The following is a 56,884-nucleotide window of genomic DNA, read 5'->3' as shown; positions in this document are numbered from 1 at the left end:
TCGGTCGGCACTGCAAGGCGGCACATGTCGATCAGATCTTCGAACCACAGTTTGCCACCGGGCAATACCTGCACCGAAATGCGCGCGACCGAGCGTTGCGAATGTGGTGTCGCCAATTGCCCGCGTGATTGGCGGGCGTGCTCGCTGAGTTCCAGAGAACAAGGACAGGTCGACGAATAGACATAGTCCAGATGCATAACCTTGTGCAGTTCACCAGACACTTGCACTTTTTCCATGGCAATATCGTAATACTGATACCCCGAAAGCCCCGAGCGCAGCGACTGGATTTGCATCGGATAGGAAAACCGCATCTGAATGCGTGCGTCCACAGATTCCAGATCGCTCACATAGTCCGCAAGCGCCTGCTCCATCACATCAAAGCTGAACGTTTTTTCTGCGTGTTTGTAGAAAGACCGCATGATGCGAGACATGTTGATGCCTTTCTTTTCCGCATCAAGGCTCACAGTGCCGGTCACGCTTGTCTCCAGCGTCACATCGCTGTTGTCGCGAGAATGAAATCGGATTGGCAGTCTAAAGTTCGAAATGCCTACATGCTGAATCTGCTGCTTTTCGCCTTTGATCAGGCTGGCAGGGCCATTTTGCAAGTCAGGCAGTGAATCGCGATAGACCTCGGTTACCGTGAAATCTTCCGGGTAATCGCGATTGAGGTCTGGATAATTGGCCAGGGGCTGGTCTGGCAAAAGACGCGCAATCGCCGAATCAAGTTCGGCAATTTCGGTGGGTGTCGCAGACGCAGCCCACGCGCGCAGGCGACGCAATGCTTCGACAGCCTCACGGCGTGCCTGATCATCCTTGGAATCGGCTGAGTAAATATTCATGCGTTTTCTGCCTTTCGCGTCCTGCAGAGTTTTAACTTAGGGTACTTGAGGCGGGATTTCCAATTTCGAAAGGAAATGCCCCGGAAACGACCCTTTGTCCCAAGAATTCATGCTCTAGGTCGCAATCGCACTTGAGCGACGCGCCTACCACTTGCACTCTGAGAATCAGGAGGACACCCCATGCGCGATATAATTGATCTTGATCGCTACTCTTTGGATCAGCCCGACTCTGACGCGTGGCGGGCGTTGGTTGACCGTTGCAGAGTTGATCTGGCGCGCGACGGTATGTTTAATCTCGAGGGTCTCATGCTTGAGGATATCGCAGCCAAAACTGCCGCCGAATCCGCGCCGCGCTTTGCCAAAGAAGCCTTTCGTCACGAGCGCGAGCACAATATCTATTTCCAAGACAGGATTGAGGGGCTGGCGGATGATCACCCTGCCCTTGCGAGATTTCAAACCTCGAACCTGACGCTTTGCGCTGATCAATTCAAAGACGACCCTTTGACGCGACTTTATGAATGGCGGATGTTCAGCCGATTTCTGGCCGCCACAATGGACAAGCCTGCGCTTTTCACCATGGATGATCCGCTCGCATCGTGGAACCTGATGTCCTATGACGCAGGTCAGGCACTAAACTGGCATTTTGACCGTTCAGAGTTCACAACCACGATGTTGATGCAGGCCCCGGACAAAGGGGGCGAGTTCATCTATCGCACCGATTTGCGCACCCATGACGACCCAAATTATGACGGTGTTGCCCGGATGCTGCGCGGTGAAGACGATCAGGTTCAGTCTCTGACCCTGACGCCTGGCACGCTGAATGTGTTTCGCGGTAAGAACACGCCACACAGGGTTGGGCAGGTCTCTGGAGACAAAGCCCGCATCATCGCAGTGTTTTCGTTTTATAACCGCCCCGGCGTCCGTTTTTCGGACGCCGAGCGAATTGGATTTTATGGAAGAAGCGGCCCGCCTCAGACCTGATCCAGCGCCTGTTTCAGGTCCGCTGCCAGATCGTCTGCATCCTCAAGTCCCACAGAAAACCGCACCAGACCGGGCGTGATACCCAATGAGGCCTTCTGGTCATCGGGCAGACGCTGGTGCGTGGTCGTTGCTGGGTGGGTGCAAATAGATTTAGCGTCGCCGAGGTTGTTCGAAATCACTGCGATATTCAGCGCATTCAGGAACCGAAAGGCTCCCGACTGACCACCCTTGATGTCCAAAGACAGAACTGTGCCGCCTTTTCCACCCAGTTGACGCTGCACAAGACCGTTCTGCGCATGGGTTTTGAGTCCGGGATAAATCGTGCGCGCGAGCTTCGGATGACCATCCAACGCCTCGGCCAGCTTCAGCGCGCTTTCGGCTTGTGCCCGCACCCGCAGGTCAATGGTTTCCAAGCCCTTGAGCATCACCCAGGCATTGAACGGAGACAGGCTGCCGCCGGTGTGTTTCATGTAAGGCTCAACAGTGCCCCGGATGAACTCTTTGGTGCCTAAAATCACGCCGCCCAATGTACGTCCCTGCCCGTCAATATGCTTGGTCGCAGAGTAAATCACCACATCGGCGCCTTGCTCAATCGCGTTTGAGAACACAGGTGTTGAGAATACGTTGTCGACCACCACAGTGGCCCCCATCGAATGGGCAATCTCGGCCACAGCAGACACATCAATGACTTCAAGTGTGGGGTTGGACATGGATTCAAAAAACACAACATTGGTGTCTGCGCGCACCGCCTTGCGCCATGCATCCAGATCCGTGCCATCCACCAAAGTGACCTCAACCCCAAACCGCACCAGGATGTCTTCAAGGATATAAAGACAGGATCCAAACAGGGCTTTGGCCGCCACCACATGGTCACCCGCTTTTAGCAGCGAAGTTAGCGCTCCGTTGACGGCCGCCATACCCGAAGCGGTCGCGAAAGCATCCTCGGCGCCTTCCAGCATCGCAATCCGCTCTTCAAACATTGCGACGGTTGGGTTGCCGTAACGGGCATAGATAAACTCATCATCGCCTGATTTCAGGAACCGGGCCTCGGCCTGTTCCGCGTTTTCGTAGACAAATCCCTGGGTCAGGAAAATTGCCTCGCTCACTTCGTTGTACTGGCTGCGGCGCGTGCCGCCATGGACCAGGTTTGTGCGCGTTTTATAGTCGCTCATCGCGTCCTCCTGTGGCCGTTTGGCCAAACAAAAACCCCCGATCGGCCAAGCGAAAAGGGGGTTCCTTCGTCCTGACCTCTTTAGCGGTTTATTTAAAGTGGCCCGCAATCCGGTAACAAATCGCCACTGGGCATTGTTTAGTAAGGCGCGTGCAAGACGTCAACACCTCGTGAGGGCGCATTGTGCTCTTGCTCCTGTCTCAGAAAGACGCATCATATCCGCAAGCGAGCAAAGGACGTGCAGCATGATCGATCTATACTTTTGGCCAACGCCGAACGGGTGGAAGATATCCATCGCTCTGGAAGAGATGGGTCTGTCCTATGACACTCACCTGATCAACATTGGCAAAGGCGATCAGTTCGACCCTAACTTCCTAAAAATCGCGCCGAATAATAGAATGCCCGCGATTGTTGATCACGATGGCCCTGATGGCACGCCAGTATCGGTCTTCGAAAGTGGCGCGATCCTGCAATACCTTGCACGCAAGACCGGACAGTTTGGCGGCGCCACAGAACGCGAGCGCGTTGCGGTTGAAGAATGGCTGATGTGGCAAATGGGTGGCGTTGGACCGATGGCAGGTCAGACACACCATTTTTGGAAATACGCCCCGGCGATGGAGCCACCCAATGATATTCCCTATGCCAAGGAACGGTATCGCGCCGAGGTTGCGCGACTCTATGGCGTGTTAGATCGCCAACTGGCCAACAATGAATTTGTTGCTGGAGATTTTTACTCTATCGCGGATATTTCGATCTGGGGCTGGGCCTCGCTTTGGGAAGGCCAACAGCAGACACTGGATGACAAGCCCTGCTTTTCACGGTGGCTGGACCAAATGGCTGCGCGCCCGGGCGTGCAACGGGGACGAGCGCTGCATGCAGACAAGCGTGGCGATTTCCGAAAAGTCACTGACGCACAGTCAGTTTTGTTCAAACGTTCTTGAATTGTCGACCGCGCCGTGCGGCCTAGCCCAAGGCTTTTCGAAAAACCTGTTATTTTCGAGGAAAGGCGCGGGAGAGCGCCTTAGTCTTTTTCCTCTTCCAAGGCGAATTTCTGCAACAATCCCCCCTGGGTCATAAAAAAGGCAAACACCGCGGCTGTCAGGCCGAAAGTTTTGAAATAGACCCAAGTGTCCGTGGACTGCGTACGCCAGATAATCTCATTCAAAACCGCGAGCCCTATAAAGAAAGCCGTCAGGCGCTTGGTTAAAAGCATCCATCCCTCTTCTTTCAGAGGCATCATCTCTTCCATCACAAATTTCAGGTAGGATTGGCCGCGTATCAGCCCGATGCCCAACGCACCGCCAAACAAAAGGTAGATCATCGTCGGCTTCATCTTAAAGAATCGGTCGTCATTCAGCCAAACTGAAAGCCCGCCGAAAACCACGACCAATACCAGTGTCGCCACCTGCATCTTGGACAGATGCCCCGTCAGCTTCCACAAGATACCCGTGGACAGGATCATCAGGGGAATGAATCCGGCAGTGACCACGATAAAGCCAGCATAATCGGTTCCACCAATCAGAAACGTTTCCTCGCGTAGCTTTAAGTACGCCACGAAAAACACCACGATGGGGCCCAGTTCGAGACCCGTCTTCAGTAACGGGTTGATCTTTTTCTTGTCGCTCATCTGTTCACCTGCCTGTTGCCCGCCTGTTCTGGCGCAATCAGCCGCCCAGTTCAACCAAGACCGCACCAGCCGCAATCATTGTCATTAGAGCGATCCGCCGGGGGCCGACAGTTTCACGCAGAACCAGCCAGCCAACCAGGGCTGCAAACACAGGTGACGTCTCGCGCAAAACTGCTGCTTCTCCGACCTGCCCCAATCGGGTGGCGATCATGATTGATCCGAAACTGCCCCAGGCCGTAAAGGCTCCTGCCATCCCGCGCAGAAAAAGCGGTTTCAAGGGCGGAGGATAGGCCATGTTGCGTAGGCGCAGCGCTGCAATGACCGGAAAGTCGAGCGAGCTGAGAAAGAAAAACCACATCAGAAATGTGAATGGATTGGCGGTCGCGCGCACGCCATAGGCATCCCAAGTCGTATATAGCGCCACCAAGGCTCCGGTAAACACGGCCAACCAAAGGGCTGGCACCAAAGTGTCACGACCAACCTCAACATGGATCAGATTGTAGATCGCCAACCCAAAAATTCCAGCCAGCAGAACCGCCACCCCAAACCATTGCAGTGGCGCAAAGCTTTCACCAAACACAATCCACGCGCCAATCACTGTAAATAAGGGTCCTGTGCCCCGCACAACCGGATAGACCACCGTATATGCCCCTCGGGCATAGGCCAACGCCTGCCCAAGTTTGTAAACAAAATGGATCACCACGGACCCAAGCAACAACAGCCAGACATGCCCTTCAGGCCATGGCACCAGAAACAAAGCCACAGGCATCGAGATCAACGTTAAGGAGAAATCAATCGCTCCTCGGGACAGCCACGGATCATGGCGCCCCTTTTGAAGGGCACCAAAAACCGCATGCAGAAAGGCTGCGACCAGCGCAAGCACTAAGGCCGCCTGCGCACCCGCGGGCGTGCCTTCGATGGAAAGTACCCAATCGCTCATAAAGCGGCCTTAGTTTTGTTAGGAAAGGCCGGGGGCTGCCTGCCCCCGGACCCCCGGGGATATTTGAAACCAGATGATCTATTACTCAGTCGTAAGCCCAGTCAGGGCCGCGGCAAACTCTTCGGGGTCAAACGGAGCAAGGTCATCAATTTGCTCGCCAACGCCAATGGCGTGGATGGGTAGGCCAAATTTGTCAGCCAAGGCAACCAATACGCCACCCTTGGCGGTTCCATCCAGTTTGGTCATTACGAGGCCTGAGACGTCCGCAAGCTTTTGAAAGGTTTCAACCTGCGACAGCGCGTTTTGACCGGTGGTGGCATCCAGCACCAAAAGCGTATTGTGCGGTGCGGTTTCGTCCTTTTTGCGGATCACACGCACGATTTTTGACAACTCTTCCATCAAGTCCGCACGGTTCTGCAATCGGCCGGCAGTGTCGATCATCAACAGATCAGCGCCATCTTCCTGAGCCTTGGTGATCGCATCAAAAGCAAGGCTGGCAGGATCTGAGCCTTCCGGGGCTGTCAAAACCGGCACCCCGGCGCGTTCGCCCCAAACCTGAAGCTGTTCTACAGCTGCTGCCCGAAAAGTGTCGCCCGCAGCGATAACCACCTTCTTGCCTGCTGCCCGAAATTGGCTGGCCAACTTGCCGATTGTGGTGGTTTTTCCCGATCCATTAACGCCAACGACCAGAACCACCTGAGGGGTGGTCGGATAGAGTGGCAAGGGTCTGGCCACGGGCTCCATAATCCGCGCCACTTCACTGGCCAGAAGTTGTTTGATCTCGCTGGTCGACAGACGTTTGCCAAATCGGCCTTCGGCAATGTTGGCCGTGACCCGCAATGCTGTGTCGACACCCATGTCAGAGGCAATCAGCAGCTCCTCCAATTGTTCTAGCATATCATCGTCCAGAACACGCTTAACCACAGGCTGGCTGCTGGCACGGCCCGTCAGGCGGGCAAGAAACCCCGGTTTGCTGGCTGGTTTTAACGGTTCCGTCTCTGGAACTGAGGGTTTCGCAACAGGCTCGGGGATCTGTTCGGGTTCGGGTGCCGCTTCAGGCATTTCAAAAATTTCAGGCGTTAGTGTCGGTGTTGGTTCAGAGACCTCGTCAATCACTAGAGAAGCAGCCGTTTCTGGCACTGGTTCCGGCACCACTGGCGCAGCTTGAGGCTCGGGCGCTGGCTGAGGCGTTACTTCTTCGGCAGCGATTTCTTCGCCACCATCTTCAACAATCGCATCAAGTCCTTCTTCGAGTTTCGAAGAGGATTTGAACAACTTGTCTTTGAGCTTGGAAAAAAACGCCATGGGGGCCTCCGAAAATCGTCTTCCCCCAAGTAATGCGCACTTACGGGAATTGGAAGAGCGGCGTTGACCAACCCGCACCTGCTAGGATCGCAAATTGTCCACCTGCATACAGACTCCAAAGCACAACCGAGGCTGGTACTTGCCAGCGTGAGGTGTCAGCCATTCGGAATAGCTGGACCGACAGGATCGTATCGGACGCCATAAAGGCAAAGGCCCCGATCAAAGCCAGCGGCAATCCCGGCAGGTCCAGCGCAGTTAGTCCCATGAGAGAGATTAACAGCACATAGACCCGCACAGGCCATCGCATATCATCCGTGTAAGGTGCCAGCCATTTTTCCGTGGACAGGGCAAACAAAATCACCGCTCCTGCCGCAACTGGCATAGCCATGGCTCCACCAAGCCCACCGGCCAGGCCCCAAAAATGCGCAATATAGAGAACATGAGCTAAGGCAAAGCCAATCAGCCCCACCAAAAATGGCCGATCTCCGTCACGAGACAAAGCAATGTCGCCAATCGCAGATAAAAACAGGGCACCAATCACCAAAGGGTGTGCGAAGGTGGCCAATCCTGCCAAGGCAAAGCTGAGCAAAGGCACTGATTTGACCAGTGTTTTGGCTTTAGATGGGCCGCGATAACAATAGGCGGCCGCGTAAGTCACTGCCGCAATTAACCCTATGACCAAGAATGAGAGCCGGAGTGACTGGCGAAACGCAATTTCTTCCACAATTGTCATGTCACTCGGCCCCTCCCGCGTTGCCTGTGCAGGCTATGCGCGAAAGGGTGCCGTTGTCATCCATAGCGTGACGGAAACCGTGAGCCTTAGATTTCGTCTGCAAAATGTTTGATGGTCATGCGGATGGGATTGGGGGCTGCCTGCCCCAGACCACAGATCGAGGCGTCGACCATTGCAGTAGACAATTCTTCCAGCAATCCTGTGTCCCAGTTATCGGCCTGCATCAACTTCACAGCTTTTTCACAACCTACTCGGCAGGGTGTGCACTGACCGCAGCTTTCGTCCTCAAAGAACCGCAACATATTCAGCGCAGCGTCACGCGCACTGTCGTTGTGGCCAAGAATCACCACAGCCGCCGAGCCGATAAAGGTGCCATGTGGTTGCAGCGTATCAAAATCCAGCGGGATATCGTTCATGCTGGCTGGCAGAATGCCCGAAGACGGACCACCGGGTTGATAGGCTTTGAAATCATGGCCTGCGGCCATGCCACCACAGGCCACAATCACATCTGTGATGGTCGATCCTGCTGGCAAAAGATGTACACCGGGGTTTTTCACACGGCCTGAGACCGAGTATGACCGCAGCCCTTTGCGGCCGTTTTTTTCGACCGCATTCAACACTTCGGGACCTTCGCGACAAATACGCGAGACCCAGTGCAGCGTTTCGACATTGTGCACGAGAGTCGGACGACCAAAGATACCAACCTGCGCCACAAAGGGTGGGCGGTGGCGCGGCTCACCGCGTTTGCCTTCAATCGATTCGATCATGGCGCTTTCTTCACCGCAGATATAAGCTCCTGCCCCGCGACGCAGATCGATATAGCCGGGCTCAACAAGGCCAGCCTTTTCCAAAGCAGCAATCTCGGTCGCAAGGATATGCAGAACCGCAGGATATTCATCGCGCATGTAGATGAACGCTTTTTCCGCTTCAACCGCCCAAGCCGCGATCAACATGCCCTCAAGAAAGACATGCGGAGTGCGCTCCAGATAATAGCGATCTTTGAATGTGCCCGGCTCACCTTCGTCGCCATTCACGGCCAGATAACGCGGCCCTTCGTTGGCGCGCACAAAGCCCCATTTGGTGCCCGAGGGGAAACCTGCACCGCCAAGACCACGCAGGCCTGCGTCCTTGACGCGGGCCTGAACCTCTTCCCAGTCACCATTGGCGCGCAGGGATTTCAGGGCGTCGTAGCCACCATCTGCAGAATAGGCATCATAGCCTTCATAGTCGGGAATATGGGTATGGGTGTCACCCGCGGCGATTGCCGCCTGCACTTTTTCAGGCGTGGCGTGATCGATATGGTTGTGGCCGATTTCCAGAACAGGGGCTGTATCACAGCGCCCCATGCAAGGGGCCCGCACAACACGCACCTCAGAAGCATCAAGCCCATCTTCGAGCGCTTTTTGTAGCTGTTCCGCTCCGGCCAGTTCGCAAGACAGCGAGTCGCAAACCCGAATGGTCAGCGCAGGCGGAGGGGTTTCATCTTCTTTCACGACATCGAAATGCGCGTAAAAACTGGCGACCTCAAATATTTCGGCCTGACCAATGCGTAATTCTTCGGCAAGCGCACGAATGTGGCCAGCAGACAGGTGGCCATAGGCGTCCTGCACGAGATGGAGAAACTCAATCAACAGATCCCGGTTACGGGGTTGTTCCCCCAAGAGGGCCTGCACTTCGGCGTGTGCCACATCATCCAGTTGGCGGCCTTTGGGTGTTTTACGCCCTTTGCCTTTGCCGGATTTCCAGATGCCCTTTTTGGACTCGTCCAGTGCCATATCGGTTCCCCGTCATTTCAAGTTGCGGCCAAACTAGCCGCAGATGTCTTTCCTGAGCGAGCCAAAAACGACATCCGCACACCCGTATGCGTTAGGAATTTCCGCAGGTGGCGTCCACACACCGCATTGTTTCCGCTGAGAGACTATGGGCTAATGAGGCGGAACTCATCTCATAAAAAGGCATAATCATGATCTGGTTTTCAGTTGCAACGATTCTCCCCGTGATGCTTTTGGCGCTGGCCGGGCTTCAGGGTGGCATCTGGTGCCTCATGGCATTGCTGTATCTGACCTGTTTCACCTACTTGTTGGACCGCTTGATTAACGGGGCGGTAGCCAAACGCGGCCCGGACGGAGAGTTTCCGGCAGGTGAGGAATTGGCCTTGTTTCTTGGGGCGGCACATCTTGGGCTGATCGTCATTGCGATCTATGCCCTTAGCGGAAGCAACGACCTGGGGGCATGGGAGAAGATTGCCTGTTTCATCGCCTTTGGTTTGTTCTTTGGGCAGGTCAGTAACGCCAATGCGCACGAGCTGATCCATAAGCAGGCCCGATGGCCACGCCGTTTGGGCAAAGCAGTCTATATCTCGCTTTTGTTTGGCCATCATGCGTCTGCGCACCCTCGCGTGCATCATGTTTGGGCCGCCAGCGCGATGGACCCTAACAGCCCGACCTCTCGTCAGAGTTTTTATAAATTCTGGCCGCGCGCCTGGATCGGGTCTTTTCGCAAAGGCCTGCGGGCCGAAACCGAATTGCGCGCTAGAAGCAGTCGCAGGCTTAACCCATGGTCGCACCCCTATGTCGCTTATGTATTAGGAGGTATTGGCGTGGTGGTGCTGGCCGGTGTCTTGTTTGGTTCGAGCGGAGTACTGGCATTGTTTCTGCTGACCGGATACGCCCAGATGCAATTGCTGGTATCAGACTATGTGCAGCATTACGGCCTGCGACGTGCCCGGGGCGCAGATGGCAAATTGGAACCTGTCGGCCCTAGCCATAGCTGGAACGCGCCGCAGTTTTATTCCAGCGCATTGATGCTGAACGCGCCGCGCCATTCGGACCATCACATGCATCCCTTGCGCACTTACCCCGCGCTGGAGCTGGATCGATCCACGATGCCTTGCCTGCCACGCTCATTGCCGGTGATGGGCGCTTTGGCGCTCTGGCCACGGATGTGGCGACGGGTCATGGATCCCAAAGTGGCGGCATTGCGCGTATCTGCAAATTGAGGGTGGATTAGAATCCGGAATTTGGGGCAGCATGGTGTTATGAAAAAGCTTTTCCTTTTCCTTGCACTGGCAAGTTCGCCGGTTAGTGCAGAAAGCCCTATGTCGGCCGCAGATTTTGACGCCTACACCCAAGGTAAGATTCTTTATTTTGGGAACGATGGGCATAGATATGGCGTTGAGGAGTATCTACCGGACCGTCGCGTGCGATGGTCTTTTCTGAACGGACGCTGCAAGGACGGATTTTGGTACGAAGACGCCGAACACATTTGTTTTGTCTATGATGACAATCCCGAACCGCAATGTTGGCACTTTTTTGAACGGGGCAATAAGTTAAGCGCGCGTTTCAAATCTGATAGTGAAGCCACGGAGCTTTATGAAATTGAAGGCGACGGCGAAATGCTCTGTCTGGGTCCGGAGTTGGGTGTTTAGAAAAAGATTGGCAGAGACCTTGCCCCTCAGTTCATCTTTGCAAGGCCAAGACAATGTTCACTCCAGGATAATTGCCTCCATTTGGACGATGTCAGAACAAGCTTCCCTGGTCGGACGCGGCTGGTGGTTTTGGTGCCTTTTTAGGTATGGCTTTGGCGCCAAGTGTGATGCGGCCATCGGCAAACTGCAGCTCAATTTCCGAGGCTTTTGTGGCGCCCTTGGTGTCTGTTATGAGGGCACCATCTCCGCGCACAACCGCATAGCCACGGTCCAATGTCGCGTTATACCCCAGCGTCTCTCGCATTCGTTCCAAACCGGTGAGCCGGTCTTTCAAGGCTCCAAGTTTGCGGTCATAGGCGTCATTCAAGCGGCGCGCGAGATCGCCTGTCTTGTCTTTGCGCCGATGGATTTCCCGGTTGAGCGCCACGGGGCTAAGTCTGTCACTGCGACGCCCCAAAGCTTCCCGACGGGCTTCGATCATGCGTTCTAGGATGCTGGAGCGTAGTGACCCGGTGCGTTTACCCAGTTCAATTCGCCGATTTTGAACGCCGACTATTAAGGCTTGAGGCAGACGGTTTGTGGCATTGTCCAGCCGTTGCGATGGGGTTTGCAGCAAGGCATCCGCCCGTGGCAAAGCCCGCGAAAGATCGCGAAGGCGTTGACCCCGGCGCAAAATGCCATCGGACAGGGATCGGGTTAGGCGCGCGCCCTGTTCATCGGTCCACCCGAGAAGGTCCAACCGCACGGGCACCGCCATCTCGGCGGCGGCCGTTGGTGTTGGTGCGCGTTGATCCGACACAAAATCAATCAGCGTCGTGTCGGTTTCGTGGCCGACAGCCGAGATCAGTGGGATGTCAGATTCGGCCGCTGCGCGCGCGACGGCTTCTTCGTTGAACCCCCACAGGTCTTCGATACTGCCCCCGCCCCGGGCCACAATCAGCAGATCAGGGCGTGGTAAAGCGCCCCCCCGCGTCAGTGCGTTAAAGCCCTTGATGGCTGCGGCCACTTGCGGAGCACATTGTTCGCCTTGAACAGCCACCGGCCAAATTAGCACTTTGCGTGGAAAACGATCACGCAAACGGTGCAGAATATCGCGGATCACGGCACCTGAAGGCGAGGTTACAACGCCAATCACTTCGGGTAGATACGGCAAGGGGCGCTTGCGCTCTGGTGCAAACAGACCTTCAGAAGCCAGTTGTTTCTTGCGCTTCTCCAGCATCGCCATCAGCGCGCCTTCGCCTGCCACGGCGACGTCATCGACGTTGATCTGATATTTGGATTGCGAACCGAATGTTGTGAGCTTTCCGGTCACGATCACTTCCATGCCTTCTTCAGGCATGATCGACAGGCGCGACACCTGCCCTTTCCAGCTTACCGCGGCAATGACTGATCGGTCATCCTTGACGTCAAAATACAGATGCCCTGACCGTGCCAACATGACCCGCCCCACTTCACCACGCACGCGTACGCGGCCAAACGCGCCCTCAATCGTGCGTTTCAGCGCGCCGGAAATCTCGGAAACTGAAAATTCCGGGGCATTTTCGCCTTCAGCTGGAGAATCGATCAGGTCGGACATTTGGCCTCGCTTGTGGAACTGCTCGACACAGCTTAGAACGCCCGTGAACGAAGGCCAAGCAGAAGGGCGCACCCCATGAACATTCTCATTCTCGGAAGCGGTGGACGTGAGCACGCACTGGCTTGGGCAGTCATGCAGAACCCGAAGTGCGATAAGCTGATCGTGGCCCCCGGAAATGCTGGAATCGCCCAGATTGCCGACTGTGCCAGCTTTGATATCAACAGCGGAACTGCGGTGGTGAATTTCGCCGAAGAAAACGCCATCGACTTTGTCATCGTCGGGCCCGAGGCACCTTTGGCAAATGGCGTGGCAGATCGGTTGCGAGAAGCGGGTATTCTGACGTTTGGCCCCTCTGAGGGTGCCGCCCGTCTTGAAGCCTCGAAAAGCTTTACCAAAGAGATTTGTGACGCATCCAATGCGCCAACCGCTAGCTATGGCCACTTTACAGATGCAGAAGCCGCCAAAGCCTATATCCGCAACGAGGGTGCGCCGATTGTGGTCAAGGCTGACGGGTTGGCCGCTGGCAAGGGCGTGATCGTGGCGATGGACGTGCAAACTGCACTGGATGCGATTGATGACATGTTCGGCGGTGCCTTTGGTGGTGCTGGTGCCGAAGTCGTGATCGAAGAATTCATGGACGGTGAAGAAGCGTCGTTTTTTGTTTTATGCGACGGCAAAACGGCGCTGCCTGTAGGTACGGCGCAGGATCACAAACGTGTTGGCGAAGGTGATACTGGCCCCAATACGGGCGGCATGGGGGCCTATTCACCCGCGCCGGTTCTCACCGACGAGATTGCCCAAAAGGCGCTGGATCAAATTGTGCAACCCACCATTGACGAAATGGCCAAGCGTGGCACGCCTTACACTGGCGTTCTGTATGTTGGTTTGATGATCAAGGACGGTCAGCCGCGCCTTGTGGAATACAACGTGCGCTTTGGCGACCCCGAGTGTCAGGTGCTGATGATGCGTCTTGGCGCGCAGGCCATGGACCTGTTGCAGGCCGCCGCCGAAGAACGGTTGGCTGACGCAAAGGTTAACTGGGCAGACGATCATGCGATCACGGTTGTTATAGCGGCCAACGGCTATCCGGGATCATATGATAAAGGTAGCGTTATTGATGGGTTGAAAGATCTGCCAGAAGACAGCATGAACATGGTCTTCCATGCAGGCACCACAGCCAAAGACGGAGTGGTTACAGCGACTGGTGGGCGGGTTCTGAATGTGACGGCGCGGGGCGCGTCCCTGCAAGAAGCTTGCGACAGGGCCTATGCTATGGTCGAACAAATAGATTGGGATGGCGGATTCTATCGCCGGGACATCGGCTGGCGCGCGCTCTGATCCTTCCAACTTCTAGTTGGAACAGGTCGTGGCGGCTTTGGCGAGGCTCGATCTCCCCTGGAAAGATCCGATGTCTCGACTTTTGGTGCGTTTCCCATCAAACGTCGTGGCAATGATGCGCCCCCAGTCGGCGTTGACCGTAACAATTTCAGGCACAGCGCCACAGTCCCGGATACCCCCCGAAATGTAATCCTGCCCAATGCGATGATTGGTTAGGCCCGGTGTGTCGGAGAGATGCACCAATTTCCCCTCATCAAAGCGCCAGATTCGTAAGATGCGCGCCAAATGCGGGCGATCAATATAGGCCACCTCAATCTTACCATCGCCATCAAGGTCAGCAGCCCCCAAGGGGGCCAACCAGCGATGTGTTCGCCCAATATGCGGCGTCGCTGCGATCAGACCGTCTTCACCATAAATCGCCAAGCGGGCGCCTTTGGTCAGGCTGCTTTCAATGGTGATGATTTCCAGCGCACCGTCACCGTTCAGATCAATCAGGCGCGGTTCAAGGTCTTCAAACACGCTGGTTTCTGGCAAAGCCAGACGCAATCGACGTCCGTCTTGCAACTGCATCTCCAGAGCACCGTACTCAACCGCATCTCCCAAAATGCCGTGATCGTACCGTGTGGTTGGATCCATATAGCGCGCCGAGACAATGTCTGCCCAAACAGGGGCGGTCAGCGCGATCAATGCCAGCCAGACGCAGGCCCCTGTCCGCGCGCGGCGAGCACATGCCCACCAGAGGCGCAACACGAGACGCCGCGCCTCTGCCAGCATCAGATTTGCTTTTCGGGCATCTGAACGATCAGACCATCCAACGCGTCTGTCACTTTGACCTGACAGGTCAGGCGCGACCGGGCGGGATCGGGCTCATAGGCAAAGTCCAGCATATCTTCTTCCATGTCATCCTTGGCGGGCAGCTTCTCGGCCCAATCGGGATGGACATAGACGTGGCAGGTCGAGCAGGCACATGCACCGCCACAATCTGCTTCGATTCCGGGGATATTGTTGTCACGTGCCCCTTCCATCACAGTGAGCCCGTTGGCCACGTCTACCACGTGCTCGGTGCCGTTGTGTTCGACATAAGTGATCTTTGCCATGTCTTCGCACTTTCTTTGCAAGAGTTTTTCCCTAGGTAATCGCACCCAGTTTGTCCCGCCACCCCCTTTTACGACCGAACACGTATTATGTTGCGGCAAAACCCAAGTGTTCTATATTTGTTCTCATGAGCTTTGCCCTACACACGAACACTTGGCCCCGCCCGCCTTCGGCTTTGACCGCCGCACGCTTGGTCGAACCTCCAAACGGGGTCCGTGTCACAGTGGCCGGGCTGGTCATTCTGCGGCAAAGACCGGGCACCGCCAACGGTGTGATTTTCATCACGCTTGAGGATGAAACCGGCGTGGTGAACGTGATCGTTTGGCGCAAACTTTATGAACATTTCCGCCGTGCTGTGATCTCAGGACGGCTACTGCGGATCACCGGGCGCATCCAGCGCGAGAACAACGTCACCCATGTGATTGCCGAAAACGTCGAAGATATTTCGTCGTTGCTAGACAGCCTACTGACCCCGCCAGCGCCATAGTGCTTTTGGAAATGCGGAAAAGCAGGTAGAACACCCTCAATACCCAGAGCGATACCGCCCGAGGCCCGAGCATGACACTGCCTATTCACAGGTTCCGAACATTGACCTGCGCCCTGCCAATAATCTGGCTGGCAGCCTGTGATCCTACGAATATGCCCGCGCCCGATCTTGGCGCACTTGCCGAACCTGACGTGGTGCGTAGCACCGCCACAAACGCGCCGCCCGGTGCCAGCCCGGGTACCTGCTGGGGACGCGAAGTCAGCCCCGCCACAATTGAAACCGTCACCGAACAGGTGTTGATCCAACCGGCCGAAGTTCTGGCAGACGGCACAGTCATCAGCCCCGCGATTTACCGCAGTGAAACCCAGCAACGCATCGTGGAAGAACGCCGTGAAATCTGGTTTGAAACTCCTTGTGACAGTGTCTGGACCGAAGAGTTCACGTCCACATTACAACGCGCTCTTAAAGCTCGCGGGCTCTACACGGGCACGATCACAGGCACGCGGGATAAACGAACCCGTGCTGCGATCCGGCGGTATCAGGCCCCTCAAGGGTTGAACAGTTCGATCCTGTCTTTAGAGGCCGCAAGGCAATTGGGATTGGTGGCCGTAGAGCGTGAAGGATGACATATCTTCTGAGCATTTCTAGGTACAGCCGCAACGAGTGGCGATTTTGCGCCCTCAGCTTCCAAAACTGATTCCGCAAAAAAACTGACAGAATGGGCCACCTGCGAATTTGGTACCAGGCGTATTGAAAGCGAAACTCAACTCTGCATCCGAACCTTGGTATGTTCGCTTACCAGCCTCTCCCTATTGAAGATGAAGAATAGCAGAAAGAATATGCAGCTAAAGGGAAAGAAGCTCTCTTTCGTTCTTCAGTTGCCGTGTTATTTTTCTTTTGCGGGTGCAAACCCTGACGCAACCCGCCATGTTTGCGCACCGCTAATGAAGTACGAAGCAAAAATGTTGGGGTGGGAGGGTGACGAAGTTAAGGGAATTTCAGGGCAACTTTTTGATCAAAGTACCGCATAAAGCGCATTGTGGTTGCAATTCAGTTGAAAAGGTCATCGCCATATGCCCGCTTCACCTGTTCCCTTTGAGGAATACGGCGTTTGCCAAATGTTGGCTTTCGCAAGTTTCCGCCCGCGAACGCCCCCCCAACCGAACCACTACGAAAAGAAAAAGGCGCCCGAATGGGCGCCCTTCTTTCATTCACATTTCAAAGATCACTCTTCGATATTCAGGGCCACAAACCTTGGCTCGCCGCCGCGGCGCACCAGCAACAACAGGGACTTGCGCCCAGCTTCCTGCGCTTCATCGATCCGGGTTTCCAGATCCTCCACGGTTTTCAGCTTTTGCTGGCTGGCTTCGGTCAGAATATCTCCGGCCCGCAAGCCCTTGTCGAAAGCCTTGGAAGCTTCATCCACACCGGTCACAACCAGCCCGACAGTGCCCGCATCTGCGCCCAGTTCTTTGCGCATCGCATCCGTCAGCGGTGTCAGGGTCAGCCCCATAAGTTCCTTTTCCATCGGTTCTTGCGATGGCTGATCCGGCGTGGCGGCACCCGCATCATCTGCAGTCTCGCGGCGTCCCAAGGTCACCATAAGGGTCTGGGTCTTGCCATCGCGCAGCACCACAATGCGCACACCTTTGCCAACTTCGGCATTGCCAACTTCACGTACAAGGCCGCGCACGTCTTCAACGTCTTTGCCGTCAAAGCTAAGGATTACATCCCCAGCCAACAGACCGGCCTCTTTCGCAGGGCCTTCGGGCACATCTGTGATCATGGCACCCGCGGTTGAATCCAGCCCATCAATTGCATCGACCATGTCTTCACCGACGTTCTGAATGCGCACACCCAACCAACCCCTGCGAGTCTCGCCGTATTCCTTCAGTTGATCGACAACCTTCAAAACAACATTGGATGCCATCGAAAAGCCGATGCCGATTGATCCACCATTAGGCGACAGGATGGCCGTATTTACGCCGACAACATCACCATCCATGTTGAACAGCGGGCCACCCGAGTTGCCCCGGTTGATGGCTGCGTCGGTCTGAATGTAGTCGTCATAGCTGCCTGAAAGCGCACGGCCACGGGCCGACACGATTCCGACAGAAACCGAGAACCCCTGCCCCAACGGGTTACCCATTGCCATGACCCAATCGCCCACGCGGGCAGTGTCACTATCGCCAAAGCTGACAAACGGCAATGGCCTGTCAGTTTCGACCTTAAGCAAGGCAATGTCAGTGTTGGGATCTTTGCCAATCACCTTCGCCGGCAGTTCATCACCCGAGAAAAACTCAATCATGATTTCATCTGCACCGTCGATGACGTGGTTGTTGGTGACGACATAACCGTCCTCGGAAATCACAAAGCCCGATCCCAGCGCCGAGGTGCGACGCGGCTGATCCCCTTCTTCACCCTGATCCTGAAACTCGCGGAAAAAATCTTCAAAGGGCGACCCTTCGGGAACAATCCCGTGTGGGGCCGTACGTCCTGCGACGACGGTTGAGGTTGTGATATTCACAACGGATGGGCTAATTTTTTCGGCCAGATCTGCAAAGCTCTCGGGGCGTGCCTGTGCTACCAGCGTTTGCGCCAAAAGCAGCAGGACCGCCAAAGTGGGAATCCACAGTGCCCGGATTTGCGCCACCGAATAGCGCGGTATTGCGATTGCCTGAGTACTCACTCTCATAATCTCCTGTATTTTTTGAACCGGCCGATACTCACACATCTGGCCAGCCTTGCATGACAATGCATGTAGGAAGCATCTTGTGCAACTCAACGTCTATCGCACGGCATCAACCGGACGTGATGAGAATGTGAGAATTGTTACGCACCAAGCTGCTTGGCGAGCCAGACAAGCGCCAACCCTAAGGCCATTGCAGCCAAACCCAATGTCCGACGCTGGCTTTCTGGAATCGCGCGCAAGGCCTGAAGCATCTGCTCCACAAGCGAAGGGGCCAGTGCATACACCAGCCCCTCAATCACCAGCACAAGGCCGATGGACAATAACGCAACCCCGATCATCGATCGGGAGTGCTTGATTTCAGGTAGTTAAAGAAGTCGCTGTCCGGCGACAGAACCATGGTGGAATTGCCTTCGAGCAGCGCACCACGGTAGGCCGCCAGTGACCGGTAGAATTCAAAGAACTCAGGATCAGCACCAAAGGCATCTGCAAAGATCGCGTTGCGTTTTGCGTCAGCTTCACCGCGAATGATCTCGGATTGACGGTTCGCATCTGATTCAAGTTCAACCACAGTCCGGTCGGCCAGCGCGCGCAAACGTTGGGCGGCTTCTTCACCACGTGCGATCTCGTCTGCGGCCTCGCGTTCACGTTCTGCCCGCATCCGCGAGAAAGTGGCTTCCAAGTTGGCTTGCGGCAAGTCAGTACGTTTCAGACGCACGTCAATCACCTCAAGACCCAGCGCGTTTGCCTCAGTGATCGCCGCATTGCGAATGCGGAGCATCAAAGCGGCACGATCCGTAGACAAGATATCATTGGATGTCACCTGACCCAGAACTTCACGAGTCTGAGATCTCAGGATGTTGTCCAGACGTTGCTCCGCCTGTTGCACACCACCGGTACCAACAGCCTGACGGAACTGGACCACGTCAACAATCCGGTAACGCGCAAAGGCGTCAACGATCAAACGCCGGTCATCCGACGGTGTAATCTCGAGCGGGCCAACTTCACGGCTGAGAATACGGTCGTCATAAGTAACAACTTCTTGGATCAGCGGTATTTTAAACGCCAAGCCAGGGGCTTCCTTAACGGACACAACCCGACCAAACTGCAAGACTAAAGCCTTTTCGCGTTCATCCACGATAAACAACGACGACAATGCTGCAATTACGACCAATACGAGGACGGGCAGAATGTAAGTTGCCTTTCTCATTGCTTCGCCCCCTTATTCAGTTCGTTTAGCGGCAGATAGGGTACAACGCCCTGCCCACTACCGCTTTCATCAAGGATCACCTTGTCCACACGACTCAAGACTTCTTCCATGGTTTCAAGATACAAACGCTTACGGGTCACTTCCGGAGCTTTCTGGTATTCGGTCAAAACCGCCGAAAAACGGCTGGCTTCACCTTCGGCTTCGTTCACGACTTTGGCGCGATACCCTTCGGCTTCTTCCAAAATCTGTGCGGCTTCACCGCGCGCGCCCGCGAGTTTGCGGTTGGCATACGCGTCTGCTTGTTTCTGCAGGCGATCGCGTTCTTGCGACGCAGATTGCACTTCGCGGAAACTATCTTTTACCGGTTCGGGAGGATCAGCACCATCAAAGTTGACCCGGACGATAGTCACACCCGAGTTATAGCTATCAAGTGTCATCTGGATCAGCTCTTGCAGACGATCCGCAATCACACCACGATCTCTGTTCAGAATTGGTGCCAATTCGGATTGCGCGATAATTTCTCGCATCGCTGATTCTGAAACAGCCCGGATCGTTTCTTTGGGATCACGCAGGTTGAACAGATACTGTGACGGATCGTTGATGTTCCACACCACCTGAAAATCAATGTCGACGATGTTTTCATCACCTGTCAGCATCAGCCCGTCTCCGGAACGTCCACTTGCCGGGATATCCTCAGTTTGTTCGCGAGTCACTGGAATGACCTCGGCTGTGACCAGCGGCCAAGGCGCAAAGTTCAGGCCTGGACTACCGGTTTGAGAGTATTTGCCAAGAAACAGCTCGACCGAAAGCTCTTCAGGTTTAACCGAATAAAAGCTCGCCGCACCCCATCCGATAATCGCGACCAGAGCACCAATTGCAAAAGTGCCCTTGCCAATGCCGCCACCCGATGGGCGTTGCCCACCTTTCTGGCCACCATTGCCACCACCGCGACCGCCCATAAGAACGCGCAGTTGGTCCTGGCCTTTTTTCATAAGCTCATCAATGTCAGGGATTTGCGGCCCGTCATCTCCGGGCCCACGGCCTCCACCACCGCCATTATTGCCGCCGCCGTTATTGCCGCGGTTTCCACCGCCGCCTTGATTTCCGCCGCCGCCCCAGGGGCCGCCACTGTTACCTGCCATAAAGGTTCATCCCTTTCATCATCACGCCTTGGCCTGCACCATAAACTGTGCAGACCCTGAAGAAAATCAACCCGTACGGGTTGGAGTTTTCATTGTCACTATCTCTTCCGACATTGTCGGGTGCACCGCCACGGTGCGATCAAAGTCTTCTTTGGTGGCACCCATTTTCACGGCGATACCCGCCAACTGGATCATTTCGCCTGCGCCCGGTGCCACAATGTGACAGCCCAGAACCTTGCGGGTTTTCTGGCTAACCACTAGTTTCATCAAGACCCGTTCACTGCGTCCGGCAAAAGACTGCTGCATGGGTTTAAAGCTGGTTGCGTAAACCTCAATTGGCTCTTGCTCACGGGCATCTTCCTCGGACAGTCCGACGGTGCCGATTTCAGGCTGCGTGAAAATCGCTGTCGGGATCAATTCATGATCGGGCTTGGTCGGGGTGCCTTTGAACACGGTTTCCACAAAAGCCATGCCTTCGCGGATTGCCACCGGTGTGAGGTTCACACGGTCTGTCACATCGCCCACTGCGTAAACAGACGGCACGGCGGTCTGACTGTAGTCATCCACGATAACCTCACCTTTGCGACCTATTTCAACGCCAATCTCTTCCAGCCCCATACCTTCAGTGTTGGGCGAACGGCCAGTAGCGAACATCACGTGATCAAACAGGCGTTCATCGCCGTTGGTTGCCTTGACCCAGACTTTGTCACCCTCTTTGCGCATCTCAAGCACATTGGTTCCCAAATGCAGATCGATACCCTTCTGGCACATCTCTTCGCTCACCAGGCCACGTGCTTCGTCGTCAAAGCCCCGCAAAATCTGAGCACCGCGATAGTATTGCGTCACTTTCACACCAAGGCCGTTCAGAATACCGGCAAACTCAGACGCAATATATCCACCACCCACAATCAGAATCGATTCGGGCATCTTTTCCATATGGAAGATATCGTTGGACGTGATGCCAATCTCGTCGCCGGGAATACCCGGCAGGACCGGACGACCACCCATTGCCAACAGGATGTGTTTGGCGGTTTTACGTGTACCATCGGCCAGCTCGACCGTGTGCGCGTCCGCCATCTTGGCACGCTGGTCAAAAGTTTCGACACCGTTGTTCTTCAGAATGCCACGATAGACATTCTCCAGACGGTCCAGCTCTGCGTAAAGCTTTGTGCGAAACGCATCCCAGTCAAAAGCACCGGGCTTGATATCCCAGCCATATGCCTGTGCATCTTCAACGATGTCTGCATATTCACTGGCAAACACCATGAGCTTTTTGGGCACACAGCCCCGGATCACGCAGGTTCCGCCATAGCGGTCTTCTTCTGCTAATGCGACACGCGCACCTTCTTGTGCCGCAACACGCGCAGCCCGAACCCCACCGGAGCCACCGCCGATGACAAATAAATCATAGTCGAAATTCATCTTACGCCCTTAATCTACCAGATCAGCAAAGAGATTGTCGGATTCTGCAAAATCCAGCATACTCTCTTCAATTGTCCCGGCGTTGATGTCACGCACTTCTACGCGTCCATCCCCAAAACCGACAACAACTGCATCACAGATATCGATGAACAAGCCGTTTTCAACCACCCCAGGCATTTGATTGAGCACCAAAGCCATCTGGCGCGCATCACCAATACGATTGAGATGCAAATCCAGAATGTGATTGCCTTCGTCCGTAACAAAGGGACTGTCGTTGTTCATGCGCAGCGTCGATTTCCGCCCCAGCACATCTAGGCTGACCAGGGTCTCTTCGATCAGAGCTTGCGTTGTCTGCCAGCCGAACGGAATAACTTCCACCGGAAGCGGGAATGCTCCAAGAGTTTCGACCTCTTTACCGACATCCGCAATCACAACCATTTGGTCTGAGGCTGTTGCAACAATCTTTTCCTGCAGCAACGCACCGCCACCGCCTTTGATAAGGTTCAGATCGCGATCGAACTCATCAGCACCATCAATAGTGACATCTAACCAGCGTGCTTCATCGAGGCTGACAACTTTGATGCCAACCTCCTGAGCAAGTTGCGCAGTGCGTGTCGATGTTGGCACGCCCTGAATGCGTAGACCTTCATCGCGCACCATTTCGCCCAGGCAACGCACCAGCCAGGCCGCGGTTGAACCGGTCCCCAAACCAACACGCATCCCGTCTTCGACGTATTCTGCAGCCTTCTTGGCAGCAACAAATTTTGCCTTGTCGATCGGTGACAACTCTCCGGTCATGCTGCGACTCCCTCATTCTGTTAGAAAGGTTATAGGAAAGTTGTGCGCCTAGGGCCACGGGAAATCATCGCCTGTGGTCGCTTCTAATGCCGCTTTAGGGTCTCAATCACTTTATTCATCAAATTCACGAACATCTCGGTCTCTTGCGATGTCAGGTCTGACGTGGCGATGGCGTTCACTTTTTGCGCGCGCTGAAAGGCGATTTCGAGCCGGCTGCGCCCCTTGTCCGTGACGAAAATGCATTTGGCGCGCCGATCCGCATCACTGATCGCGCGACGAATCAGGCCATCTCTTTCCATTCTGGCCAGAGTATTCGCCATGGTTGCCTGTTCAACCTCCAGCCGTTCGACAAGTTGGCGTTGGGTCAGTCCATCCCGTTCTGCCATCTCTGCCAAAACCATGAATTGCGCAGGTGCAAGCCCCAGATCGCGCACTTCATGCTGAAGCCTCGCAGCAAACTTACGCGCCATCAGATTGGCCAGAAATCCAGCCGAGTGCATTTTTGAAAAACTCATGTGCGCAAATATGCAATTGCATAGCGTGCTATTCAACATCTATTTATATAGCACGCTATGCAAAAGGAAATTGCCCATGAAACTTATCATCCACGCCGCCGCCGGAACCATCGCACTCCTGACCATTTCATCCTTTTGGACGTCAACCATTCTGTCCGAAATCTTTGGGACACATGAGACCATTGCCGCCGTCAAAACCGCAGTTCTTTGGGGAATGCTGATACTAATCCCCGCTATGGCAACCGCTGGGGCAACAGGTAACACCCTGGGCAAAGGCTGGCGCCTACCTGAAGTGGCCCGCAAAACCAAGCGCATGAAGATCATCGCCGCTAACGGTATTCTGATCCTCCTGCCCAGCGCGATTTTTCTCGCCCTACGCGCTCAGGCCGGACACTTCGATGTGATCTTCTATAGCCTGCAAGGACTGGAGTTGATCGCTGGGGCCACCAACATCACCCTCCTTAGCCTTAACATGAAAGATGGTATCGCTTTTCGAGCCCGTCGCCGGAAACGCGGCTGATAGGCTGCGCGTTTCCGATAGGAAACGTCGCTTTGAGACTGCCTTTGGGCGCAGAGCCTCATTATCTTCATCTGATGGATCAACCTCTGCGCCTTCACTATGCTCCCGATAACGCCTCGCTCATTGTGCGACTGGCGCTTGAAGAATTGGGGGCCCCTTATGAAACCATTCTGGTGGATCGCTCAATTGACGCCCAGAACAGCCCGGAATACCGGGCAATCAACCCTGCGGGCCTGATCCCGGTTTTGGAAACCTCGCAAGGGCCGGTTTTCGAAACCGCCGCTATTTTGCTTTGGCTGACGGAAGCTCATGGTGCGATGGCCCCACATCCCGGTAGCGATGAGCGCGCAAGCTTCTTGAAATGGCTATTCTATCTGTCCAACACGACCCACGCGAATTTGCGTCTGAATTTTTATCCTGAGAAATATGTCGGAGACGATGAGGAAACTCAGGCCACTTTGCGCGCTCACGCCCGCGCGACCCTTTGCCGTAGTTTTGATCTGTTAGAAGCTCTGTCGCAAGACGATCACGAATGGTTTTGCGGAGCTGATGTATCCGTTGTCGATCTCTATGTCGTGGCCATGTTGCGCTGGTCAGCCCTGTACCCTGCCGGCGATACCGATTGGTTTGCGCTGTCACGATGGCCTTCACTTGCCGCTCTGACCCGCCGCATAGACATCCGCCCAAGCGTCGCTTCGCTCATCAAATCCGAAGGGATGGACTTAAATCCCTTCAGCACACCAAACTATCCCAATCCCCCCGAAGGAGTGGCACTGTAGCTATGTTCCTGTCTGTCTTTGATATGTTCAAGGTGGGCGTTGGCCCGTCTTCGTCCCACACCATGGGCCCTATGGTTGCTGCCGCCCGGTTCCTTGATCTGATGCGCGCATCTCCTTTTGAGTTTCACGGCCTGCGCGCTTCATTGCATGGTTCTCTGGCCTTTACCGGGGTTGGACATGCCACCGATCGCGCCACAATCCTTGGGTTGGCTGGTTTTTTGCCTGACACCTACGACGCAGAAAAAGCCGAGGCCGCACTGGACGCCATTCGCGCGACCGGCATAGTGCACCCCGAAGGCCTCCGCGATCTACACTTTGATCCGCACGAAGATCTGAAATTTGACTTCGGACCAAACCTGCCTGGCCATTCCAATGGCATGATCCTGATGGCCACAGACGCGCAGGGCGACGTGATTCTGCAGGAAACCTACTATTCTATTGGCGGTGGCTTTGTCATGACCGAGGCCGAACTGGCTGCAGGCGCCGACACCAACGAAGGACCCCCTGTACCCTACCCGTTCAAATCCGCCGCTGAGATGCTGGAGATGACCACCACGTCCGGCAAGTCCATTGCCGAAATGAAAAAGGCTAACGAGATTGCGCGGGGTTGTCCCGAAAGCTTTGCTAAGGGGACTGCGCGGATCTGGGAAGTCATGAACGATTGCATCGAGCGTGGCCTCAGCACCGACGGCATCCTGCCCGGAGGGCTGGGCGTGAAACGTCGCGCCAAATCTATCCACGACTCTTTGGTGGCTGAACGCGGAATGAACCTGAATGCGCCCCATACCATTAACGACTGGATGAGCGCCTACGCGATGGCCGTGAATGAAGAAAATGCCGCGGGAGGCCAGGTTGTGACGGCCCCAACCAACGGGGCGGCGGGCGTGATGCCCTCTGTGATCCGGTATTGGCTGGATCACGTGCCTGGCGCCACCCCTTCACGAATTAGCGAATTTTTGCTGACCGCCGCCGCCATTGGAGGACTGGTCAAATTCAATGCCTCTATTTCCGGAGCAGAAGCGGGTTGTCAGGCCGAAGTGGGCAGTGCCGCAGCTATGGCCGCTGCCGGGCTTTGCGCCGTGATGGGCGGTACGCCTGAGCAAGTAGAGAATGCCGCCGAAATCGCACTGGAACATCACCTTGGCATGACTTGCGACCCGGTCAAAGGGCTGGTTCAGGTACCCTGCATCGAGCGCAATGGTCTTGGTGCCATTAAAGCAGTCAGCGCCGCGTCTCTGGCCTTGCGCGGCGACGGGCAGCATTTTGTCCCGCTAGATTCAGTGATCGAAACCATGCGTCAAACCGGGCATGACATGCATGAACGCTACAAAGAAACGTCACTTGGTGGTCTCGCAGTCAATATTCCCAACTGTTGACCAAGCCCGTCTTCATTTTTTTAATAACTACTCTGGAACATACGCTGTCCATGCACTGCAAATGAGATGTACCGGGCAGCGCCCTTTTTCCCGGCTACTAGTTCAGCGCGAACACGCAGCCGTCTGTAATCAATTGGGGCGGCGTACGACACAGCCCCCGCGCCACCGAGTATGCGACCAACACCTTTGGCACATAATCACGTGTTTCGGCATATTCCGGAACTCCATTGGCCTTGCGGACAGCATTCTCTCCGGCATTGTACCCGGCCAATACCAGAATCGGATCTCGATCAAAGCTGCTCATTAATATCTCAAGGAAAGCGACACCACCCTTGATGTTCTGTGCCGAATCAAATGGGTCCTCGACATCAAATCGTTGGGACGTGACTGGCATCAATTGCATCAACCCTTGGGCCCCAGCCCCGCTTTGCGCATCTTTGTCACCGCTCGACTCAACCGCGATCATCGCCAACACCAGTGCAGGTGAAACCTGGGTACCAACAGTCGCGATAAGAATGTCGGTGCCGTGCTTCTGAGCAATTTCCAGCAGTGACTGCAAACGCGGTGCTTTGACACCCTGCCCTTCAGGAGGGCGTGATAGCCTTATCAACGCAGGTTCAAGTCGCCCCCCTCCGGATTCAGCGATATCCGGCGAAATCTCGTCCCAAAACCACCCGTACTGACCCGGCGTCGACGAGGCACCTTCGGATGATTGCGGCTTTGAAACCGTGACAACGGTATCCTGAATGGTGATCTGAACATCAATTTTGGGCTTCGCGCCTTTTGGCGGGGCTTTAACGCGTTTAGCGCTGAAGTCTGCAAATGGTGGTGGAGACTCGGCCATCATAGGCTGTACAAACAGAGCCACAGCCAAACACACACCCACTCGCCACTTTAGTTTCATCATGTGCCTCTAACTGCTGTTAATGGAATCTTCGCAGAATTGGTGTTTCAAGGCCAGACTCCCTCCTCAAAACGAGGCAAAATTGCCAAATTCCACCATTTCAGATCTAATTTTTTGGAAAAACGGCGCCTTCAAGATTAAATTATTGTTAATTATCTGATACTTATCGCATTTTACGCACTTTTTTCAGTGCGCTGCAAAATGGCGCCAATCGTGCCCCATTCGTGCCCGAATCCGAGCCGATAAATACTGCATACCAAGTCGGGAACAGGTTTTTAAACACCTACACATTCCCGGCAGGTCGAAACGAAAACTAAACTGATCCTTTGGAGGGACACACTATGATCAAGTTCATCAAAAACTTTCGCAAAGACGAAAACGGCGCCGTAACTGTTGACTGGGTTGTTCTGACCGCAGCTGTTGTTGGCCTGGCTGTTGCTGCTTACACAGCAATCGAAAGCAAAACTCTGGATCTGGCTAACTCGGCCGCTTCGGAAATTGCTGGCGAAAGCAACTAATTCGACGCGTCACTTGACGTAATAGAAGGCCGTGCCACACAGGTGGCGCGGCCTTTTTTTTGTTTTGAGAACATTTTCAATGACACCCATCTTAGTGGTAGGTTGGAAAACTGCCGTACCGCTGTCACGTCACGAAAAACAGCAGCTCTGTTCTTTGCGCGTTTCACCAAAGAGTTAGAAGGCAAAAACTTCACTGAAATACCGAAAAAATGAACGACAATGGTGCGAATCTTGCCCAAATCATGCCAGAATCAAAGGCGATATTATGCTCATACCAAGTCGGACATGGGCATCACAAAGAGCCCCCAAGATGCCCGGTTAGGTCGTGACGAAACTAAACTGATCCTTTGGAGGGACACACTATGATCAAGTTCATCAAAAACTTTCGCAAAGACGAAAACGGCGCCGTAACTGTTGACTGGGTTGTTCTGACCGCAGCTGTTGTTGGCCTGGCCGTTGCTGCTTACACAGCAATCGAAAGCAAAACTCTGGACCTGGCTAACTCGGCCGCTTCGGAAATTGCTGGCGAAAGCAACTAATTCGACGCGTTTACGAATCGCAAGAAGGCCGCATTACATGAGTGCGCGGCCTTTTTTGCATTTACGCACCTGTTGCTCGGTGCAAAACGAAGACGACTTGCTGCCTTTCCCGACGTTTCAAATTCGCCCTGAAGATTCGAAACCTCGTCGAATGGCCGGAGAATCAGCCGAAATGGTGCGATTTCTGCCCAATTGGTGCCAAATTCTCGGGCGATGGTTGGTTCACACCAAGCCACACGGGTGTCAAGCTCAGTCAAGGATAACTGGCAATGGAACGACTAGAACAAAACTGATCCGTTGGAGGGACACATTATGATCAAGTTTTTAGAGTATTTTTGCAAAGACGAAGATGGCGCTGTCACAGTCGACTGGGTCATTCTGACAGCAGGCGTTGTTGGTTTGGCCGTTATTGCCTACGTAGCAATCGAAGAAAACACACTGGCGTTGGCAAACTCAGCGGCTTCGGAAATCGCATCTGAACACCAATAATGCGGCGGGTCATCTAGAAATCTGCTAGAAATCTGCGGGGGCACGCCACAAAAAGGTGAGGCCTTTGTTTTGAAAACGCGCTGGCGTTTCATTAACGAGTGATTTTGGTCTAGGTAAAACCGTTGGCTGTTCAGCCTCGGTTTACTATGAGGAATGAAATACCCACCAAGTGTGGGTTTTTTTGCTGTCTCAGTCAAACATTGGGCCTTGAAAGCATCCCCAAGGCACCCTGTTTTCGCCACATTCATACATCAGATTAGATCGTGGACATATGCGCTTCCAGGCATTCCATTGGATTGTTGGGCGCGTGAATTGAGAGGTAGACGCCATGCGTGTGATATTTGCTCTTGTATTATTGGTTGGCATTGGACTTGCTGGTGCCGCCGTATACTTGGCTAAGGATTACGTTGAAGGGTTCCAGTCACAGCTGGACAAAGAACGTGCATCCCGCAAACCCGAAATCAAAACGGTCGACGTTTTCGTCACCACTAGAGCCTTGACCTATGGAGAGGCTCTGACACCAGAAGATGTGAAATTGGTGAAGTTTCCAAAGTCATCTCTCCCCGAAGGCGTTTTCAACACCAAGGAAGATCTTTTCCCTGCTAACGAAGACCGCCCTCGCCACGTTTTGCGCGCAATGGAGGCCAAAGAAGCCCTGATGGCGATCAAAGTGACGAAGCCCGGCGAAGAGGCTGGCCTGACCACACGACTTAAGCGCGGCATGCGTGCTTTTGCCATAAAGGTTGATGTGGCCTCTGGTGTATCTGGCTTCCTGCGTCCCGGCGACCGCGTTGATATCTATTGGACCGGCCGCTTCAAAGGCTCTGGCAAAGAGATTGGCAATGACGAAATCACAAAGCTGATCGAAGCAGGCGTCAACCTGATTGCCGTCGACCAGACCGCAAATCAGGATGTTGAAGAAGGTAAGGTTGCCAGAACCGTGACGGTCGCTGCAACGCCTCAACAGGTTGCAGCCCTTGCACAGGCCCAGTCAACTGGTTCACTTTCGCTCTCACTTGTGGGCGCTTCGGACGACACAATTGCGAATGCCATCGAAGTTGACCAGCGCAGCCTTTTGGGTATTGCGCGCCAGGAAATCGCACAGGAAATAGTTGAGGAAAGAGAATGTACGATCCGCACACGTAAAGGTGCAGACGTCGTGGAAATCCCAATCCCCTGTACAAATTGATTTGAATTCAACATGTTAAAGAGAGCGGCACCGAATGTGCCGCCCTCTTTGCGTTCTCGGTCTGTTGCCACAGACACACATGAGAAACGGCCCGGAACGCATTGATTCTTGCAATGAAACCCGAATTGCCCCACAGTAGATGAAACAGTGGACGAAAGATCCACATCCGAGGCGTGATCATAGAGGCAGGTCACATGACATATCGTAGAATTTTCGGCGCAGCCCTTTTGGGTCTCGCCATCAGTGTATCTCCCACTTTCTCTCCTGTTGCACAGGCTGAGACACTCAAGGTTGTTCGCAATGGAACCGACTCGGTTTTGAGCGTTCCCATGAACCGAGCTGTTGTGGTTGAAAGTGACGTTCCCTTTGCGGAACTCAGCATTGCAAATCCCGGAATTGCGGACATCTCTTCGCTGTCAGACCGTACAATATATGTATTGGGCAAGGCACCGGGTGCTACAACATTGACTCTTCTGGACGCCACCGGGCGCCTGATTACCAATGTTGAGGTTCGGGTTGCTCCTGACATCAGCGAGTTCAAAGAGCGCCTGCGTCAGATTTTGCCCAGCGAAAAGGTTGAAGTCCGAACGGCAAATGACGGCATCGTCCTGTCTGGAACGATTTCCAGTATGCAAAAATTGCAGCGCGCTCTGGATCTGGCTGAACGTTACGCACCCGAGCGGGTATCAAACCTGATGACCGTCGGCGGCGTCCAGCAAGTATTGTTGAAAGTACGATTTGCCGAAATGCAACGTACCGTGTCAAAATCCCTAAGCTCTTCGATATCGGCTTCTGGTACCAACGGCTCGATCTTCACCGGATCGCTTCTAAACGGTGCGAACCCAGACAGACTTGGTGCTCTTGGCTTCTCGTTTGATATAGGGTCGGTCGAAGTTGGTGTCCTTTTGGAAGCTCTTGAGCAAAAAGGCGTGGTTCGCACGTTGTCTGAACCCAATCTCACAGCCCTTTCCGGTCAGGAAGCCAAGTTTTTGGCGGGTGGCGAGTATCCGGTTCCGGTAAGTCAGGAAAATGGCGCAGTTACCATTGAATTCAAGCCGTTTGGCGTTGAACTCAACTTTATTCCACGTGTTGTCGATGGCGACTTGATTAATCTTGAGCTGGAAACCGCGGTTTCGGCCATTGATACTGCCAATGCTTATGAAGACGGCACGTTTTCGATTGCCGCCTTTCGTCGCCGCGAGGCCTCGACAACGGTTGAGCTGCGCGACGGAGAAAGCTTTGCGATTGCAGGTCTTCTGGAAGACGACTTTCAGGACAAAACCGGACAAATCCCATGGCTGGGCGATATCCCTGTACTGGGTTCGCTGTTTCGCAGTGCTGAATATCAGCGCGACCAGTCTGAATTGGTTATCATTATCACCGCACATTTGGTGACACCGACACACGGCGAAGCTTTGGCCCTACCAACGGATCGGATCAAACCACCAAGTGAGAAAGATTTGTTCCTTTACGGCAAAGTTGCCAAGGACAAACGCCCGACTTCTGGTGCTGCTGGTGAAGTGGCCAAGCAGGACTTTGGCGGTTCTTACGGCTATGTGATGGATTAAGGGATGCGGGGGCATATGAAACAGATTATCGCAACAGTTTCGCTGGTCGCTCTGGCAGCATGCAACTGGGACAACTACCCCGAGGCAGGCGGCGACTTGGACCGCGGCAACTTTGGTGTCGCAACGACCAACAACACACAAATCCAAACGGGTGAAAAGAGTTATACAATTCAACTCGCCAATCGATTTGCGACCGAGGTCAATTCCACCATCAATTTTGAGTTCGACAGCTATCAACTGGACGAACAGGCTCGCACAGTTCTGCGTCAACAGGCGAACTGGATCCGCCAATTTCCCGAAGTTCGCTTTCGGGTCTATGGCCACACAGACGCGGTGGGTTCGAGCCAATACAACTATTCGTTGGGCAAACGTCGCGCCAATGCCGTGGTCAGATATCTTTCGACCCAGGGCATCAGTCGCAGCCGCCTAGAAGCTCTTGTTTCTCTTGGAAAAACACAGCCACTCGTCGTAACGGATGGACGCGAGCGCAAGAATCGCCGCACCGTGACCGAAGTTTCAGGCTTTGTCAGCCGCAATCCAACCGTCCTCGACGGAAAATACGCCCAAATCATCTATCGCGACTATGTTGCGAGCGGTGAAGCTACGACTGGCCTTTCCGGTATTTCGGGCAGCGAGTTCCAAACCTCGCAATAAGGAACAATCGCCTCCTTCGGGGGGCGATCGTCGCAAAATTCCGCACAATTTCGGCTTTTTGGCCCCAATGTTGCCAAAGTTCCGAGTGAAATTCAGTCAAAAGGCAGTAGTGCGTCCGATATGAGTCGGATGCGGGCTCCTAGAATGCTGATTGGATCAGGACGTGTGCGTGTCGTGAACAACCAGATAACCATTCTAGGGGCCTTACAAAAAAGGACCTGAGGCTGATATGACGAGTGATACGACAATCGACAGCAATCCAAGCGCCATTCTCGCATGCACTGTATGCCGAGATGTTCAGAACTTTGAGCTTCTTATCGTCGATATGGAAGAGGCTCTCGGGGAACAATGGGGAGATCTTGGATTCGGTGACGCGCTGATGTTCTTTGATCAGCCGGACGCTCAGGATCTTGAATTCATTGCTCTGGCCATTGATGATTATGATGAAGACAACTTGTCTCAGCTAAAAGAAATCATCGACGCAGCCAAAGAACACAATATCCGCACGATTCTGATTGCCGAAGATGTGACGCCCGCCTCGCTTCACAAACTTCTGCGTCACGGTGCCGACGAATTTGTCCCCTACCCGCTTCCCAAAGGTGAGCTGCTTGAAGTGATTGAGCGCCTGCGCCAGCCGCCCCCGGTTGCCCAGGCTCCTCAACCTGTAGAGCAGGCCCCGGTAGAATCCGCGACTGTGGCTCTGAATAGCAACGCAAACTCTCGCGAAGGCGTGTTGATCGCCGTGCACGGTCTTGCTGGCGGAACTGGTGCCACGACCTTGGCCGTGAACCTGGGCTGGGAGTTGGCCAATACCGGCAAAGACAACGCCCCGCGCGTTTGCTTGATCGATTTGGACCTTCAGTTTGGGTCGGTATCAACTTTTCTGGACTTGCCACGCCGCGAGTCAGTGTTCGAATTGCTGACCGACACCGAGGGTATGGATAGCGAAAGCTTTGGCCAGGCGTTGGTGCAATACGAAGACAAGATGAGCGTACTGACCGCTCCACCCGACATGATTCCACTGGATATGATCCAATCTGAAGATATCGAACGCATTCTGGAAACGGCGCGTCGTCACTATGACTTTGTGATTGTCGACATGCCGTCAACCCTGGTGCAGTGGACCGAAACGGTCCTTACAGCATCCCACGTATATTTCGCGACTCTCGAGATTGATATGCGTTCGGCGCAAAACGCAATGCGGATGAAACGGGCTTTGCAAGCCGAGGAACTGCCGTTTGAAAAACTGCGATATGTGCTGAACCGAGCGCCGAAGTTTACAGATTTGGCTGGCAAGAGCCGGGTCAAGCGCCTTGCCGAAAGCCTAGGTATTTCAATTGATGTGCTTCTGCCTGATGGCGGCCGTCAGGTGATGCAAGGATCGGACCATGGCCTTCCTTTGGCAAGTTCCGCTGCGAAGAACCCACTGCGCAAAGAAATCGGAAAGCTGGCGGATAGCCTGCATGACTTGGATCAATCCGATCCAAAAGCCGCGTAAATCGAGGGAAAGCTAGATGTTCTCAAGATACAAAAAGCCAGAAGCAGAAGCTCCTGCGGCTGCGAAAACCGACGCTGCGGCGAGTGCCCCGGCACCAAAACCTGCCAATTCCACGGCCCCGGCCAAGGAAAACACAGTGGTTCGCAAAAAGGTTGCACGCACTGGACCGGCCCAGGTCGCTCCGGCCGACAAAGAGCGCAAACGCAAAGAGCGTCTTGGTGAAATCAAGCTCGAACTGCACCGCGAATTGCTCGACAACCTCAACCTCTCTGCTTTGGAATCGGCCACAGAACAGGACCTGAAAGCCGAGATCAGCTCAATCGCGAGCGAAGTTTTGCAAGAACGTGCGATTGTTTTGAACCGCGAAGAGCGCTCGGTTCTCAATCAAGAGCTTTACAACGAAGTGACTGGCCTTGGCCCACTTGAACCGCTTCTTCAGGATGACACGGTCAACGATATTTTGATCAACGGCCCGCAACAGATATTTGTGGAACGCGCTGGTAAGCTTCAGCTGACAGACGTCACTTTCAAAGATGAAAAGCATCTTTTGCGGATCATCGACAAGATTGTCTCGGCCGTTGGACGTCGGGTTGATGAATCCAACCCATATGTGGATGCGCGCCTTGCAGACGGGTCTCGTTTCAACGCCATGGTCCCGCCGGTTGCGGTTGACGGTTCGTTGGTATCGATCCGGAAATTTAAAAAGGACAAGCTGGGCATCGATGACCTGGTCAACTTTGGGGCGTTCTCCGAAGAGATGGCGGCCTACCTTCAGGCCGCTGTCGCTACACGCCTGAACATCATTGTTTCGGGCGGTACCGGCTCTGGTAAGACCACCACGCTAAACGCGCTCTCCTCCTTTATCGACAACGCAGAACGTATCTTGACCATCGAGGATACGGCGGAACTCCAACTGCAACAGACACATGTTGGACGGATGGAAAGCCGCCCGCCAAACGTCGAAGGTAAAGGTGAAGTCTCCCCGCGTGACTGTCTGAAAAACGCCCTTCGGATGCGTCCGGACCGGATCATCGTGGGTGAGACGCGTGGCGAAGAAGTGATCGATATGTTGCAGGCCATGAACACCGGCCACGACGGATCAATGACCACAATCCACGCCAACAACGCGCGTGACGGTATTTCCCGTCTTGAAAACATGATCGCAATGGCCGGAATTGAAATGCCGCTCAAGGCCGTTCGCTCGCAGATTTCTTCGGCTGTAAACTTGATTGTACAAGCCTCACGCCTGCAGGACGGCTCGCGGCGCATGACGTCGATCACCGAGATCACCGGCATGGAAGGCGATGTGATTTCGATGCAAGAAATCTTTCGCTACCAGCGCACCGGGCTTGGCCCCGAAAACACAATCATCGGTCACTTCACGGCCACTGGCGTACGTAGCCACTATTCAGAACGTTTCCGGATGTGGGGCTATGATCTGCCTTCCAGCATCTATGAACCGACAGCGGAGTAACGATCATGCCCTTCAGCCCTGAACTCATCATTTACGGAATGATCTTTATCGGCGTAGTCGTCCTTGTGGAGGGCGTGTATCTCACGGTGTTTGGCCGGTCGATCAGCCTAAGCAATCGGGTCAACCGTCGTCTGGAAATGCTGGACAAAGGCACACGCCGCGAAGAAGTGCTAGAACAGCTGCGCAAAGAGATGCGCCAGCACACCAAAGCCCGATCTATTCCGCTTTACTCTCTTCTGACGAGCAGGGCGCAAAAGGCCGCCATCGCATTTACGCCTAAACAGCTGATGATGATGATGGCAGGCGTAAGCGTTCTGTCCTTTCTGGCACTGACCGTCGGAACCGGATCCGGCCCGATTATGAACGCTGTAATCGGTGTGATTGCAGGTGTGGGCGGTGTCTATTTCTGGGTCAGCCACAAAGCCAATAAACGCCTTAGCATGATTGAAGAGCAACTGCCTGACGCCATTGAGCTGATGGTGAGGTCGCTCAAAGTGGGTCATCCTTTCACTTCAGCTCTGGGGATCGTGGCAAAGGAAGTTGAAGATCCCCTCGCGACTGAATTCGGTGTGATTTCGGATGAAGCCGCCTACGGTCGCGACGTTGGCGAAGCGCTCAAGGATATGGCGGAACGCCTGGACATGCAGGATTTGCGGTTCCTTGCTGTTGCCGTCACTATTCAACAGCAATCTGGTGGTAACCTTGCTGAAATTCTTGCGGGGCTGTCCAAAGTGATCCGCGCCCGTTTCCGCCTATTCCGTCGCGTAAAAGCCATCACGGCCGAGGCCAAATGGTCAGGGAAATTCCTGTCCGGATTCCCTGTTGCCTGTCTGATTTTCATCAACCTGAGTGATCCTCACTACTATGATGAAGCAATGACACACGAATGGTTTATTCCGGCTTGTATCATTGTTGCGCTGTTCCTTGCGGGCAACTTGTTCGTGATGCGAATTTTGACCGACATTAAGGTCTGAGAAAGAAGGATTTTAGAAAATGATGGACTTTCTCACAAGTACACTTGGCCCGTTCGGCCCCATTATTGTCATTGGCGTTCTTGGCCTTTTGATGATCTTGGTCACAGTTCCCATGATGTTGCGCCAGCGCGAAGATCCGCTGGACAAGCTTAAGCGGAACGAAACCGAAAGAACAAACAAGCGCGGCGATCACAAAGACCGCCTGCGCCGTAAATCGGCCAACGCCAAGCTGGCAAAATACAAGTCGTTCCTTGAGCCAAAAAACGAAGAAGAGCTTTCCAGCCTGCGCCTCAAACTGATGCAGGCCGGATATCAGTCGCGCGACGCCGTGCGCGCCTTCCATCTTGCTCAGATGTTGCTTGGGGTGATCGGTCTGATTGGCGGTGTGGCGTATTTCTTGGTCGTCAAAGAAGGTGTTGCCGAATCCACGCAAAAAACCCTGATGACCATTCTTGGACCAGGTGCGATCGGTTATCTGTTGCCGAAATATTGGATTACCCGCCGCGTTGAGGCGCGAAAAGAGGAAATCACCCAAGGCTTTCCGGATGCGCTCGACATGATGCTCGTTTGTGTTGAAGCAGGTCAGTCGCTTGACCAGTCTATCGTCCGAGTTGCTGGTGAATTGCGCGCATCTTATCCGTCATTGGCAGATGAGTTTGAAATCGTCGCCTATGAGATGAAGGCTGGTAAGGATAAGGCCTCAGTTTTGAAAGACATGGGTGAACGGTGTGGCGTACAGGATGTTTCCTCGTTCACCACAGTTTTGGTCCAATCGACAACTTTTGGTACGTCGATCGCCGATGCTCTGAGGATTTATGCAGGAGAAATGCGTGACAAACGCGTTATGCGTGCAGAAGAAGCGGCAAACAAGTTGCCAACCAAGATGACCCTTGCCACAATGATGTTAACGGTGCCGCCTCTGTTGATCATTCTTGTGGGTCCTTCGGTCGTCGGCATTACGAGGTTGGGAAATTAGAGAATTGAATTCATGAAGTCCGCGTTACGACCGGCGATTGTGATAGTAAGCTTTGCCTTGGCCGCCTGTAATACAGGCGGCCTTGGTGCGAGCAGTGACAGTCCTTATGCTCCGACTGGTACGTCAAACAAACAAGCGGTGGACGGTTTGGAAGTTGGCGATCGATTGATGACCGCCGGTGAATACGAACTTGCCCTGGATGCCTATATCCGGGCGGCAACCCAACATGGTATGACCGCTGATGTGCTGACATCGCTTGGGTCGGCCAATCTTGGACTGGGGCGATTAGGACAGGCCGAAAAACTATTTCAGCAATCTTTGGACAAAGACGAAACCCGCGCTGACACCTGGAACAATCTTGGCGTTGTTCGCATGGAAAAGCGCCAATATGCCGAGGCCGAGCAGATTTTTCGCAAAGCTTACGCATTGGATGATGGCGAAAGTGACTCAATTCGCGAAAATTTACGCTTAGCGCTCGCAAAAATGGAAAATCCCACTTATGATGAGGGGACATCTGAATACAAATTGGTGCGGAGAGGTAGCGGAGACTACATAATCCGAACAACGCCATAGACGAGGCAAGAGCAGTAAAAGGACGCACAAATGCGCCATCCAATTCTTGTAACCCTGTGTCTTACGGGCGCGGCCCTGATTTCTGGCTGCGACGACAAGGGGGACGAAGCCGTTGAACGGGCACTTCAGGACGTGAATGCCGTCGACGAAACCGACCTTTCCGATGTGATGCTGACAGTGGCAGATCCCAACGAGGCGGTCTCATATTTCCGGCGGACTCTGGGCCAACATCCGGATCGTATTGACCTGCAACGCGGGTTGGGCGTGTCACTTGTACGTGCGCGCCGCTACACCGAGGCCGTTCCCGCTTGGCAAAAAGTGGTCAAACACAAAGAGGCCACGGATGCAGATTACGTTGATCTGGCCGATGCACAAATTCGAGCGGGCCAATGGAAAGAAGCTGAAAAAACGCTGGATTCCATCGCTCCAACCCATGAAACCTTTAAACGGTATCGCCTGGAAGCCATGATCGCCGACTCCAACAAAGAGTGGAACAAGTCCGACAGCTATTATGAAACCGCCGTGGGCCTCACCACCCGACCTGCGGGTGTCATGAACAACTGGGGTTACTCAAAGCTGACTCGCGGTGACTATGCAGATGCGGAACGTCTATTCGGTGATGCCATTCGCCAGGACAGAAGCCTTTTTACCGCCAAGAACAACATGGTTTTGGCACGCGGCGCACAACGCAAATACACATTGCCCGTGATCCCGATGGACCAGACAGAGCGTGCGCAGCTTTTGCACACTCTAGCCCTTTCGGCGATCAAGCAAGGTGATACAGAAACCGGCAAGGCCTTGTTGCGCGAAGCCATTGAAACGCACCCGCAGCATTTCGAAGCCGCTGTCCGGTCGCTCCGTGCTCTAGAACAGAGCTAATTGGCGATTGGCCTGATGGACATGCAGATCACAACCTACTCGGCCATGTGGTTCCTGCCCTTTGTGGCACCCATATGCTTTTACGTCGCCTGGAGCGATATGCGCTCAATGACGATCCCGAACCGCGCCGTAATGATGTTGCTCGGGGTGTTTGTGGTGGTGGGCCTTATCGCGCTTCCGCTCGCAGAATATCCGTGGCGATTATTGCAGGTTGTAGCCGTTCTTTTAGTGGGAATGGTGTTAAACGCAGGCGGAGCCGTTGGCGCAGGTGATGCGAAATTCGCTGCAGCAGCAGCCCCTTTTGTCGCGTCAGGCGACGCCATTTTCCTGAGTATGGTTTTTGCGGCAACTCTGCTTGCGGCTTGGACAACACACCGTTTGGCCAAGCACTCTCCTATCCGTCGCATGGTGCCTGACTGGGAAAGTTGGGACCAGGGATGGGATTTCCCTATGGGCCTAGCTTTGGGTGGCACGTTGACCATCTATTTGATCCTAGGAAGCCTTTACGGGGCCTGAATATTGCCATTTTTATCGTGTCTAAGAAACGGTGAAACCACCGGTGGACGTGCGACTGCATGCACCGGCTCAAAGCAACACTAGGCCAGATTGAGGTCGTACCGATGAATATGCAAACCAGCACAGTGATGGCGCCCCCGCCTCCTAAGCGCTTGGAAGACATGAAGCTTCCGTCAGTCATGATGCGGGACATCCTGCTCAAGACGATGTTTCGCAAGAACGTCGACATGGTTTCTGATGTCGCAGCAGCAGTGTGCCTGCCCTCAGCCGTGACACAACAGATCATCGATATGGCACGTGAACAGCGTTTCCTCGAAGCAACCGGTACGTTGAACGCCAACAGCGGCAATGAAATGGGTTATCAGCTGACAGACGCAGGCAAGGCCCGCGCGCTCGATGCGCTGTCGCAATCGGAATATTTTGGTGCCATGCCAGTGCCTTTGGATGTGTACCGCGAACAAGTCAAACGCCAATCGATCCGCAATATCCAAATCTCTCGCCAGCAACTGACATCGGCAATGGGGCATCTGATCCTGCCAGACAGCCTGCTGGATCACCTTGGGCCAGCCGTAGGAGCGGGGCGCTCAATCCTGATGTACGGCCCCCCCGGCAACGGCAAATCTTCGATCTCAAACGGAATACGCGATGCAATGGGTGACAAAATCTACGTCCCGCGCGCCATTGAATATGCGGGTCAGGTCATCACAGTATATGACCCTATCGTGCACTCCAAAGCTGAAAGTGACGAACAGGACGCAACCTCATTGCGTCGCGTGGCCCGGTTTGACTCGCGATATGTCAAATGTGACCGCCCCACAGTAATCACCGGGGGTGAGTTGTCTCTCAATATGCTCGACCTGGTCTACAACCCGACTGCGCGCACTTATCAGGCTCCTCTCCAACTGAAGTCGACAGGCGGTATCTTTATTGTCGACGACCTTGGTCGTCAGGAAGAACCACCTCAAGCGTTGGTCAACCGTTGGATTGTCCCATTGGAAGAAAGCAAAGATATTCTGGCGCTTCAATCCGGTGAGAAATTCGAAGTCCCGTTTGATACTTTGGTGATCTTTTCGACCAACTTCCATCCGAATGAAATTTTTGACCAAGCTGCACTACGCCGGATTTTCTTCAAAATCAAAATTGATGGCCCTAGCCAGGAAAACTTCCTGAAGATTTTTGCACTCGTTGCCAAGAAAAAAGGTATGCCACTAAACGAAGGCGCGCTGATTCACTTGTTGAAAAAGAAATACCCGACGATAAACAACGTCTATGCAAACTATCAGCCGATCTTTTTGATTGATCAGATGATTTCGATTTGCGAATTCGAAGGCATTCCGTTGCAGATGACGCCAGCGCTGATTGATCGTGCCTGGGCCAATATGTTTGTCAAAGACGAACATATCGTGAATTAATCTCTGATCGGATTCCTTCACACCGACAATCAAATGGCCAACGCCGCTCCTCCAGGATGCGTTTTCGGTCGCGCGTACTGAAAAGTCCGCGATTCAAAAACGAACGCGCCGTTTTTGCACCTCTCAGATTGTTGCACAATGCGTCGAATTCCGTCATGACAACCGCATGACACCTCGTGCACTTGCCCTATCCGTCCATCTATTCACTGCCACAGGCGCCGTTTTTGCGATGCTGTCCATGCTGGCAGCCGTCGAAGGCAAATGGAGCCTGATGTTCCTTTGGCTTGTGGTAGCCTTTTTTGTCGACGGGCTCGATGGTCCATTGGCGCGCCGTTATCACGTAAAAGTCCACGCAGCCGAGTTTGACGGCGTCCTTTTGGATCTCATCATCGACTATCTGACTTACGTGTTTATACCCGCCTTCGCCCTGTTCAAATCGGGGTTGATGGATGGCTGGACCGGCTGGTTTGCAATCATCGTCATCACCTTTGCCAGTGTAATGTACTTCGCCGATACACGCATGAAATCAAAAGACAATTCCTTTTCTGGATTTCCCGGGTGTTGGAACATGGTGGTGCTCGTGATATTCGCGCTCGAGCCCAATTTCTGGGTCTGTTTGGTATTAGTCTCGGTACTGGCTTTGGCGATGTTCCTGCCGCTCAAATTCGTACACCCGGTCCGCACTGAACGCTGGCGCTGGCTGTCATTGCCAATGGCCTTGGCATGGACATTTTTTGCGGGCTGGGCCGCGTGGGTCGATTTCCATCCCGAAAGCTGGGCCCACTGGGGGTTGGTCGTTACCTCGCTTTATCTGGTGTCCGCTGGCATCGCACAACAGATCATTCCAGCAAAAAACTAGATCAGAAAACCGCCAGCGCCCTCCAGTCGTAACAGGGCCAATTTCGTTTCCACACCACCTAAACCGGAAAAACCCGTCAGCCCCTTGGCACCCATCACTCTGTGGCATGGAATAATCACTGGAATCGGATTACCTCCACAGGCCTGTCCAACCGCTTGGGCAGGCACGCCAAGGTCTTTGGCAATCTCTCCGTAAGTTCGGGTATAGCCAAACGGAATAGCCAACATCGCGTCACAGACAGCGCGCTGAAACTCTGAGCCCACCACATGGAGCGGAAGATCAAACTGCTCACGCGCACCCGCGAAATATTCCAACATTTGCGTTGCTGCCTTCTGCAACAAGACCGTGTCATCCCGACCGCCCTGTCCCCATTCTACGCGCACGATTGCGCCATCACGTTCCTGGATACGCATTTTGCCTGTTGGAGTATCTATCGTTGCTTCTGCCATGCAGACATCCTGCGCCACAAAAAAACGCCCCGCAAGCGGGGCGCTTTCAATTGTGCAACTTTTGGAGTGCGGGGTCGGATCAACGCGCCCCTCCGCGGGGGTGATGATCCTATCCGAATTTAGCCCAAGGCCTCGTTGCATCGACCACAAACCGCTTCATGGCTGTGCTGGCCAACATCTGGCAGGATCTTCCAACAGCGTTGGCATTTCTCGCCATCGGCTTTTTCAAACACAACGCCCACGCCTTCGGATTCCGGCAGGCGGAACGCCTCGGCTGGCATAGGATCACCCGACAGAACAATGTCCGATGTGATACACACATCATCAAACGCCACCGATTTCAGTGCCTCCAACGTGTCACCATCGCGCACATGCACAACCGGAGCGGCCTCAAGCGATGCACCGATTACCTTTTCAGTGCGTTGCACCTCAAGAGCCGCTGTCACCACCCTACGCACTTCACGCACCTTGGCCCATTTTGCTGCCAGTGGTTCGTTCAACCAGTCTGCCGGCGTATCTGGGATATCGACCAGATGGATCGATGATTTTTCACCCGGGAACCGCTCAAGCCAAACTTCTTCCATAGTGAACACTAAGACCGGAGCCAGCCAGGTGGTCAGGCGATGGTAGAGAATGTCCAAAACGGTACGCGCCGCGCGGCGGCGCGCTGTATCACCATCGCAGTACAACGAATCCTTGCGGATATCAAAATAGAAGGCTGACAGTTCTACGGTGGCAAAATTAAATACGGCAGAAAAGACGCCCGAGAAATCATAGGACTTATAGCCTTCGCGCACCTTATGATCCAGCTCGGCCAAACGATGCAGCACCCAGCGTTCCAGCTCTGGCATATCTGCCGGATCAACCCGATCCGCCTCGGTGAACTCTCCCAAAGCGCCCAACATAAACCGCATGGTGTTGCGCAAGCGGCGATAGCTATCGGCCACCCCTTTCAGGATTTCCGGGCCGATCCGCTGATCGTTGGTATAGTCTGTCTGGGCTACCCAAAGACGAAGGATGTCCGCGCCGTACTGCTGAACAACTTTCTCGGGCACGATGGTATTGCCGAGCGATTTGGACATCTTGTTGCCCTTCTCATCCAGCGTGAAGCCATGGGTCAGAACGCCTCGATACGGCGCGCGACCTTTAGTTCCACAAGCCTGCAACATCGACGAATGGAACCATCCACGGTGCTGGTCAGTGCCTTCCAGATAAAGATCGGCCAAGCCATCGTCTGAGCCATCCTCGCGGTCGCGCAGCACGAAGGCATGCGTCGATCCGGAGTCGAACCAAACATCAAGAATATCAAACACTTGAATGTAGTCATCGGCATTATAGTCTTCACCAAGGAACCGCTCTTTGGCGCCTTCAGCATACCAGCTATCCGCGCCTTCAACTTCAAAGGCTTCTGCCACGCGCGCATTGACCGCCTCGTCCCGCAAAAGGAAATCCTCATCCGTTGGCAGCGCGTCTTTCTTGGTAAAGCAGGTCAACGGCACACCCCACGCGCGTTGACGCGATAACACCCAGTCGGGACGGGCTTCGATCATCGAATACAGTCGGTTGCGACCGGTCTGCGGGGTCCACGACACCAGCTTGTCGATGGAATTCAGCGCACGCTCGCGGATCGTGGTGCCGAATTCGTCCTGCCCATCCTCAACGTCCTTGTCGACCGCTGCAAACCACTGTGGCGTGTTGCGGAAGATCACCGGTGCTTTGGAACGCCAGGAATGCGGATAGCTGTGGGTCACACGACCGCGCGCGATCATCGCACCGACCTCGGCCAATTTGTTGATCACAGCCGTGTTGGCACCACCTTCTTTGCCTTTAGATGTGATGATGATTTCACCACCAAACAATGGCAGCGAAGCGCGGAACGACCCGTCTTCGATCACATTGTGGGTCATTTGCAGACCGTGCTTGACCCCAAGGATAAAGTCGTCAGCCCCGTGGCTGGGCGCAGTGTGCACAAAGCCGGTTCCGGCCTCATCCGTTACGTGATCACCGGGCAGCATTGGCACGTCATAGTCCCATTCTCCCTTGCCGCCTTCGACGCCGCGCAACGGGTGGCCACAGATGACCAGATCAAGCTGCTTAGCAGAGACATCCCGTTTGCGGACAAATTCGTCGACCTTGGCCGACTTCATCACATTCTCAGCCAGATTATCAGCCAGCAGGTAATGGTCGCCCTTTTGCGCCCAGTTGCCTTCGGGTGCGGCAGTGACTTTGTACAGCCCATACGACAGGTCCGGGTTGAACGCGATCGCCCGGTTGGAAGGGATTGTCCAAGGGGTCGTCGTCCAGATCACCACGTTCACACCCAACAACCCCGAGCGTGCACCAGTGGCTTCCACGGCGCGAGTCACCGGGAATTTCACCCAGATCGTGTGGGATTTGTGATCATGGTACTCGATCTCGGCCTCGGCCAGTGCGGTTTTCTCAACCGGTGACCACATCACAGGCTTGGAGCCCTGATAAAGCGTGCCGTTCATCAGGAACTTCATGAATTCCTCGGCGATCACACGCTCGGCATGAAAATTCATTGTGAGGTATGGATTTGACCACTTGCCAGCCACACCAAGACGCTTGAACTCATCGCGCTGAATATCAACCCAACCTTCGGCAAATTTGCGGCATTCCTGACGGAAGTCGATAACCGGCACGTCGTCCTTGTCTTTACCTTTGTTGCGATACTGCTCCTCGATCTTCCACTCAATGGGCAGGCCGTGGCAGTCCCAACCGGGGATATAGCGCGCATCTTTGCCCATCATCTGCTGGCTGCGCACAACCATATCTTTCAGAATTTTGTTCAGCGCGTGGCCGATATGCAGATTGCCATTGGCATAGGGGGGGCCGTCATGCAGCGTGAACGACTCGCGTCCTTCTTTTTCGCGCAGGCGGTCGTAGATGCCAATTTCGGCCCAACGATCCAGCCATGCGGGCTCGCGCTTGGGCAAACCAGCACGCATTGGGAAATCAGTTTTTGGCAGGTTCAGTGTGGATTTATAGTCTGGGGTCTCGGCGCACATATTCTGGCGTCCTCGTCTATGTTCGGATCAATGCTTGAAAGGGGCGGCGTAGTGGTTCAAACGCCTTGTCCCGGCGGCTCGTCTTAATCAGAGCGCCGGGCATATAATTCGAATAATGATCGCGAATGGGCGTGTCATGCGCAGCCTTATAAGCTTGCCAGCTTGGCCCGTAAACCCTTGAAACAAGCCCTCGCGCTTGCTGCTTCACCCAGTAGCGGAGAGCTATCCCCCTTTGGTGAAAAGACCGGTTAGCGCGCTTTTGACCAGCTTGGTGACAGAAGGTCGTTTTGTTGCAGCAAAAGGCAAAGGCCGACAGACCTCCATGGCCGCCACTCCAACCCTCGCGGTCAAAACTCCGTTGATCAGACCCTCTCCGAAACGCCGGCTGACTTTGGCCAAGGCGCCACCTCCTGCCAGAGTTCCAATCAGGTCATCCCCAACCGCTACGGCCCCTGTCGCAACAAGATGGGTCATCACTGCCCGCAACAAACGCCAACTGCCCAGAGCGCCGGACCGCCCTCCATAAGTTTCGGCAATCCGGCGGATCATGCCCACATTCGAGGTCAAAGCGACCACTACATCCGCCAGGGTCAACGGGACGAGGGCCGTAACTGTGGCCACCTGCCTTGCGGCTGCTTCGATCTCGCGCATTGCGGCTTTGTCTAAGGGGGCCAGCACCTCAACTTCTGCCAATCCCAACAGGGCATCGGCATCCATCAAGTCTCCCTGACGTTCTGCCAAACGCTCGCGCCCCCAAGCAGTGTCTTCACGTCCTTGGTACAAACGGATCAACTGATCCAGAACACGTCGCGCATCCTTTACGTCACTGGCCCCAAGGGCGGCTTCTGCACCGGATCGGATTGCATCAACACGGCGCAATCGCGCAAAGCCTGCCAGTTCACGTAAGGCTATTCCCAAAGCGATCAGTGCCAATGCTGCAACCAGGCCTGTGACCACCCAGCCCAGCATCGGCGAACGCGCGATCAAACCCGTGGCAAAATCCCAAGCCGCAACGGACACGACCATGCCAAGGATCAACACCAGCAGGCTCCAGAACCAACGTGCCAAACGCGATGGACGCTGCGCAGCCAACTGGGCCGCAACCTGCATCGCCTGCCCATCTGGCAAAGACTCCAATACGTCCGGAACCGGCGGTGCATCGGCTACATTGGGTCCGGGTTTCGTCTCAAGGTCGATCAAAATGGGGCCACTGGTCATAGTCGGTCTCCGATCAGAAACTCCGCGGCCCGGTCCAACCGGATATGCGGCGGGCCTTCACCAGGTTTCAAAGTCAGGTGCGCAGGCGCAAAGGTCATCGTCTGATAATCACCATCCAGCCAGCTTGTCGCCCCTTCACGGGCCGGCGTCAGCAGATGGTTGGGATCTTTCGGCAAATTGCCCGGATGGAACGCTGCCTGTTTGCCTGTGTCCAGCAGGGTGCCACGCACGCAGTCAAGGTCACGACCATTGTGAGTCAGCGTTTCTTCGGTGGTGGCCCGCACCGACGCCACGGCGAGGGCCTGTGTAGCAGCCCCTGCAAATTGCGCGCGATCTGCCGCGTCACGGGTTAGCGCCTGCATAATCCCGGTCAATTGAGGATGCTGAGCATGGTGCAAATGATCTGCCTTGGTTGCTGCAAACAGGATTTTCTCAACCCGTTTTCCGCGCAATAATCGAGCCAGAAATCCGTTCGATCCGGGGCGAAATGCGGTCAGAATATCCGCCATTGCTTCGCGCATATCTTCAACCGCACGCGGGCCTTTGTGGATCGCTCCCAAAGCATCCACCAACACAACCTGCCGATCAATGCGAGCAAAATGATCGCGAAAGAACGGTTTCACAACACGGGATTTGTACGCTTCATAACGTCGTTCCATCTCGCGCCAAAGCGACCGGCGCGGCAACCCGGTTTTTGGTGGCAACGGCGCAAAGGTCAGAACAGGAGATCCCTCCAGATCGCCCGGCAACAAGAACCTACCCGGTGAGCAATCGTAATGCCCCGCATCCCGAGCCGCATTCAGATAAGCCGTAAAGCTTTTGGCCAATGACGCGGCTTTTGGTTCTTCCAGCTTTGCGATGCTGTCAACGGTTTCAACAAGCCCACGAAAGGCCCCGGCCTCTTCGCGCATCGCCAGCCGGGCCAACGTTTCTTTGGACCACTCGGAATAACTCTTGTCGAGCAACCCTAGATCCAACAGCCATTCACCGGGGTAATCCACAATATCCAGATGAACGGTTCGAGGACCTTGTAATCCACCCAGCAACCCTGAGGGTCGGACCTTGAGAGACAGGCGCAACTCGCTGACAGCCCTTGTGCTGTCTGGCCAATGTGGTTCAGGCGACGTCAGCGCAGTCAGGTGAGTTTCATAGTCAAACCTTGGTATGGTCACGTCCGGTTGTGGTTGCAGATAGGCGACCTCAATCCGGCCTTCGCTTTGAGCCAAAAGTCCCGGCATCCGGCCACGGTCCATCAGATTGGCCACCAAAGAGGTGATGAAAACTGTCTTACCTGAGCGCGCTAATCCGGTGACCCCCAATCGGATCACCGGCTCGAAAAATGTTTGTGAAATCGTGTCGCTCACGGTTTCAATGCCACGCGTTACACCGTCTGCCAGAGTGGTGATGACCAAGCCTCAAATCCTCTTTGCTTTGCACCAAAGGTAAGCAGCCCGACTAGACATTGCTAGAGGGGAGAACCACCCGGACCTTCCCCTTTGAGATCGAATGCGTTACCCAGCCGCCATGCCCAGAATTGCTCTTAAAGTTGAATACCACGGAAAACCCTTTGCAGGATGGCAACGGCAGGCGGATCAGCCGTCCGTTCAGGGTGCGATTGAAGATGCTTTGGCGCGACTGGAACCCGGCCCACACACAATTGCTGCCGCTGGGCGCACTGATGCGGGTGTGCATGGATTAGCGCAGGTGGCACATTGTGATTTGACAAAAAACTGGGACCCTTTCCGGCTTTCTGAGGCGCTCAATCATCATCTGAAACCGCTGCCCGTCGCAATTGTGGATGCTGCACGGGTCGACGATGACTGGCATGCACGGTTTTCGGCCGTGGAACGGCGTTATTTGTTTCGACTATTGATGCGGCGCGCACCAGCAACCCATTTGAATGGCTTGGTGTGGCGGGTTAACCACTCGCTGGACGCGAGCGCGATGCAAGTCGCAGCAAACTATCTGATTGGTCACCACGACTTTACCACGTTCCGGAGCTCGATTTGCCAAGCAGCGAGTCCAGTGAAAACGCTTGATGAATTGCGCGTAGAGCAGGTCGACACGCTTTGGGGGCCGGAAATTCACTTTCACGTCCGTGCGCGATCATTCCTGCACAATCAGGTCCGCAGCTTTGTCGGCACTTTAGAGCGGGTTGGCTCCGGGGGCTGGGCTCCGAAACAGGTTCGCGATGCTCTTGCCGCTTGTGATCGCGCCGCCTGTGGTCCGGTAAGCCCCCCGCAAGGTCTATTTCTCGCAGGTGTCGGATATCCTTCAGACCCCTTTGCCAAATGATCAGCTTACCGCGCCACTGGCACGGCCCTAGCGCGCCAAACGCACTTCATTCACGCTCACTTTCCCTCAAGGCAACTCTTGACCATCCCTGTTGGAATAGTGCTTTCTGGAACGCACCCAAAACCCGAGGTAAACCATGTTCAATCCAGTCATCACCGGTACCGGCGTCTTCACGCCAGACCAGATCATCACCAATGATGAGCTGGTCGAAGCCTTTAATGCCTATGCCGATCTGATGAACCTGAAAAACGCAACGGCGATTACCGCCGGAGATGCGGTTCCCATTGAGCATTCTTCCAGCGACTTTATTTTCAAGGCCTCCGGTATCGAACAGCGGTTTGTCATCGATAAAACTGGCGTGCTGAATCCAGAGGTAATGCACCCCTTGTTCCCGGAACGCGCAGATAACGACATTTCTCTGATGGCGGAAATGGCGCTCGTTTCCTGCAAAAAGGCGCTGGAACAGTCTGGCGTTACAGCCGAGGCCGTTGATCTGGTGATCTGTGCTGCCTCAAACATGGAACGATCCTACCCGGCTGTCGCGATCGAAATTCAGGAGGCCCTGGGGGCGGGCGGGTTTTCATTTGACATGAACGTGGCCTGTTCGTCGGCCACTTTTGGCATTCAGGCGGCTGCCGATATGGTGCGAACAGGGTCCGTGAAAAAGGCCATTGTCGTCAATCCCGAGATTTGCTCAGCCCACCTTGAGTGGCGCGACCGGGATTGCCATTTCATCTTTGGAGACGTCTCAACGGCCACGGTGATTGAACGCGAGGAAGACGTCAAAGGCGACTATTTTGAAATCCTTTCCACTCGCTGCGCCACGCAATTTTCCAACAACATTCGCAACAACAATGGCTATCTGCGCCGGTCAAGGCCCTATGGGCTCGAAGACCGCCGCGACATGCAATTCATGCAGAACGGCCGGAAAGTTTTCAAAGAAGTGTTGCCTATGGTGTCTGGGCATATCCTGAAGCATATGGCCGATGAGGGCGTTTCCAAAGATGATCTCCGGCGGATTTGGCTACATCAGGCAAACAAATCGATGAATGACTTCATCGGTCGAAAGGTTCTGGGCCGCACGCCGGAACCGGGTGAACAACCCAATATCTTGCAGGACTATGCCAATACGTCTTCGGCAGGCTCGATCATCGCCTTTTCACAAAACTCCGCCGATCTTAATCCGGGAGATCACGGGCTGATTTGCTCATTTGGTGCAGGATACTCTGTCGGCTCGATCCTGGTGCGCAAACACTAAGTCTCAAGCCACCTTGGCTCAGACGGTTTCGTCTTCGAGGTGCAGCTTCATCTCGATCAGAACATGTTGCAACGCTGCGGTTTCTTTCAACATCCGCTTGGCTTCGTTCATGGTGATAATACCATCCTGAATGGACTGATTGTATTCCGCCATCAACATCGCGAACCGTTGGCTCAACATGATAACATCTGCATTGACCGCACCTTCGCGATCTTCAGTGTTCTTTCGACTTTCGTTGTAGGAAAGGCTGATCCCTTTCAACTCGGCCAGCGCGGAAGTCACATGGGGGTAGCTCGCCGCCTCTTCCAAGGCCGCTACCGCATCGATCGGCATAAAGCGATCGGCATGTTCTGCGTTGTGCGAATAATAACGGCCCAAAGTGGCTTTGGACTTCCCGGTCAGTTCGCAAGCAGCTTCGATGCCCACGTCCTTGACCAGGGCTTCAGAATGCTTCTTCAAATAAGAGCCAAAAGCGGCCATACTCACGTCCCCCAAAACACGGCGTCCCCAAGCGGGGAAATCATACAGTCGTTTCCCCTTAAAGGGTTAACTGAGAAATGTCATTTGTAAAGTGCTCGCAAAGTGACGCGGGCACTTGAATGTCCACTCTCTCGGTAAGGGCATTCACATGGGGGGTGCCTGAAATAGCGCTAAGCTATGGGTCTCTCTGCCGGGTTGATTATGAGTGTTTTGCTTTCCACCATCCCCAGAGACCTAGTCTCGGGAAAGTATTGAACGGTAGACCGGTAGGCTCGGGAAGCTGTGTTTTTGGCTCTCCCGGGCCCCGTGGCCGTCTTTCTGCTCTTGCATCGATTACGGCTCAGAGATTATCACCCGGGCATGGCCAAATTGTACTTTCACTTTTCCACTATGAATGCGGGTAAATCGACTGTTCTGTTACAGGCGTCCCACAACTATCATGAACGTGGTATGCAAACCTACTTGCTCACAGCACGGTTTGACAATCGCGCGGGACAGGGGCGAATCGCGTCGCGGATTGGCATCGGAGCAGACGCCGATACGTTCGATGCGTCCGATGACCTTTTTGAAAAAATTCAAAACCGGGTAGCCCAAGGTGAAATTGCCTGTGTGTTTCTGGATGAAGCCCAATTCCTCACCGAAAAGCAGGTTTGGCAACTGGCGCGGGCGGTAGACGATCTGGGCGTACCCGTGATGTGCTATGGCCTGCGCGTTGATTTTCGAGGCAAGCTTTTCCCCGGTTCCGCAGCGCTCTTGGCACTGGCCGATGAAATGCGCGAAGTACGTACAATCTGTCATTGCGGCAAGAAGGCCACTATGGTGGTCCGTCAGAATGCGGACGGACAGGCCCTGCGCGAAGGCGCGCAAGTGCAGATCGGTGGCAACGAAACCTATCTGTCGCTTTGCCGCCGTCATTGGCGCGAAGCGGTTGGCGATACCGCCTAATTCACCCGATTGGGCAGTTTGCGCCCTTCGGCAAAGGCCTCTAGGTTATTTACTGCCATCTGCCCCATATTGACCCGTACTTCGAGCGCCGCTGTACCCAGGTGGGGCAGCAAGGTCACGTTTTCCAGCGTTTTCAACGCTTCTGGAATCACAGGCTCATTCTCGTAAACATCAAGACCGGCCCCTGCGATACTTCCATTTTCCAACGCCTCGACTAGGGCTGCTTCATCAACAACATCGCCGCGCGAAATATTGATAAAATAGCTGTGCGGCTGCATCGCGTTCAAGACGCTTTGCCCTATTAAGTGGCGGGTTTCCGGTCCGCCCGGAATGGCGGCCACCAGAACATCTACCTGCCCGGCCATTTTCTCAATCGTTTCGACCTGTTGGGTGTCGAATTCCATTCGCCGCGGGGAACGATTTACAAATTGCACCCGCATCCCAAACCCAAAAAAACATCGCTGCGCAATCGCCTGACCAATCCGGCCCATTCCAACGATGCCAACGGTCTTGCCTGACAGATGCATGCCCAGCATTTGTGTTGGATGCCAGCCCGTCCATTGCCCAGAACGCACCAATCTTTCGCCTTCGCCAGCCCGACGCGCGCTCATCAGCATCAATGTCATAGCAATGTCAGCTGTTGCATCCGTGACCGCTCCCGGCGTGTTGGTTACTGCAATCCCAAACTCTGCGGCAGCTTTGGCATCAATGTGATTAAATCCAACCCCAAAATTCGCCAAAATCCGGCACTTTGGATTCGGCACATCAAAGAACACCGACGCCTCAAACATATCCCCCAAGGTTGGCAAAACGGCATCAAATCCCCGCAAAGCATTGCGCAACTCTTCATCGGTCAGGGGCGTATTTCTGTCTCGAACGGACACCTCATAATGATACGCCAGATTATCCAAAATCGTTTGCGGCAAAGGCCGAGTCACAAGTAATGTTTTCAATGCATTCGCCCTCCGGCAGGCACTTCCGTATCCGGCCCAATTAAAACGATCTCGCCGTTTTCATCCGGCAATCCCAACACCAAAATTTCTGACATGAACTTACCAATCTGGCGCGGTGAAAAGTTGACCACAGCCATGACTTGCTTACCAATCAGCGTTTCTGGCTCATAGTGCCGGGTGATCTGAGCCGAACTTTTGCGTTCTCCAATCTCGCTCCCAAAATCCACCCAAAGCTTGATCGCAGGCTTGCGCGCCTCGGGATAGGGTTCGGCCCGCACGACAGTGCCGACGCGGATATCAACCCTGAGGAAATCGTCAAATTCTATTTCACTCACCGGCCAGTTCCCTTGAGCGATCCGCCGCAGCAGCAACGGTTTTTTGGATCAAGCGCGGTAAACCAATCTGCTGATCCATCAACACCTCAAGACCGGCCTGTGTCGTGCCATTTGGACTGGTCACATTCACCCGCAGTTGTGACGGTGTCTCTTCAGCCCGCTCAGCCAGCGCCCCGGCCCCCGCGACAGTGGCCTTGGCCAACACCATCGACATTTCCGCCGACAGGCCTTGTGCTTCTCCGGCTGCTGCCAGGGTCTCGATAAGATGGAAAACATAAGCAGGTCCCGAACCGCTGACACCGGTCACGGCATCGATTTGGCTTTCAGAATCTAGACGCACGACCTGTCCGATAGTCGACAACAATTGCTCAGCCAGCGCCATTCTGACATCTGTGGCCTGAGCGTTGCCAATGATGGCCGTTATCCCCTTGCCGACAGCAGCTGGTGTGTTTGGCATCGCTCGAATGACAGGAGTCTGTGCGCCAAGAACGGCCTCATAGTGGCCAATCCCAATACCGGCCGCCACCGACATGAACAGCGTCTCCCCATTGCCCATGGGCTGCAAAACAGGCAACGCTTCTGCCATGATCTGCGGCTTGACGGCCACAAGAACAACTGCCGGAGCCTTTGGTAAATCCGCGTTCACATGCACGCCCGTTTGCGTGACATACTCATTTGGAAAAGGGTCCTGGACCCAGACCGAGCTTACTGGCAAACCATCTGCCAGCCAGCCTTGCAGCATTGCGGACCCCATCTTCCCGCAGCCCAACAAAACCAGGCCGCGCTCAGCAACAATGTCCATACTCATGATAATCCCCTGTCTGTGTCTGCAGGGATAGTGTTACGCGCGCCCGTAAGCCTCTGCAATGGCGACCTGCATAGCGTTGTCAACAGAACGCTCGCCCCAGACAACAAGCTGAAAAGCCGGGTAAAACCGCTCGGCGCTCAGAACGGCCGCCTGAATCATTGTATCAATCTGATCGGGGCTGGCATCTTGCCCGCCAGCCAACACAAGACCGTAGCGATAGATCATCAGCTTTTGCGGCGCCCAGAACGTGAATGCTCCAGCCCAACACTGATCATTCACCGCATTCAGAGCTTCGTGCAACTGAGGGATTTTTTCCTCGGGCGGCTCCATCTCGAACGAGCACACAAGCCTCAGGGTTTCATCATAGGCTGACCAAGCCAGCGTAATTGAATAAGTCCGCCACTGACCCTCAACGGCCATCGCGATCTGATCGTCCGCGATTCGATCAAAGCTCCAATCATGGTACTCAGCGATGTGTTCGACGATATCAATCGGGTGAACGTCTTCTTCCAGAATACTCTCTGACAGTGCCATGGGCCCACCTATTTTCTACTCTTGCGCTGGGGGATTGGCAGCGCCCCTAGCGCTTGGTGCCTGCTCAATGGAAAGCGGATTTTTGTGCCTTCCTTACCAGATATGGTGGTCTGCAAGTGGCTCTCTGTAAAGTAAAATATTTGTGGATAACACAATAAGTTGTGGATTATTCACCCCAAGGCACAAGAAATTGTCCACAGGCTCCAGCCTTTGAACGGTCACGCCAGCCTATCTCAAACCATCATCTGGTTCGAAATATCCTCGAGGGTGAATGGGGCCCGGCACCGGGGCCAGAGGGGGCAGACAGCCCCCCTTACACCAACAATCTAAGACTCCGCGCGCGAAGCCACCTTGGCCCCATCGGACAAGCCCGCCGAAGGATACAGAATCACACCCTGTCCTGCTTCCAACCCTTCAATAATCTGTGCATCCAATCCGTTGTTCTGGCCCGGCACAACTGGAGTTAGAATAGCCGCGCCTTCCTGCACCACAAACACAGCCCAATTGCCATTGTCTCTGAACAACGCGCTTGAAGGCGCAATCACAATGTCTTCGGCCTCCCAAACCACAATTCGGGTTTCGACACGAAATCCATGCCCCAAACTCACAAGGCTTTCAGGAGGGTCTGTAAACCGGATCACCGCATTGACCCTCTGTTCCTCGACGCCCAGCGCGGAATATTTGGTAAAGCCCCAGGGATCGATACGCTCGACCGTGCCATTCAGATCCTTTGCGCCCCCCCAATTGGTGATCAACACCCTGTCCCCAACGTGGACTTGAACGGCATCGGTCGACAACAGTTCGACCACCACCTCAAGGTCGGTGCCTGTGTCACCAACTTCCAGAACCGGCGCACCCGCCGGTAAAATGGTTTCACTTTGTTGGATCACTTGCAGCACCACACCGGTGATTGGTGACGGAAGGTCGATCGCCTCAGATCTGCCTGCCCCGGCATAAAACCCGGCATCATCAAACCCAATCAACGTCGCGCGGGCATTGTTCAGATCGGCAATCCGCATGGAAATCGCAGCACGCGCGGTATCAACCATCGCATCCGCTGCGCGCATTAGGCTGCTCGCGCGATCCAACGTGGCCTGCGGAACATTGCCCTTTTCATAGAGCGATTTCGCACGATCAAGATCCGTTCTCGCGAAATCCCGATCAGCCATAGCTTTGTTCAAATCAGCCTCTGACACACGCAAGGCAGCCTCCGAAGCGGCAATGGCAGCGCGAGCCTGTTCTCGTGTGCGCACGTCCAAGGCCGATGGGTTCGTTGGCATCATCCGGGCTACAACTGTCTCCCCTTTGACCACATGGTCGCCTGGTTGCAGATCGACCCGCAGCAAATGCCCGGCAATCGGGGTCGACACCACGTAAGGGTCGCGCACTCGTGTGCGGGCTTCTTCATCAACGGTTTGCATCATCGCCCCACGGCGCACCTCACCCAGATCAACCAACGCGGGCTTTGGCCAAAAGGCCGTCGCCAGACCAGCCCCGACCAAGGCCACGGCGATCAAGGTCAAAAACCGACGGGATTGTTTTTTTGCCATGGGTTTCACTCTCTTGTTTTTAGGGTCGCCACCAGGTTGACCTTGTCAATATCACGTTTTACGAGCCAGCCGGAAATCAACGACGCCAGCACCACTGCAATCGCTGCCGTGCCAAAGGCTTGCGGACGAAACACAGTGGGAATTTGGTACAGATCAGTGCTGAATCCGGCGGCAATCAGGAATGACAGATAATAGCCAATACCTATACCAAGAGGGATGGCCAACAACACTACAATTGCCAACTCGCCAAGCAAAACAAACGACGCCTCGCCGCGCGTAAAGCCAATCACCCGCAGGCTGGCCAGATCTCGGGATTGTTCTCCAAAGGCTATGCGCGCCGAGTTGTAAACGATGCCAAATGTGATGATGCCTGCAATCGCCGCCATCACAAAGCGCATCGCCCCTGCTCCTGTATCCATCAGCTTTTGCATCGCAGCTCGGGAGTCTTCACGTCGGCTGACGCCCGCCACAGAAGGCGTTTCCTTGACCGCTTCGTACAGGACAGGCAGCTGGCCGCTGTCGACACGTAAATATGCCCCCGAAACACGGCCCCATTCTCCCATCTCGCGGTTCAATGTGTCCATGCGCATAAACGCAGGCGAGCCCAGCAAAGTCTCGGCAATTGAGGCCACTTTGACCTCCAGTACAGGCCGCTTGCCCTCTAAAACTTCGACTTGCAGCGTATCACCGGGTGCAATTTTCAAAATATCGGCCAATGCGCGCGCCAGAACGATGCCATTTTCAGGCATATCGATATTGCCCATATTTTTGTTCACAGCCCGATTCAGGCGCGCATCTTCGACAAGGCCAGTAACACTGCCCCGATAAGAATTCAGACCATTGCGCAAAACGGCCCCGACTGCACGGGTGGGCTCAACCTCAATAACCCCGGGCAAATGGGCGAGGTCAAAGGCAGCTTTGGCCGGCATCGGTTCAAAGAAGCTTACTGCAACATCCGAGCGATCGATCACCCCGAAGGTCAGATCAAGCGTATCATCAAATCCCAACATCACTGACAGTTGTGCGGACGACAGTCCCATCCCCACAGCAATCCCAAGTACCGCTCCCAAAATTCGCCCAGGATTGCGAAATACGCGGCGCAGCACCATCCGGCTGGGTTGATCCAGCCAACCTTTGAGACGCTCGTTCAAGGCTCCTGTACGCGAAAAATCCATGGGTGCAGGCGGTCGCATGGCCACGGCAGGTGTCAAGGCAAACACTCGGCGCAACACCAGCATGCCCCCTGCGGAGGCCGACAGGATCGACACGCCAACACCGGATACAAAACTTTGTGGATCAACCCGAAAAACCAGAAAGGGAAAATGATAAACAGACTGATAAATACCCGCCATAGCGCGCCCGGCCCATATGCCCAAAAGACACCCCATAACGGCACCTGCCACTGCGATCACCAACACCATCTTGAAATAATGCAGCGAAACTTCCCAATCGGTGTAGCCGAAGGCTTTGATCAATCCGATTTGTTCGCGCTCAGCCTGCACCAGACGGGTGATGACGATATACAATAGAAAGGCTGCAACCCCCATGAAAATGGGTGGCACGGCCAAAGACGTTGCCTGCAGCCCATTGATCTCCTCCGAGATAAAGCGGTCCGACATGTGATCGCCGCGCTCATAGGCGCCAAGCCCCCCGTAACGGTCGAGTGCTGCATCAATGGCGGCGAGCACTGGTTCCGGCCGCGCGCCGCGTTCCAGTGAAATCAACGCCTCGTTAAAGGCACCCTTTACGTCATAAGCGGCGGCCAACGCGTCTTCATTCATCCACAACACCGCAAAACGGGCATCATCCGGGACAAACTCACCGGGCGCCGTCGTGAACAGAAATTCCGGCGCCGTCGCAAAGCCAACAATTCGAAAACTGCGTCGAGCCCCATGCATGGTGGCAGACAGGTAATCCCCGAGCTGCAGATCATGGGCTTTGGCGAAACTGCTAAGCAGGATCACCTCTTCCGTACGCCCCGGTGTGAGTTTTTGCCCGTCGCTTAGGTAAAGGCCATTCAGATGGGGCTCGCGGTGAG

57 protein-coding genes and 1 riboswitch (2 of these 58 running past the window's edge) are annotated in these 56,884 nt (G+C 54.5%); of the genes, 28 read left to right on the top strand and 29 right to left on the bottom strand.

Features of this window, described 5'->3' with window-relative positions; translation table 11 throughout:
• Positions 1–839 carry the 5' portion of a GTP cyclohydrolase FolE2 gene (gene folE2 / locus BUC32_RS02605; protein WP_073249088.1) on the bottom strand. 262 nt of this gene lie to the left of the window's left edge, so the window shows 839 of its 1,101 coding nt (coding positions 1–839); it begins with the start codon at positions 837–839; the stop codon falls past the left edge of the window.
• A 180-nt stretch (positions 840–1,019) separates the two neighbouring features.
• Between folE2 and BUC32_RS02600 the strand changes: the two genes are divergently transcribed.
• Positions 1,020–1,820, top strand: coding sequence for a HalD/BesD family halogenase (locus tag BUC32_RS02600; RefSeq protein WP_073249086.1), 801 nt, complete (start codon positions 1,020–1,022; stop codon positions 1,818–1,820).
• On the opposite strand, the gene metZ is transcribed toward BUC32_RS02600, so the two are convergent.
• On the bottom strand, positions 1,811–2,992 hold the full coding sequence (gene metZ / locus BUC32_RS02595) for an O-succinylhomoserine sulfhydrylase (protein WP_073249084.1): 1,182 nt from the start codon (positions 2,990–2,992) through the stop codon (positions 1,811–1,813). The two genes, BUC32_RS02600 and metZ, sit on opposite strands and share 10 nt — an antisense overlap.
• A gap of 59 nt (positions 2,993–3,051) precedes the next feature.
• Positions 3,052–3,129: riboswitch (SAM riboswitch) on the bottom strand.
• Positions 3,130–3,236: 107 nt separating this feature from the next.
• Between metZ and BUC32_RS02590 the strand changes: the two genes are divergently transcribed.
• On the top strand, positions 3,237–3,932 hold the full coding sequence (locus BUC32_RS02590) for a glutathione S-transferase N-terminal domain-containing protein (RefSeq protein ID WP_073249082.1): 696 nt from the start codon (positions 3,237–3,239) through the stop codon (positions 3,930–3,932).
• 80 nt (positions 3,933–4,012) lie between these two features.
• On the opposite strand, the gene BUC32_RS02585 is transcribed toward BUC32_RS02590, so the two are convergent.
• The 5 genes from BUC32_RS02585 to BUC32_RS02565 all read right to left on the bottom strand — a co-directional run bounded on the left by BUC32_RS02585 (position 4,013) and on the right by BUC32_RS02565 (position 9,371).
• Positions 4,013–4,618, bottom strand: a complete 606-nt coding sequence (locus BUC32_RS02585; RefSeq protein ID WP_073249080.1) for an inner membrane-spanning protein YciB — start codon at positions 4,616–4,618, stop codon at positions 4,013–4,015.
• Between the two features lie 37 nt (positions 4,619–4,655).
• A complete protein-coding gene (locus BUC32_RS02580) occupies positions 4,656–5,558 on the bottom strand; it encodes a DMT family transporter (protein WP_073249078.1) in 903 nt (300 codons plus the stop codon).
• Positions 5,559–5,639: 81 nt separating this feature from the next.
• Complete coding sequence (gene ftsY / locus BUC32_RS02575) at positions 5,640–6,863, bottom strand: signal recognition particle-docking protein FtsY (RefSeq protein ID WP_073249076.1); 1,224 nt, start codon at positions 6,861–6,863, stop codon at positions 5,640–5,642.
• Between the two features lie 40 nt (positions 6,864–6,903).
• Positions 6,904–7,596 carry a lysoplasmalogenase gene (locus BUC32_RS02570; RefSeq protein WP_073249074.1) on the bottom strand — a complete coding sequence of 231 codons (693 nt, stop codon included), beginning with the start codon at positions 7,594–7,596 and terminating at the stop codon, positions 6,904–6,906.
• 86 nt (positions 7,597–7,682) lie between these two features.
• On the bottom strand, positions 7,683–9,371 hold the full coding sequence (locus BUC32_RS02565) for an NAD(P)H-dependent oxidoreductase subunit E (RefSeq protein ID WP_073249072.1): 1,689 nt from the start codon (positions 9,369–9,371) through the stop codon (positions 7,683–7,685).
• A gap of 188 nt (positions 9,372–9,559) precedes the next feature.
• Between BUC32_RS02565 and BUC32_RS02560 the strand changes: the two genes are divergently transcribed.
• Positions 9,560–10,594, top strand: coding sequence for an alkane 1-monooxygenase (locus tag BUC32_RS02560; protein WP_073249070.1), 1,035 nt, complete (start codon positions 9,560–9,562; stop codon positions 10,592–10,594).
• Between the two features lie 99 nt (positions 10,595–10,693).
• Entirely contained in the window at positions 10,694–11,023 is a 330-nt protein-coding gene (locus BUC32_RS02555) for a hypothetical protein (protein WP_407695238.1), read from the top strand.
• Positions 11,024–11,114: 91 nt separating this feature from the next.
• Here the strand turns inward: BUC32_RS02555 and xseA are convergent, their stop codons facing one another.
• Positions 11,115–12,599, bottom strand: coding sequence for an exodeoxyribonuclease VII large subunit (gene xseA, locus BUC32_RS02550; protein WP_073249067.1), 1,485 nt, complete (start codon positions 12,597–12,599; stop codon positions 11,115–11,117).
• A 75-nt stretch (positions 12,600–12,674) separates the two neighbouring features.
• Between xseA and purD the strand changes: the two genes are divergently transcribed.
• Positions 12,675–13,937 (top strand): phosphoribosylamine--glycine ligase, encoded by a 1,263-nt coding sequence (purD, locus tag BUC32_RS02545; protein WP_073249065.1) that lies wholly within the window; start codon positions 12,675–12,677, stop codon positions 13,935–13,937.
• A 12-nt stretch (positions 13,938–13,949) separates the two neighbouring features.
• Here purD and BUC32_RS02540 read toward each other — a convergent pair whose 3' ends face one another.
• Together BUC32_RS02540 and BUC32_RS02535 are read right to left on the bottom strand one after the other, a co-directional pair.
• A complete protein-coding gene (locus tag BUC32_RS02540; RefSeq protein WP_073249063.1) occupies positions 13,950–14,711 on the bottom strand; it encodes an FG-GAP repeat domain-containing protein in 762 nt (253 codons plus the stop codon).
• Positions 14,711–15,034, bottom strand: a complete 324-nt coding sequence (locus BUC32_RS02535) for a 2Fe-2S iron-sulfur cluster-binding protein (RefSeq protein WP_073249061.1) — start codon at positions 15,032–15,034, stop codon at positions 14,711–14,713. The genes BUC32_RS02540 and BUC32_RS02535 overlap by 1 nt, the downstream gene beginning before the upstream one ends.
• 125 nt (positions 15,035–15,159) lie before the next feature.
• Between BUC32_RS02535 and BUC32_RS02530 the strand changes: the two genes are divergently transcribed.
• Positions 15,160–15,519: an OB-fold nucleic acid binding domain-containing protein gene (locus tag BUC32_RS02530; RefSeq protein ID WP_073249059.1), complete on the top strand. Its 360-nt coding sequence runs from the start codon at positions 15,160–15,162 to the stop codon at positions 15,517–15,519.
• Positions 15,520–15,590: 71 nt separating this feature from the next.
• Positions 15,591–16,145 (top strand): peptidoglycan-binding domain-containing protein, encoded by a 555-nt coding sequence (locus tag BUC32_RS02525; protein WP_073249057.1) that lies wholly within the window; start codon positions 15,591–15,593, stop codon positions 16,143–16,145.
• Between the two features lie 599 nt (positions 16,146–16,744).
• Here BUC32_RS02525 and BUC32_RS02515 read toward each other — a convergent pair.
• The 7 genes from BUC32_RS02515 to BUC32_RS02485 form a co-directional block, all read right to left on the bottom strand.
• Positions 16,745–18,214: a Do family serine endopeptidase gene (locus BUC32_RS02515; RefSeq protein ID WP_073249262.1), complete on the bottom strand. Its 1,470-nt coding sequence runs from the start codon at positions 18,212–18,214 to the stop codon at positions 16,745–16,747.
• 137 nt (positions 18,215–18,351) lie between these two features.
• Positions 18,352–18,549, bottom strand: a complete 198-nt coding sequence (locus tag BUC32_RS02510; protein ID WP_175556878.1) for a DUF2065 domain-containing protein — start codon at positions 18,547–18,549, stop codon at positions 18,352–18,354.
• Positions 18,546–19,418, bottom strand: a complete 873-nt coding sequence (gene hflC / locus BUC32_RS02505) for a protease modulator HflC (RefSeq protein ID WP_073249053.1) — start codon at positions 19,416–19,418, stop codon at positions 18,546–18,548. Before hflC ends, BUC32_RS02510 begins: the two co-directional genes overlap by 4 nt.
• Positions 19,415–20,560, bottom strand: coding sequence for an FtsH protease activity modulator HflK (hflK, locus tag BUC32_RS02500; protein WP_073249051.1), 1,146 nt, complete (start codon positions 20,558–20,560; stop codon positions 19,415–19,417). The genes hflC and hflK overlap by 4 nt, the downstream gene beginning before the upstream one ends.
• Before the next feature lie 66 nt (positions 20,561–20,626).
• Positions 20,627–21,982 (bottom strand): glutathione-disulfide reductase, encoded by a 1,356-nt coding sequence (gene gor / locus BUC32_RS02495; protein WP_073249049.1) that lies wholly within the window; start codon positions 21,980–21,982, stop codon positions 20,627–20,629.
• 9 nt (positions 21,983–21,991) lie between these two features.
• Positions 21,992–22,780, bottom strand: coding sequence for a ribose-5-phosphate isomerase RpiA (gene rpiA / locus BUC32_RS02490; RefSeq protein WP_073249047.1), 789 nt, complete (start codon positions 22,778–22,780; stop codon positions 21,992–21,994).
• A gap of 83 nt (positions 22,781–22,863) precedes the next feature.
• A complete protein-coding gene (locus BUC32_RS02485; protein ID WP_073249045.1) occupies positions 22,864–23,295 on the bottom strand; it encodes a MarR family winged helix-turn-helix transcriptional regulator in 432 nt (143 codons plus the stop codon).
• Between the two features lie 76 nt (positions 23,296–23,371).
• Here BUC32_RS02485 and BUC32_RS02480 point away from each other — a divergent pair, with 76 nt between their 5' ends.
• The 3 genes from BUC32_RS02480 to BUC32_RS02470 are packed head-to-tail and all read left to right on the top strand — an operon-like array spanning position 23,372 to position 25,970.
• Positions 23,372–23,815, top strand: coding sequence for a hypothetical protein (locus BUC32_RS02480; protein WP_073249043.1), 444 nt, complete (start codon positions 23,372–23,374; stop codon positions 23,813–23,815).
• Between the two features lie 32 nt (positions 23,816–23,847).
• A complete protein-coding gene (locus BUC32_RS02475; RefSeq protein ID WP_322788004.1) occupies positions 23,848–24,594 on the top strand; it encodes a glutathione S-transferase family protein in 747 nt (248 codons plus the stop codon).
• A gap of 2 nt (positions 24,595–24,596) precedes the next feature.
• Complete coding sequence (locus BUC32_RS02470) at positions 24,597–25,970, top strand: L-serine ammonia-lyase (protein WP_073249039.1); 1,374 nt, start codon at positions 24,597–24,599, stop codon at positions 25,968–25,970.
• Positions 25,971–26,067: 97 nt separating this feature from the next.
• Here the strand turns inward: BUC32_RS02470 and BUC32_RS02465 are convergent, their stop codons facing one another.
• Positions 26,068–26,877: a lytic transglycosylase domain-containing protein gene (locus BUC32_RS02465; RefSeq protein ID WP_407695237.1), complete on the bottom strand. Its 810-nt coding sequence runs from the start codon at positions 26,875–26,877 to the stop codon at positions 26,068–26,070.
• 338 nt (positions 26,878–27,215) lie between these two features.
• Here BUC32_RS02465 and BUC32_RS20585 point away from each other — a divergent pair, with 338 nt between their 5' ends.
• The 15 genes from BUC32_RS20585 (at position 27,216) to BUC32_RS02400 (ending at position 40,992) form a co-directional block, all read left to right on the top strand.
• Positions 27,216–27,392, top strand: coding sequence for a hypothetical protein (locus tag BUC32_RS20585; RefSeq protein ID WP_175556877.1), 177 nt, complete (start codon positions 27,216–27,218; stop codon positions 27,390–27,392).
• A gap of 362 nt (positions 27,393–27,754) precedes the next feature.
• Entirely contained in the window at positions 27,755–27,931 is a 177-nt protein-coding gene (locus tag BUC32_RS20580) for a hypothetical protein (RefSeq protein WP_175556877.1), read from the top strand.
• A 312-nt stretch (positions 27,932–28,243) separates the two neighbouring features.
• Positions 28,244–28,420 (top strand): Flp family type IVb pilin, encoded by a 177-nt coding sequence (locus BUC32_RS20575; RefSeq protein ID WP_175556876.1) that lies wholly within the window; start codon positions 28,244–28,246, stop codon positions 28,418–28,420.
• A gap of 328 nt (positions 28,421–28,748) precedes the next feature.
• Positions 28,749–29,609, top strand: coding sequence for a Flp pilus assembly protein CpaB (gene cpaB, locus BUC32_RS02455; protein ID WP_073249035.1), 861 nt, complete (start codon positions 28,749–28,751; stop codon positions 29,607–29,609).
• A gap of 194 nt (positions 29,610–29,803) precedes the next feature.
• Positions 29,804–31,177, top strand: coding sequence for a type II and III secretion system protein family protein (locus tag BUC32_RS02450; protein ID WP_073249033.1), 1,374 nt, complete (start codon positions 29,804–29,806; stop codon positions 31,175–31,177).
• 15 nt (positions 31,178–31,192) lie between these two features.
• Entirely contained in the window at positions 31,193–31,831 is a 639-nt protein-coding gene (locus tag BUC32_RS02445) for an OmpA family protein (protein ID WP_083599212.1), read from the top strand.
• A 229-nt stretch (positions 31,832–32,060) separates the two neighbouring features.
• Positions 32,061–33,329: an AAA family ATPase gene (locus BUC32_RS02440; RefSeq protein WP_073249029.1), complete on the top strand. Its 1,269-nt coding sequence runs from the start codon at positions 32,061–32,063 to the stop codon at positions 33,327–33,329.
• A gap of 16 nt (positions 33,330–33,345) precedes the next feature.
• Complete coding sequence (locus tag BUC32_RS02435) at positions 33,346–34,803, top strand: CpaF family protein (protein WP_073249027.1); 1,458 nt, start codon at positions 33,346–33,348, stop codon at positions 34,801–34,803.
• 5 nt (positions 34,804–34,808) lie between these two features.
• Positions 34,809–35,777 carry a type II secretion system F family protein gene (locus tag BUC32_RS02430; protein WP_073249025.1) on the top strand — a complete coding sequence of 323 codons (969 nt, stop codon included), beginning with the start codon at positions 34,809–34,811 and terminating at the stop codon, positions 35,775–35,777.
• A 19-nt stretch (positions 35,778–35,796) separates the two neighbouring features.
• Entirely contained in the window at positions 35,797–36,753 is a 957-nt protein-coding gene (locus BUC32_RS02425; protein WP_073249023.1) for a type II secretion system F family protein, read from the top strand.
• Positions 36,754–36,765: 12 nt separating this feature from the next.
• On the top strand, positions 36,766–37,326 hold the full coding sequence (locus BUC32_RS02420; protein WP_073249021.1) for a tetratricopeptide repeat protein: 561 nt from the start codon (positions 36,766–36,768) through the stop codon (positions 37,324–37,326).
• A 30-nt stretch (positions 37,327–37,356) separates the two neighbouring features.
• Positions 37,357–38,205 carry a tetratricopeptide repeat protein gene (locus BUC32_RS02415; RefSeq protein ID WP_073249019.1) on the top strand — a complete coding sequence of 283 codons (849 nt, stop codon included), beginning with the start codon at positions 37,357–37,359 and terminating at the stop codon, positions 38,203–38,205.
• A 15-nt stretch (positions 38,206–38,220) separates the two neighbouring features.
• A complete protein-coding gene (locus BUC32_RS02410) occupies positions 38,221–38,721 on the top strand; it encodes a prepilin peptidase (protein ID WP_322788003.1) in 501 nt (166 codons plus the stop codon).
• A gap of 104 nt (positions 38,722–38,825) precedes the next feature.
• Complete coding sequence (locus tag BUC32_RS02405) at positions 38,826–40,133, top strand: ATPase (RefSeq protein WP_073249017.1); 1,308 nt, start codon at positions 38,826–38,828, stop codon at positions 40,131–40,133.
• Between the two features lie 166 nt (positions 40,134–40,299).
• Positions 40,300–40,992, top strand: a complete 693-nt coding sequence (locus BUC32_RS02400) for a CDP-alcohol phosphatidyltransferase family protein (protein WP_073249015.1) — start codon at positions 40,300–40,302, stop codon at positions 40,990–40,992.
• Here the strand turns inward: BUC32_RS02400 and BUC32_RS02395 are convergent.
• From BUC32_RS02395 to BUC32_RS02380, 4 genes are all read right to left on the bottom strand, one after another.
• Entirely contained in the window at positions 40,989–41,441 is a 453-nt protein-coding gene (locus BUC32_RS02395; RefSeq protein ID WP_073249253.1) for a methylated-DNA--[protein]-cysteine S-methyltransferase, read from the bottom strand. The genes BUC32_RS02400 and BUC32_RS02395 overlap by 4 nt on opposite strands.
• A gap of 119 nt (positions 41,442–41,560) precedes the next feature.
• Positions 41,561–44,470, bottom strand: a complete 2,910-nt coding sequence (gene ileS, locus BUC32_RS02390) for an isoleucine--tRNA ligase (RefSeq protein WP_073249013.1) — start codon at positions 44,468–44,470, stop codon at positions 41,561–41,563.
• A gap of 222 nt (positions 44,471–44,692) precedes the next feature.
• Positions 44,693–45,688 carry a YcjF family protein gene (locus tag BUC32_RS02385; protein ID WP_073249011.1) on the bottom strand — a complete coding sequence of 332 codons (996 nt, stop codon included), beginning with the start codon at positions 45,686–45,688 and terminating at the stop codon, positions 44,693–44,695.
• Complete coding sequence (locus BUC32_RS02380) at positions 45,685–47,100, bottom strand: YcjX family GTP-binding protein (RefSeq protein WP_073249009.1); 1,416 nt, start codon at positions 47,098–47,100, stop codon at positions 45,685–45,687. Before BUC32_RS02380 ends, BUC32_RS02385 begins: the two co-directional genes overlap by 4 nt.
• A gap of 112 nt (positions 47,101–47,212) precedes the next feature.
• Between BUC32_RS02380 and truA the strand changes: the two genes are divergently transcribed.
• Both truA and BUC32_RS02370 read left to right on the top strand, forming a co-directional pair.
• Positions 47,213–47,983 carry a tRNA pseudouridine(38-40) synthase TruA gene (gene truA / locus BUC32_RS02375; protein WP_073249007.1) on the top strand — a complete coding sequence of 257 codons (771 nt, stop codon included), beginning with the start codon at positions 47,213–47,215 and terminating at the stop codon, positions 47,981–47,983.
• 136 nt (positions 47,984–48,119) lie between these two features.
• Positions 48,120–49,241: a beta-ketoacyl-ACP synthase III gene (locus BUC32_RS02370; RefSeq protein WP_073249005.1), complete on the top strand. Its 1,122-nt coding sequence runs from the start codon at positions 48,120–48,122 to the stop codon at positions 49,239–49,241.
• 18 nt (positions 49,242–49,259) lie between these two features.
• On the opposite strand, the gene BUC32_RS02365 is transcribed toward BUC32_RS02370, so the two are convergent.
• A complete protein-coding gene (locus BUC32_RS02365; protein WP_073249003.1) occupies positions 49,260–49,721 on the bottom strand; it encodes a hypothetical protein in 462 nt (153 codons plus the stop codon).
• A 360-nt stretch (positions 49,722–50,081) separates the two neighbouring features.
• Between BUC32_RS02365 and BUC32_RS02360 the strand changes: the two genes are divergently transcribed.
• Complete coding sequence (locus BUC32_RS02360; protein ID WP_073249001.1) at positions 50,082–50,666, top strand: thymidine kinase; 585 nt, start codon at positions 50,082–50,084, stop codon at positions 50,664–50,666.
• Here BUC32_RS02360 and BUC32_RS02355 read toward each other — a convergent pair.
• The 6 genes from BUC32_RS02355 to BUC32_RS02330 form a co-directional block, all read right to left on the bottom strand.
• The gene (locus BUC32_RS02355; protein WP_073248999.1) at positions 50,663–51,619 is read right to left on the bottom strand and encodes a 2-hydroxyacid dehydrogenase; all 957 of its coding nucleotides are present in this window, start codon (positions 51,617–51,619) and stop codon (positions 50,663–50,665) included. The two genes, BUC32_RS02360 and BUC32_RS02355, sit on opposite strands and share 4 nt — an antisense overlap.
• Positions 51,616–51,954: a tRNA-binding protein gene (locus BUC32_RS02350; protein WP_073248997.1), complete on the bottom strand. Its 339-nt coding sequence runs from the start codon at positions 51,952–51,954 to the stop codon at positions 51,616–51,618. Before BUC32_RS02350 ends, BUC32_RS02355 begins: the two co-directional genes overlap by 4 nt.
• Positions 51,947–52,762 carry a pyrroline-5-carboxylate reductase gene (gene proC, locus BUC32_RS02345; protein WP_073248989.1) on the bottom strand — a complete coding sequence of 272 codons (816 nt, stop codon included), beginning with the start codon at positions 52,760–52,762 and terminating at the stop codon, positions 51,947–51,949. Before proC ends, BUC32_RS02350 begins: the two co-directional genes overlap by 8 nt.
• Before the next feature lie 33 nt (positions 52,763–52,795).
• Positions 52,796–53,296 (bottom strand): type III secretion system chaperone family protein, encoded by a 501-nt coding sequence (locus BUC32_RS02340; RefSeq protein WP_073248987.1) that lies wholly within the window; start codon positions 53,294–53,296, stop codon positions 52,796–52,798.
• Positions 53,297–53,622: 326 nt separating this feature from the next.
• On the bottom strand, positions 53,623–54,846 hold the full coding sequence (locus tag BUC32_RS02335; RefSeq protein ID WP_073248985.1) for an efflux RND transporter periplasmic adaptor subunit: 1,224 nt from the start codon (positions 54,844–54,846) through the stop codon (positions 53,623–53,625).
• Positions 54,847–54,851: 5 nt separating this feature from the next.
• Positions 54,852–56,884, bottom strand: partial view of an ABC transporter permease gene (locus BUC32_RS02330; protein WP_073248983.1) — the 3' portion only. It continues 331 nt past the right edge of the window; 2,033 of the gene's 2,364 nt are visible here — the last part of the coding sequence; its start codon lies off the right edge, out of view — the gene reads right to left on this strand; it ends in the stop codon at positions 54,852–54,854.

It is taken from the genome of Shimia gijangensis, from assembly GCF_900142085.1.
GTDB lineage: Bacteria > Pseudomonadota > Alphaproteobacteria > Rhodobacterales > Rhodobacteraceae > Shimia > Shimia gijangensis.
This window is presented reverse-complemented; position numbering and strand designations above follow the sequence as displayed.

Excerpts from the sequence above, each read along its gene's own strand:
- BUC32_RS02600 (WP_073249086.1), top strand. The coding sequence starts at position 1,020 with ATGCGCGATATAATTGATCTTGATCGCTACTCTTTGGATCAGCCCGAC.
- metZ (WP_073249084.1), bottom strand. The coding sequence starts at position 2,992 with ATGAGCGACTATAAAACGCGCACAAACCTGGTCCATGGCGGCACGCGC.
- BUC32_RS02590 (WP_073249082.1), top strand. The coding sequence starts at position 3,237 with ATGATCGATCTATACTTTTGGCCAACGCCGAACGGGTGGAAGATATCC.
- BUC32_RS02585 (WP_073249080.1), bottom strand. The coding sequence starts at position 4,618 with ATGAGCGACAAGAAAAAGATCAACCCGTTACTGAAGACGGGTCTCGAA.
- BUC32_RS02580 (WP_073249078.1), bottom strand. The coding sequence starts at position 5,558 with ATGAGCGATTGGGTACTTTCCATCGAAGGCACGCCCGCGGGTGCGCAG.
- ftsY (WP_073249076.1), bottom strand. The coding sequence starts at position 6,863 with ATGGCGTTTTTTTCCAAGCTCAAAGACAAGTTGTTCAAATCCTCTTCG.
- BUC32_RS02570 (WP_073249074.1), bottom strand. The coding sequence starts at position 7,596 with ATGACAATTGTGGAAGAAATTGCGTTTCGCCAGTCACTCCGGCTCTCA.
- BUC32_RS02565 (WP_073249072.1), bottom strand. The coding sequence starts at position 9,371 with ATGGCACTGGACGAGTCCAAAAAGGGCATCTGGAAATCCGGCAAAGGC.
- BUC32_RS02560 (WP_073249070.1), top strand. The coding sequence starts at position 9,560 with ATGATCTGGTTTTCAGTTGCAACGATTCTCCCCGTGATGCTTTTGGCG.
- BUC32_RS02555 (WP_407695238.1), top strand. The coding sequence starts at position 10,694 with ATGTCGGCCGCAGATTTTGACGCCTACACCCAAGGTAAGATTCTTTAT.
- xseA (WP_073249067.1), bottom strand. The coding sequence starts at position 12,599 with ATGTCCGACCTGATCGATTCTCCAGCTGAAGGCGAAAATGCCCCGGAA.
- purD (WP_073249065.1), top strand. The coding sequence starts at position 12,675 with ATGAACATTCTCATTCTCGGAAGCGGTGGACGTGAGCACGCACTGGCT.
- BUC32_RS02540 (WP_073249063.1), bottom strand. The coding sequence starts at position 14,711 with ATGCTGGCAGAGGCGCGGCGTCTCGTGTTGCGCCTCTGGTGGGCATGT.
- BUC32_RS02535 (WP_073249061.1), bottom strand. The coding sequence starts at position 15,034 with ATGGCAAAGATCACTTATGTCGAACACAACGGCACCGAGCACGTGGTA.
- BUC32_RS02530 (WP_073249059.1), top strand. The coding sequence starts at position 15,160 with ATGAGCTTTGCCCTACACACGAACACTTGGCCCCGCCCGCCTTCGGCT.
- BUC32_RS02525 (WP_073249057.1), top strand. The coding sequence starts at position 15,591 with ATGACACTGCCTATTCACAGGTTCCGAACATTGACCTGCGCCCTGCCA.
- BUC32_RS02515 (WP_073249262.1), bottom strand. The coding sequence starts at position 18,214 with ATGAGAGTGAGTACTCAGGCAATCGCAATACCGCGCTATTCGGTGGCG.
- BUC32_RS02510 (WP_175556878.1), bottom strand. The coding sequence starts at position 18,549 with ATGATCGGGGTTGCGTTATTGTCCATCGGCCTTGTGCTGGTGATTGAG.
- hflC (WP_073249053.1), bottom strand. The coding sequence starts at position 19,418 with ATGAGAAAGGCAACTTACATTCTGCCCGTCCTCGTATTGGTCGTAATT.
- hflK (WP_073249051.1), bottom strand. The coding sequence starts at position 20,560 with ATGGCAGGTAACAGTGGCGGCCCCTGGGGCGGCGGCGGAAATCAAGGC.
- gor (WP_073249049.1), bottom strand. The coding sequence starts at position 21,982 with ATGAATTTCGACTATGATTTATTTGTCATCGGCGGTGGCTCCGGTGGG.
- rpiA (WP_073249047.1), bottom strand. The coding sequence starts at position 22,780 with ATGACCGGAGAGTTGTCACCGATCGACAAGGCAAAATTTGTTGCTGCC.
- BUC32_RS02485 (WP_073249045.1), bottom strand. The coding sequence starts at position 23,295 with ATGAGTTTTTCAAAAATGCACTCGGCTGGATTTCTGGCCAATCTGATG.
- BUC32_RS02480 (WP_073249043.1), top strand. The coding sequence starts at position 23,372 with ATGAAACTTATCATCCACGCCGCCGCCGGAACCATCGCACTCCTGACC.
- BUC32_RS02470 (WP_073249039.1), top strand. The coding sequence starts at position 24,597 with ATGTTCCTGTCTGTCTTTGATATGTTCAAGGTGGGCGTTGGCCCGTCT.
- BUC32_RS02465 (WP_407695237.1), bottom strand. The coding sequence starts at position 26,877 with ATGATGAAACTAAAGTGGCGAGTGGGTGTGTGTTTGGCTGTGGCTCTG.
- BUC32_RS20585 (WP_175556877.1), top strand. The coding sequence starts at position 27,216 with ATGATCAAGTTCATCAAAAACTTTCGCAAAGACGAAAACGGCGCCGTA.
- BUC32_RS20580 (WP_175556877.1), top strand. The coding sequence starts at position 27,755 with ATGATCAAGTTCATCAAAAACTTTCGCAAAGACGAAAACGGCGCCGTA.
- BUC32_RS20575 (WP_175556876.1), top strand. The coding sequence starts at position 28,244 with ATGATCAAGTTTTTAGAGTATTTTTGCAAAGACGAAGATGGCGCTGTC.
- cpaB (WP_073249035.1), top strand. The coding sequence starts at position 28,749 with ATGCGTGTGATATTTGCTCTTGTATTATTGGTTGGCATTGGACTTGCT.
- BUC32_RS02450 (WP_073249033.1), top strand. The coding sequence starts at position 29,804 with ATGACATATCGTAGAATTTTCGGCGCAGCCCTTTTGGGTCTCGCCATC.
- BUC32_RS02445 (WP_083599212.1), top strand. The coding sequence starts at position 31,193 with ATGAAACAGATTATCGCAACAGTTTCGCTGGTCGCTCTGGCAGCATGC.
- BUC32_RS02440 (WP_073249029.1), top strand. The coding sequence starts at position 32,061 with ATGACGAGTGATACGACAATCGACAGCAATCCAAGCGCCATTCTCGCA.
- BUC32_RS02435 (WP_073249027.1), top strand. The coding sequence starts at position 33,346 with ATGTTCTCAAGATACAAAAAGCCAGAAGCAGAAGCTCCTGCGGCTGCG.
- BUC32_RS02430 (WP_073249025.1), top strand. The coding sequence starts at position 34,809 with ATGCCCTTCAGCCCTGAACTCATCATTTACGGAATGATCTTTATCGGC.
- BUC32_RS02425 (WP_073249023.1), top strand. The coding sequence starts at position 35,797 with ATGATGGACTTTCTCACAAGTACACTTGGCCCGTTCGGCCCCATTATT.
- BUC32_RS02420 (WP_073249021.1), top strand. The coding sequence starts at position 36,766 with ATGAAGTCCGCGTTACGACCGGCGATTGTGATAGTAAGCTTTGCCTTG.
- BUC32_RS02415 (WP_073249019.1), top strand. The coding sequence starts at position 37,357 with ATGCGCCATCCAATTCTTGTAACCCTGTGTCTTACGGGCGCGGCCCTG.
- BUC32_RS02410 (WP_322788003.1), top strand. The coding sequence starts at position 38,221 with ATGGACATGCAGATCACAACCTACTCGGCCATGTGGTTCCTGCCCTTT.
- BUC32_RS02405 (WP_073249017.1), top strand. The coding sequence starts at position 38,826 with ATGAATATGCAAACCAGCACAGTGATGGCGCCCCCGCCTCCTAAGCGC.
- BUC32_RS02400 (WP_073249015.1), top strand. The coding sequence starts at position 40,300 with ATGACACCTCGTGCACTTGCCCTATCCGTCCATCTATTCACTGCCACA.
- BUC32_RS02395 (WP_073249253.1), bottom strand. The coding sequence starts at position 41,441 with ATGGCAGAAGCAACGATAGATACTCCAACAGGCAAAATGCGTATCCAG.
- ileS (WP_073249013.1), bottom strand. The coding sequence starts at position 44,470 with ATGTGCGCCGAGACCCCAGACTATAAATCCACACTGAACCTGCCAAAA.
- BUC32_RS02385 (WP_073249011.1), bottom strand. The coding sequence starts at position 45,688 with ATGACCAGTGGCCCCATTTTGATCGACCTTGAGACGAAACCCGGACCC.
- truA (WP_073249007.1), top strand. The coding sequence starts at position 47,213 with ATGCCCAGAATTGCTCTTAAAGTTGAATACCACGGAAAACCCTTTGCA.
- BUC32_RS02370 (WP_073249005.1), top strand. The coding sequence starts at position 48,120 with ATGTTCAATCCAGTCATCACCGGTACCGGCGTCTTCACGCCAGACCAG.
- BUC32_RS02365 (WP_073249003.1), bottom strand. The coding sequence starts at position 49,721 with ATGGCCGCTTTTGGCTCTTATTTGAAGAAGCATTCTGAAGCCCTGGTC.
- BUC32_RS02360 (WP_073249001.1), top strand. The coding sequence starts at position 50,082 with ATGGCCAAATTGTACTTTCACTTTTCCACTATGAATGCGGGTAAATCG.
- proC (WP_073248989.1), bottom strand. The coding sequence starts at position 52,762 with ATGAGTATGGACATTGTTGCTGAGCGCGGCCTGGTTTTGTTGGGCTGC.
- BUC32_RS02340 (WP_073248987.1), bottom strand. The coding sequence starts at position 53,296 with ATGGCACTGTCAGAGAGTATTCTGGAAGAAGACGTTCACCCGATTGAT.
- BUC32_RS02335 (WP_073248985.1), bottom strand. The coding sequence starts at position 54,846 with ATGGCAAAAAAACAATCCCGTCGGTTTTTGACCTTGATCGCCGTGGCC.